Annotated in this window: 52 protein-coding genes and 1 pseudogene (1 of these 53 running past the window's edge); 41 read left to right on the plus strand and 12 right to left on the minus strand. The window is 61.5% G+C overall.

Annotation, left to right across the window (positions count from 1 at the left end; genetic code table 11):
* On the minus strand, positions 1-371 hold a 371-nt coding region (locus HMPREF2807_RS09680), incomplete at its 3' end, for a biotin/lipoyl-containing protein (protein ID WP_304440003.1).
* A gap of 148 nt (positions 372-519) precedes the next feature.
* On the opposite strand from HMPREF2807_RS09680, the gene HMPREF2807_RS09685 reads away from it, so the two are divergent.
* Positions 520-927 (plus strand): oxidoreductase, encoded by a 408-nt coding sequence (locus HMPREF2807_RS09685; RefSeq protein WP_070512383.1) that lies wholly within the window; start codon positions 520-522, stop codon positions 925-927.
* 11 nt (positions 928-938) lie between these two features.
* Here HMPREF2807_RS09685 and HMPREF2807_RS09690 read toward each other — a convergent pair whose 3' ends face one another.
* A complete protein-coding gene (locus tag HMPREF2807_RS09690; RefSeq protein WP_070512386.1) occupies positions 939-1,481 on the minus strand; it encodes an isochorismatase family protein in 543 nt (180 codons plus the stop codon).
* Positions 1,482-1,509: 28 nt separating this feature from the next.
* On the opposite strand from HMPREF2807_RS09690, the gene HMPREF2807_RS09695 reads away from it, so the two are divergent.
* The gene (locus HMPREF2807_RS09695) at positions 1,510-2,784 is read left to right on the plus strand and encodes a glutaminase (protein ID WP_070512389.1); all 1,275 of its coding nucleotides are present in this window, start codon (positions 1,510-1,512) and stop codon (positions 2,782-2,784) included.
* Positions 2,785-2,832: 48 nt separating this feature from the next.
* On the opposite strand, the gene HMPREF2807_RS09700 is transcribed toward HMPREF2807_RS09695, so the two are convergent.
* Positions 2,833-4,332, minus strand: a complete 1,500-nt coding sequence (locus tag HMPREF2807_RS09700) for a leucyl aminopeptidase (protein WP_070512696.1) — start codon at positions 4,330-4,332, stop codon at positions 2,833-2,835.
* Positions 4,333-4,544: 212 nt separating this feature from the next.
* Here HMPREF2807_RS09700 and HMPREF2807_RS09705 point away from each other — a divergent pair, with 212 nt between their 5' ends.
* On the plus strand, positions 4,545-5,648 hold the full coding sequence (locus HMPREF2807_RS09705; protein WP_070512392.1) for a branched-chain amino acid aminotransferase: 1,104 nt from the start codon (positions 4,545-4,547) through the stop codon (positions 5,646-5,648).
* Between the two features lie 9 nt (positions 5,649-5,657).
* Here the strand turns inward: HMPREF2807_RS09705 and HMPREF2807_RS09710 are convergent, their stop codons facing one another.
* Both HMPREF2807_RS09710 and HMPREF2807_RS09715 read right to left on the minus strand, forming a co-directional pair.
* Entirely contained in the window at positions 5,658-6,572 is a 915-nt protein-coding gene (locus tag HMPREF2807_RS09710) for a nicotinate-nucleotide--dimethylbenzimidazole phosphoribosyltransferase (protein ID WP_070512395.1), read from the minus strand.
* Between the two features lie 12 nt (positions 6,573-6,584).
* Positions 6,585-7,277, minus strand: a complete 693-nt coding sequence (locus HMPREF2807_RS09715) for a DUF3043 domain-containing protein (RefSeq protein ID WP_070512398.1) — start codon at positions 7,275-7,277, stop codon at positions 6,585-6,587.
* Positions 7,278-7,456: 179 nt separating this feature from the next.
* Here HMPREF2807_RS09715 and HMPREF2807_RS09720 point away from each other — a divergent pair, with 179 nt between their 5' ends.
* Complete coding sequence (locus HMPREF2807_RS09720) at positions 7,457-7,801, plus strand: HesB/IscA family protein (protein WP_070512402.1); 345 nt, start codon at positions 7,457-7,459, stop codon at positions 7,799-7,801.
* Between the two features lie 83 nt (positions 7,802-7,884).
* On the opposite strand, the gene asnB is transcribed toward HMPREF2807_RS09720, so the two are convergent.
* On the minus strand, positions 7,885-9,807 hold the full coding sequence (asnB, locus tag HMPREF2807_RS09725; RefSeq protein ID WP_070512407.1) for an asparagine synthase (glutamine-hydrolyzing): 1,923 nt from the start codon (positions 9,805-9,807) through the stop codon (positions 7,885-7,887).
* A 354-nt stretch (positions 9,808-10,161) separates the two neighbouring features.
* Between asnB and HMPREF2807_RS09730 the strand changes: the two genes are divergently transcribed.
* The 12 genes from HMPREF2807_RS09730 to HMPREF2807_RS09785 all read left to right on the plus strand — a co-directional run bounded on the left by HMPREF2807_RS09730 (position 10,162) and on the right by HMPREF2807_RS09785 (position 24,118).
* Complete coding sequence (locus HMPREF2807_RS09730; protein WP_070512410.1) at positions 10,162-11,241, plus strand: aa3-type cytochrome oxidase subunit II; 1,080 nt, start codon at positions 10,162-10,164, stop codon at positions 11,239-11,241.
* A gap of 19 nt (positions 11,242-11,260) precedes the next feature.
* On the plus strand, positions 11,261-11,692 hold the full coding sequence (locus HMPREF2807_RS09735) for an aa3-type cytochrome oxidase subunit IV (protein WP_046647941.1): 432 nt from the start codon (positions 11,261-11,263) through the stop codon (positions 11,690-11,692).
* Between the two features lie 584 nt (positions 11,693-12,276).
* Positions 12,277-12,861: an aa3-type cytochrome oxidase subunit III gene (locus HMPREF2807_RS09740; RefSeq protein WP_010190575.1), complete on the plus strand. Its 585-nt coding sequence runs from the start codon at positions 12,277-12,279 to the stop codon at positions 12,859-12,861.
* A 67-nt stretch (positions 12,862-12,928) separates the two neighbouring features.
* Positions 12,929-13,816: a cytochrome bc1 complex diheme cytochrome c subunit gene (locus HMPREF2807_RS09745; RefSeq protein WP_070512413.1), complete on the plus strand. Its 888-nt coding sequence runs from the start codon at positions 12,929-12,931 to the stop codon at positions 13,814-13,816.
* Complete coding sequence (locus HMPREF2807_RS09750; RefSeq protein ID WP_070512416.1) at positions 13,813-15,033, plus strand: cytochrome bc1 complex Rieske iron-sulfur subunit; 1,221 nt, start codon at positions 13,813-13,815, stop codon at positions 15,031-15,033. Before HMPREF2807_RS09745 ends, HMPREF2807_RS09750 begins: the two co-directional genes overlap by 4 nt.
* On the plus strand, positions 15,033-16,655 hold the full coding sequence (locus HMPREF2807_RS09755; RefSeq protein WP_046647943.1) for a cytochrome bc1 complex cytochrome b subunit: 1,623 nt from the start codon (positions 15,033-15,035) through the stop codon (positions 16,653-16,655). Before HMPREF2807_RS09750 ends, HMPREF2807_RS09755 begins: the two co-directional genes overlap by 1 nt.
* A 1,472-nt stretch (positions 16,656-18,127) precedes the next feature.
* The gene (locus tag HMPREF2807_RS09760) at positions 18,128-18,763 is read left to right on the plus strand and encodes a C40 family peptidase (protein ID WP_046648126.1); all 636 of its coding nucleotides are present in this window, start codon (positions 18,128-18,130) and stop codon (positions 18,761-18,763) included.
* A gap of 158 nt (positions 18,764-18,921) precedes the next feature.
* On the plus strand, positions 18,922-19,992 hold the full coding sequence (locus HMPREF2807_RS09765) for a C40 family peptidase (RefSeq protein WP_070512419.1): 1,071 nt from the start codon (positions 18,922-18,924) through the stop codon (positions 19,990-19,992).
* A gap of 3 nt (positions 19,993-19,995) precedes the next feature.
* Entirely contained in the window at positions 19,996-21,159 is a 1,164-nt protein-coding gene (locus HMPREF2807_RS09770; protein WP_049155217.1) for a glycosyltransferase family 4 protein, read from the plus strand.
* A complete protein-coding gene (locus tag HMPREF2807_RS09775; RefSeq protein ID WP_049155218.1) occupies positions 21,152-22,108 on the plus strand; it encodes an ROK family protein in 957 nt (318 codons plus the stop codon). Before HMPREF2807_RS09770 ends, HMPREF2807_RS09775 begins: the two co-directional genes overlap by 8 nt.
* 66 nt (positions 22,109-22,174) lie before the next feature.
* Positions 22,175-22,921, plus strand: coding sequence for a lysophospholipid acyltransferase family protein (locus HMPREF2807_RS09780; protein WP_070512424.1), 747 nt, complete (start codon positions 22,175-22,177; stop codon positions 22,919-22,921).
* Between the two features lie 72 nt (positions 22,922-22,993).
* Positions 22,994-24,118 carry a hypothetical protein gene (locus HMPREF2807_RS09785; RefSeq protein WP_232751662.1) on the plus strand — a complete coding sequence of 375 codons (1,125 nt, stop codon included), beginning with the start codon at positions 22,994-22,996 and terminating at the stop codon, positions 24,116-24,118.
* Positions 24,119-24,312: 194 nt separating this feature from the next.
* Here HMPREF2807_RS09785 and HMPREF2807_RS14225 read toward each other — a convergent pair.
* Positions 24,313-25,206: pseudogene (locus HMPREF2807_RS14225) on the minus strand (glycosyltransferase family 87 protein); the annotation flags it as partial.
* A gap of 61 nt (positions 25,207-25,267) precedes the next feature.
* On the opposite strand from HMPREF2807_RS14225, the gene HMPREF2807_RS09795 reads away from it, so the two are divergent.
* Together HMPREF2807_RS09795 and HMPREF2807_RS09800 are read left to right on the plus strand one after the other, a co-directional pair.
* On the plus strand, positions 25,268-25,774 hold the full coding sequence (locus HMPREF2807_RS09795; RefSeq protein ID WP_070512431.1) for a polyadenylate-specific 3'-exoribonuclease AS: 507 nt from the start codon (positions 25,268-25,270) through the stop codon (positions 25,772-25,774).
* A gap of 73 nt (positions 25,775-25,847) precedes the next feature.
* Positions 25,848-27,236 (plus strand): class II 3-deoxy-7-phosphoheptulonate synthase, encoded by a 1,389-nt coding sequence (locus HMPREF2807_RS09800; RefSeq protein ID WP_070512434.1) that lies wholly within the window; start codon positions 25,848-25,850, stop codon positions 27,234-27,236.
* Between the two features lie 27 nt (positions 27,237-27,263).
* Here HMPREF2807_RS09800 and HMPREF2807_RS09805 read toward each other — a convergent pair whose 3' ends face one another.
* Positions 27,264-28,502 (minus strand): protein kinase domain-containing protein, encoded by a 1,239-nt coding sequence (locus tag HMPREF2807_RS09805; RefSeq protein ID WP_070512437.1) that lies wholly within the window; start codon positions 28,500-28,502, stop codon positions 27,264-27,266.
* Between the two features lie 56 nt (positions 28,503-28,558).
* On the opposite strand from HMPREF2807_RS09805, the gene HMPREF2807_RS09810 reads away from it, so the two are divergent.
* On the plus strand, positions 28,559-28,951 hold the full coding sequence (locus HMPREF2807_RS09810) for an Rv2175c family DNA-binding protein (RefSeq protein ID WP_369816152.1): 393 nt from the start codon (positions 28,559-28,561) through the stop codon (positions 28,949-28,951).
* Here the strand turns inward: HMPREF2807_RS09810 and HMPREF2807_RS09815 are convergent.
* The 3 genes from HMPREF2807_RS09815 to HMPREF2807_RS09825 are packed head-to-tail and all read right to left on the minus strand — an operon-like array spanning position 28,920 to position 32,176.
* Positions 28,920-30,467: an alpha-(1->6)-mannopyranosyltransferase A gene (locus tag HMPREF2807_RS09815; RefSeq protein WP_070512443.1), complete on the minus strand. Its 1,548-nt coding sequence runs from the start codon at positions 30,465-30,467 to the stop codon at positions 28,920-28,922. The genes HMPREF2807_RS09810 and HMPREF2807_RS09815 overlap by 32 nt on opposite strands.
* A gap of 1 nt (position 30,468) precedes the next feature.
* Positions 30,469-31,560 carry a polyprenyl synthetase family protein gene (locus tag HMPREF2807_RS09820; RefSeq protein ID WP_070512446.1) on the minus strand — a complete coding sequence of 364 codons (1,092 nt, stop codon included), beginning with the start codon at positions 31,558-31,560 and terminating at the stop codon, positions 30,469-30,471.
* 43 nt (positions 31,561-31,603) lie between these two features.
* Positions 31,604-32,176, minus strand: a complete 573-nt coding sequence (locus tag HMPREF2807_RS09825) for a GNAT family N-acetyltransferase (protein WP_070512448.1) — start codon at positions 32,174-32,176, stop codon at positions 31,604-31,606.
* Positions 32,177-32,444: 268 nt separating this feature from the next.
* Between HMPREF2807_RS09825 and HMPREF2807_RS09830 the strand changes: the two genes are divergently transcribed.
* The 21 genes from HMPREF2807_RS09830 to HMPREF2807_RS14050 all read left to right on the plus strand — a co-directional run bounded on the left by HMPREF2807_RS09830 (position 32,445) and on the right by HMPREF2807_RS14050 (position 55,045).
* A complete protein-coding gene (locus HMPREF2807_RS09830) occupies positions 32,445-32,888 on the plus strand; it encodes an SAV_6107 family HEPN domain-containing protein (RefSeq protein WP_046647958.1) in 444 nt (147 codons plus the stop codon).
* 154 nt (positions 32,889-33,042) lie between these two features.
* Positions 33,043-33,450, plus strand: coding sequence for a DUF3040 domain-containing protein (locus HMPREF2807_RS09835; RefSeq protein WP_070512453.1), 408 nt, complete (start codon positions 33,043-33,045; stop codon positions 33,448-33,450).
* A gap of 858 nt (positions 33,451-34,308) precedes the next feature.
* Positions 34,309-34,743 (plus strand): division/cell wall cluster transcriptional repressor MraZ, encoded by a 435-nt coding sequence (gene mraZ / locus HMPREF2807_RS09840; RefSeq protein WP_046647963.1) that lies wholly within the window; start codon positions 34,309-34,311, stop codon positions 34,741-34,743.
* A 173-nt stretch (positions 34,744-34,916) separates the two neighbouring features.
* Entirely contained in the window at positions 34,917-35,960 is a 1,044-nt protein-coding gene (gene rsmH / locus HMPREF2807_RS09845) for a 16S rRNA (cytosine(1402)-N(4))-methyltransferase RsmH (protein WP_070512456.1), read from the plus strand.
* Positions 35,957-36,811 carry a cell division protein FtsL gene (locus HMPREF2807_RS09850; RefSeq protein ID WP_049155246.1) on the plus strand — a complete coding sequence of 285 codons (855 nt, stop codon included), beginning with the start codon at positions 35,957-35,959 and terminating at the stop codon, positions 36,809-36,811. Before rsmH ends, HMPREF2807_RS09850 begins: the two co-directional genes overlap by 4 nt.
* 289 nt (positions 36,812-37,100) lie before the next feature.
* The gene (locus HMPREF2807_RS09855; RefSeq protein ID WP_049155442.1) at positions 37,101-38,969 is read left to right on the plus strand and encodes a peptidoglycan D,D-transpeptidase FtsI family protein; all 1,869 of its coding nucleotides are present in this window, start codon (positions 37,101-37,103) and stop codon (positions 38,967-38,969) included.
* A gap of 48 nt (positions 38,970-39,017) precedes the next feature.
* Positions 39,018-40,571 (plus strand): UDP-N-acetylmuramoyl-L-alanyl-D-glutamate--2,6-diaminopimelate ligase, encoded by a 1,554-nt coding sequence (locus HMPREF2807_RS09860; protein WP_049155248.1) that lies wholly within the window; start codon positions 39,018-39,020, stop codon positions 40,569-40,571.
* On the plus strand, positions 40,568-42,103 hold the full coding sequence (gene murF, locus HMPREF2807_RS09865; RefSeq protein ID WP_049155250.1) for a UDP-N-acetylmuramoyl-tripeptide--D-alanyl-D-alanine ligase: 1,536 nt from the start codon (positions 40,568-40,570) through the stop codon (positions 42,101-42,103). Before HMPREF2807_RS09860 ends, murF begins: the two co-directional genes overlap by 4 nt.
* A 23-nt stretch (positions 42,104-42,126) precedes the next feature.
* Positions 42,127-43,239, plus strand: a complete 1,113-nt coding sequence (mraY, locus tag HMPREF2807_RS09870; RefSeq protein WP_049155252.1) for a phospho-N-acetylmuramoyl-pentapeptide-transferase — start codon at positions 42,127-42,129, stop codon at positions 43,237-43,239.
* Positions 43,236-44,627, plus strand: a complete 1,392-nt coding sequence (gene murD, locus HMPREF2807_RS09875; RefSeq protein ID WP_070512459.1) for a UDP-N-acetylmuramoyl-L-alanine--D-glutamate ligase — start codon at positions 43,236-43,238, stop codon at positions 44,625-44,627. Before mraY ends, murD begins: the two co-directional genes overlap by 4 nt.
* Positions 44,628-44,646: 19 nt before the next feature.
* A complete protein-coding gene (locus HMPREF2807_RS09880; RefSeq protein ID WP_049155255.1) occupies positions 44,647-46,116 on the plus strand; it encodes an FtsW/RodA/SpoVE family cell cycle protein in 1,470 nt (489 codons plus the stop codon).
* 29 nt (positions 46,117-46,145) lie between these two features.
* A complete protein-coding gene (gene murG, locus HMPREF2807_RS09885) occupies positions 46,146-47,231 on the plus strand; it encodes an undecaprenyldiphospho-muramoylpentapeptide beta-N-acetylglucosaminyltransferase (protein ID WP_049155258.1) in 1,086 nt (361 codons plus the stop codon).
* A gap of 39 nt (positions 47,232-47,270) precedes the next feature.
* On the plus strand, positions 47,271-48,761 hold the full coding sequence (murC, locus tag HMPREF2807_RS09890; protein ID WP_070512460.1) for a UDP-N-acetylmuramate--L-alanine ligase: 1,491 nt from the start codon (positions 47,271-47,273) through the stop codon (positions 48,759-48,761).
* On the plus strand, positions 48,754-49,413 hold the full coding sequence (locus tag HMPREF2807_RS09895; protein WP_082254447.1) for a cell division protein FtsQ/DivIB: 660 nt from the start codon (positions 48,754-48,756) through the stop codon (positions 49,411-49,413). Before murC ends, HMPREF2807_RS09895 begins: the two co-directional genes overlap by 8 nt.
* A 206-nt stretch (positions 49,414-49,619) precedes the next feature.
* Entirely contained in the window at positions 49,620-50,984 is a 1,365-nt protein-coding gene (gene ftsZ, locus HMPREF2807_RS09900) for a cell division protein FtsZ (protein WP_049155264.1), read from the plus strand.
* Positions 50,985-51,008: 24 nt separating this feature from the next.
* Positions 51,009-51,749 carry a peptidoglycan editing factor PgeF gene (gene pgeF / locus HMPREF2807_RS09905; protein WP_049155266.1) on the plus strand — a complete coding sequence of 247 codons (741 nt, stop codon included), beginning with the start codon at positions 51,009-51,011 and terminating at the stop codon, positions 51,747-51,749.
* The gene (locus HMPREF2807_RS09910; RefSeq protein ID WP_049155267.1) at positions 51,749-52,459 is read left to right on the plus strand and encodes a YggS family pyridoxal phosphate-dependent enzyme; all 711 of its coding nucleotides are present in this window, start codon (positions 51,749-51,751) and stop codon (positions 52,457-52,459) included. Before pgeF ends, HMPREF2807_RS09910 begins: the two co-directional genes overlap by 1 nt.
* Before the next feature lie 69 nt (positions 52,460-52,528).
* A complete protein-coding gene (locus tag HMPREF2807_RS09915; protein ID WP_046647975.1) occupies positions 52,529-52,951 on the plus strand; it encodes a cell division protein SepF in 423 nt (140 codons plus the stop codon).
* A 220-nt stretch (positions 52,952-53,171) separates the two neighbouring features.
* A complete protein-coding gene (locus tag HMPREF2807_RS09920) occupies positions 53,172-53,483 on the plus strand; it encodes a YggT family protein (RefSeq protein WP_049155268.1) in 312 nt (103 codons plus the stop codon).
* A 168-nt stretch (positions 53,484-53,651) separates the two neighbouring features.
* The gene (locus tag HMPREF2807_RS09925; protein WP_049155270.1) at positions 53,652-54,752 is read left to right on the plus strand and encodes a DivIVA domain-containing protein; all 1,101 of its coding nucleotides are present in this window, start codon (positions 53,652-53,654) and stop codon (positions 54,750-54,752) included.
* Between the two features lie 122 nt (positions 54,753-54,874).
* The gene (locus HMPREF2807_RS14050; protein ID WP_046647978.1) at positions 54,875-55,045 is read left to right on the plus strand and encodes a hypothetical protein; all 171 of its coding nucleotides are present in this window, start codon (positions 54,875-54,877) and stop codon (positions 55,043-55,045) included.
* Positions 55,046-55,145: 100 nt separating this feature from the next.
* Here the strand turns inward: HMPREF2807_RS14050 and HMPREF2807_RS09930 are convergent, their stop codons facing one another.
* A complete protein-coding gene (locus HMPREF2807_RS09930; protein ID WP_070512462.1) occupies positions 55,146-56,222 on the minus strand; it encodes an HNH endonuclease signature motif containing protein in 1,077 nt (358 codons plus the stop codon).
* Between the two features lie 363 nt (positions 56,223-56,585).
* Here HMPREF2807_RS09930 and ileS point away from each other — a divergent pair, with 363 nt between their 5' ends.
* On the plus strand, positions 56,586-57,671 hold the start of the coding sequence (gene ileS / locus HMPREF2807_RS09935; RefSeq protein WP_070512466.1) for an isoleucine--tRNA ligase. The gene runs 2,112 nt beyond the window's last position; only the first 1,086 of its 3,198 coding nucleotides appear in the window; its start codon is at positions 56,586-56,588; its stop codon lies beyond the right edge, outside the window.

The raw sequence follows: 57,671 nt of genomic DNA on the forward strand, positions 1-57,671 counted from the left end.
GGCATTTCCACGTCGGTGGCATCACCAGAAGCAGCAGGCGCCTCGGACTCAGCGTCCTCAGCGGGCTTGTCTGGGGTCTCGGCAGCCTTCTCGGAGGAATCCTCAGACTCCTCAGCAGCCGGTGCGGATTCGCCTTCGTCACCGATGATGGCGATGACTGCGCCCACGTCTACGGTGTCATCTTCCTCAGCCTTGATTTCGAGGATGGTGCCGGCGACCGGGGAGGGGATTTCGGTGTCGACCTTGTCGGTGGAGACCTCGAGCAACGGCTCGTCGACCTCGACGGTGTCACCGACGGATTTCAGCCACTGGGTAATCGTGCCTTCGGTTACGGATTCGCCCAGTTCGGGCATCACAACAGAGTGTGCCATAAGTGTTAAGACTCCTCGAAAGTTGGAATTAGTGAAACGCTAGTGTTTGATTCTACAGCGTGTTTATAAAAGGTGCGCACGGGTGGGGTGAATTAGGGCATCCTCCGCACGAAGTGGCTGAAGGTGGCCTCCGGTAGGCTAAAGAGCCATGTTCAACCCCTTCCGCCGCAACAGCTCCAAGTCCCAACTGCGCCCGCCCCGCGCACCGGGGGAGACCATTCGCGCAGAAGACGCCCAAGAGCTTCAAGCCTGGGCTCAGGGACGTGCCTTTATTGAGGCCTTTATTGAACCGGAGACCGTGGTCAACGAGATGTCTGTCGTTGTGGTGGATGAAAACGGCGCCTTCATCCGCCGTCGCATTGGTGGGCCCAAAGGCATCGACGCGGTGGCTAAGCTTCTGCGCTGCGATGTCTATGACGTCGAAGAGACTGGTTACCCCCAGCGCATGCGCGAGCGCATCGAGCGAGAGCGCATTCTGCGCAAGCGGGAGGAACAACGCGAGCGCCGTCAGCGGTTTGAACAGCGACAGCAGCAGAATGGCCAGGACGGCAATTAGAAGGGTGCTGCCTAGCCAGTAATGATGGTGGCGCCTGCCTTCTCAAGCTCCTCCAGAGCGGCGGCGCCGCGGGCCTCGTCGACAGGCGCGCAGTAATCCGCCAGCACACGCACCGTGAATCCCTCCGCAAGGGCGTCGGAAGCGGTGGCGCGCACGCAGTGATCGGTAGCGATGCCCACGATGTCCACGGCGGTGATGTCGTGCTCGCGCAGCCACTCTGCCAGGGGAACGCCGTCGGCCGCGCCTTCGAAACCGGAATACGCAGCGGTATATTCACCCTTCTTGAAATAGGCCTGGGCGGGCCCGATCGCTTCGTGCATCGCGGCGCCGAAGGAATCGGCCACGCAGTGCGCGGGCCAGGTATCAACGAAGTCTGGATTCTCGGAGAAGTGGGTACCCGGATCGATGTGCCAGTCCTGCGTGGCAACGACAGTGTCGTAGGAAGGCTGGAGGGCACCGATGCGATCGGCCACCTCATTTCCGCGCTCGGTGGCGAGGGCTCCGCCGGGGCAGAAGTCATGTTGGACGTCGACAATGATGAGTGCAGGTGTCATACGTGGCAATTCTATACGCTGGGAAACGATGAAAACACCGATTCCCTTTTATCTACAGAAGATCCTTGATGGCGTTCACGATCACGATTCCGGAGAAGTCGCGGACTATATCCCGGAGCTGGCTGCCGCAAACCCCGAGCAGCTGGGTGTGGCGCTGTGCTCTGTGACGGGCCACCTCTACAGCGCCGGTGACGCAGAGACCCGCTTTACCATCCAGTCCATTTCCAAGCCCTTTGTCTACGCCCTCGCACTGAGCGAGTTCGGCCCTGACGCGGTGCGTGAGGTGGTAGGACTCGAGCCCTCGGGGCAGGCCTTCAATGAGTTATCCCTAGCCAAGGACCACCGCCCCCTGAACCCGATGATCAATGCAGGTGCCATCGTGGTCAATCAGCTGATTAATGGGGTGGAGTCGACCGTGGAGGACCGCGTGGAAAAGATCCGCGCCTTCATATCCCAGTTGGCGGGGCGCGAGGTGGACGTCGATAAGCGCCTGTGTGACTCGGAACTTGAGCACGCTGAGCGCAACCTGTCCCTGGCACATATGCTGCGCTCCTACGGCATCATCCAGGACGATGCCCACGACGCCGTGCTGTCCTATACCTCGCAGTGTGCCCTATCGGTGGACGTGCGCGACCTCGCCGTCATGACCGCGACCCTGGCTAATGGTGGCCGCCAGCCGGTAACGGGGGAGAAGATTTTGGACGCCGACGTCTGCCGCATGACGCTGGCGGTGATGAGTTCCTGCGGCATGTACGACGGTGCTGGGCGCTGGATGGCAGAGGTGGGAATCCCCGCTAAGTCCGGCGTATCCGGAGGGCTCATTGGAACGCTGCCGGGGCAGATCGGCGTGGCGACGTTTTCGCCGCGTCTCGATGAGCAGGGAAATAGCGTGCGCGGAACCGAAATCTTCCGCGAGCTCTCCTCGGACATGGGCCTGCACTTGATGTCCACGGAAAACCGCTTTGGTGTGCACCCAGTTCGCAGCGTCGACGAGGACGACGACACCGCGATTATCCGCCTGCAGGGCCACATCAACTTCACCGCCACCGAAGCCATCCTCCACGAGCTGGAGGAGCGCCAGTTCTCCGGCAAGCGCTTGGCCTTGGACTTCTCCCAGGTCTCTGGCCTGCACAAGGTGGGCCGGCGCATGCTCAAGGAAGGACTGCGCCGGCTGCGTGAGGAAGGCAACGAGGTCGCGCTTGTCGACGACGACGGGCTCGTCACCGACCGCGCCATGTCCGACGGTACGGTCCTCCCATTGGCGGATAAGGAGGACTACGTCATCGCCGGCGAAGAGGTGTGAGCGGCCTAAAGCCGCTCACACGAGGGGCCGCATGGAAGCCGCTCTGATTTAGGCTTCTGCGATCTCGCGCAGCGCTGCGACCACGGTGCGCACCGGAACTCCGGTGGCGCGCTTCGGGGTGTAGCCGCGCGGGGCGGAACCGTTCCAAGAGGGGCCGGCGATATCGATGTGGGCCCACTCGATGCCCTCGCCCACGAACTGCTTGAGGTAGGTGCCGGCGAACTCCATGCCGCCCTCGCGCTTGGCGTTGATATTGCGGATGTCTGCGGCCTGGGACTTGATCTCCTCGTCGTGCTCCTCCAGCAGCGGCATGGCCCAGGCGTTCTCGCCCACTTCGCGGCCGATTTCGGCGAGGCGATCGCGGAAAACCTCGGAGCCCATGATGCCGGAGGTGCGCGAACCCAGCGCCACGATCTGTGCGCCGGTGAGTGTCGCAGTCTCAATGAGGTAATCCGGCTTGTCCTCGCTGGCGCGCGCGATGGCGTCCGACAGCACGAGGCGGCCCTCAGCGTCGGTGTTGAGGACCTCGGAAGTCAGGCCGCCGTAGTGGGTAATGACATCTCCCGGGCGGGTAGCACCAGAGCCCGGCATGTTCTCAGCCAGCGGCAGGGTAGCGGTGATCTGAACCGGCAGCTTCAGCTTGGCCGCCGCGATGATGGTGGCCGCCATCGCAGCAGAGCCGCCCATGTCAGAGATCATGTCCCACATGCCATTGCCCGGCTTCAGGGAGATACCGCCGGTATCGAAGGTAATGCCCTTACCTACAAGAGCCACGTGTTTCTTGGCCTTCTTGGGCTTCCAGCTCAGGCGCACCAGACGCGGCGGGCGGGCAGAACCCTTGCCTACCGCGAGGATGCCGCCGAAGCCCTGCTTCTCCAGCTGCTTTTCATCGAGCACCTCGACGTCAAGACCGGCTTCCTTTGCCTGGCCGGAAAGGAATGCGGCGTAGGACTCCGGGTAGAGCTCGTTGGCGGGGGCATTCACGAGGTCGCGGGCAAGCAAGACAGACTCGGCCACGGTGCGGGCTGCCTCGAATTCTTCGGAGACAGACTTATCAGCCACCACCACGAAAGTGGCTGGTTGTTCCTTCTCCTCCAGTTCGGTGGAGCGAATGCCGCGATAAGCGTAGCCGCCGAGGATGAGACCCTCGACAGCAGCAGAAACACCGAAGTCCGCCAGGGTGGTCACGATGGTGCCCACGCCTGCGGTGGCGCGGGCCACGGAGCCGGCGGCGCGGCGCAGGGCCTCGGCGTCAAGCTCCTCTACATCGCCCAAGCCCAGCGCAATGACCTGAGCAGCGCCCGCCTTCTGCGGGGCGGGAACCTTCACGATTTCCCCGGCCTTGCCCGTCGCGCCCACGGCCGCGAGAGCCTCGTACGTCGAGCGCAGTGCGGACGAGCTGAGAAGAGAGGTGCCCGGCACCTCGAGTCCCTCCTCGCCGGCGAAGGCGGCGATCAGCAGGGCATCTGCCTGCTTCGGGGCCTTCTTGGCCAGCTCAACAGTGGGGAAAGAGCCGCGTGCGGGCAGTTCGAACGTGGAAGAAGCCACGATGTCCTCCTTGAGAAAAGTGACAATGGGATACTCCTCACACACTACCCGTGTCTATGGTGTGGAACGTAGTGGGATTACAGTGGGATTACAGTGGGAGTGGGGTGGGGTGGCAGCGGGGCTAGTGGGCTAGCCGAGTGGACTTAAGGAGTGGTGATCTAGCTAAGGCATTTCTGCATCTCTATAGGGGGCTAAGGAGTACGCTGTAATCCATGTTGAATTACACCGTGACGCGAACTGAAAACCCCACCTCCCCGAAGCGCCTGCAGGAGATTCTGGCGAACCCGGGCTTTGGTAAGTACTTCACCGACCACATGGTGACGATTGACTGGACTGAGGACAAGGGATGGCACGACGCGCAGGTACGCCCCTACGCGCCGTTTAGCATGGATCCGGCGTCCACCGTCTTCCACTATGGCCAGGCCATCTTCGAGGGCATCAAGGCCTACCGCCAGCCCGACGGCAGCATCGCCACCTTCCGCCCGGAGCAGAACGCGCAGCGTCTGCAGGCTTCCGCTGAGCGCATGGCTATGCCGCAGCTGCCAGAAGAGGAGTTCATCGAGTCCCTGCGCCAGCTTGTCGACGTCGACCAGGCCTGGGTCCCCGAAGCCGGCGGCGAGGCAGCCCTGTATTTCCGCCCTTTCATGATTGCTACCGATGTGTCCCTGGGCGTGCACCCGGCGCACTCCTACCGCTATGTCGTCATCGCCTCCCCGGCAGGCGCGTACTTCACCGGCGGCATCAAGCCGGTGTCCGTCTGGTTGTCCACCGACTACGTCCGCGCTGCTCCCGGCGGCACGGGCGCGGCCAAGTTCGCCGGCAATTATGCGGCCTCACTGCTCGCCCAGGCGCAGGCCGCGGAAAAGGGCTGCGACCAGGTGGTGTGGTTGGATGCCATCGACCGCACCTACATCGAGGAGATGGGCGGTATGAACCTGGCCTTTGTCTACGGCGAGGAGGGCAACCAAACCCTGGTGACCCCGGCGCTGTCGGGTTCGCTGCTGCCGGGCATTACGCGCGCTTCGCTTCTGCAGGTTGCTGAGGATATGGGGCTGAAGGTCGAAGAGCGCCGCATCACCTACAAGGAGTGGGAGCAGGACGTTGCTTCCGGTGCCATGGTGGAGGCCTTTGCCTGCGGCACCGCAGCCGTTATTACCCCGGTGGGCCACGTCATGGGCGACGAGACCGACTTCCACATCAACAACGATGAGGCCGGTGCTACGACGATGGCCCTGCGCGAGCGCCTCACCGGCATCCAGCGCGGGTCCGTGGAGGATACTCACGGCTGGCTGCACACGCTGGTGGAAGCGAAATAAGCACCCTGTCTAAGCGAGCTCTGCGGCTAGCTGCACCAGCGGCAAGGCCGCGAGCGCGCCGAGGGGGAAACCTTCGCTCAGGTTTAAATCAAGCAGTGGGGTTAGTCCCAGCTCCTTGAGAGCAAGCGCATACGCCGGTTCGGGGGTGGTCGTCCCTGCGCGCAGCCAGCCCTTCACGCCGGGCGCGGTGCGCTCGGCCAGGACAGCGGCGGTGGCGGCCAGGGGGCCGTCGATAAGCACCGGCGTTCGCCGCGCCGTGGCCTGCGCGATGAAACCCGCCAGCGCCGCAAGGTTTGGGGAACCGATGGTTTGCACGACCTCCCAGCCCTCCAGGTTGCGGGCGCGGAACATGGAGTCACGCACAACGCTCACGCGGGCTTTCCACATTGCATCCGTGATGCCGCTGGCCAGAGTATTCGTCCCCACAATCGCCACCGGTTCGGTATGAGTAATCCGGCCCATGACGCTGGCGGCGACGGTGTTTGCGCCGATGCCAAAATCAGACGTGATGAGCAGATCAGCGCCCGAATCGATCTCTCGGTCAGCCGTAGCCATGCCGAGTTCGATGTGTGACTCGCACTCTGCCGGGGACATAGCGGCAGAGGGGGCACCAGGCTCAGTGCTGGTGGACTCTGCGCTGCATTCGACGAAGTCGATGCCCGCTCCTGCCCGCTGCGCAGCGCTGAAGAGATTATCGCGCCACCGATCTGCATCGCTGAGGGAGTGCTCTGTGGCTTCTGCACCGTCGACAGTGGGTACAACGTTGGCATCAGCGCCCTCAAAGACGATGGCTCGGGGGCGCTGAAGGGGCTTCGCCTGCGGGGAATCCTGCGCTGCCGCCAACCACGCGGCAATTTCGGCTACGCGGTTTGGTTGAGCTGCGGTTGAAGGGCGCAGCTGGGGAACCGCGGTGAATTCAGGCATGTGTCCTCCGGTTTAGACGGTGGCTCCGCGCTCCACCTGCGGGCGCGGGGTGCGCCACTTACGCGGCTGGGAGGCGCGGGAGTACGCGTAGAAGCCTAGGCCAAAACCGGCCTCGGTGGTGCCGGGGAACTTGAGACGCACGGCGTTGTTGCACTTGCGCGCGAGCAAGAAACCTTCGACGGCAAAGACAACGATGACCGCCATCGCGCCGATAGAGATGATCTGCGACAGGCGCGGGTCCCGAGTGCTGACGAACATGAGCACCAGCAGGACGATGGCAAAGGGCATGACCCACTCGTTAATGAAGCGGCGGGAGTCTACCCAATCGCGTACGTAGCGGCGGACCTCGCCCTTATCGCGGGCGAGCAAGTAGCGCTCGTCGCCAGCGGCCATGCGCTCCTGTGCCACCTTGTTACGTTCGCGGGACTCAGCGCGCTCCTTACGCTTATATTCCTTCCATTCCGCCTTGGACATGGAAGCCTTAAGCTCCTTGCGATGCTGGTAGCGCTGCGCGTCCGACATCCCCCGGGGATCACGCTTGACGCCGCGGGCGATTTCCTGCGCATCACGCTTGGGCGTGGGGCGGCCCTTCGGCGGCGTGTAGCCCTTGCGGTGCGGTTTCTCGGCGGCGGGTTGTTCTTCCGGCGCCGGGGTGTGCTCGGCGGGGGAAGAAGTCTTGTCATCTTTTTGCCACGGAAGTTTCACGCTGTTTAGCGTACAAGGTCGCGCGGACATAACGGGAATAGGCCCGCGGGAGAGAGCGTTGTGGTGAGGGAACAGGGCACCAGTGAACCACTAGTGAACTGTGAGGCATCCTTTCTTCCTCACCTGTGAGGGGGTAGGGTGGGCTCCAGAAAAATTCCGCATATATAAGAGGAGAAATCATGACCGCTCCCGCGTCTGCAACCGGAGTTATCCTGACCGAGGCCGCTGCTGCCAAGGCAAAGTCCCTGCTTGAGCAGGAAGGCCGCGACGATCTGTCACTGCGCATTGCTGTCCAGCCAGGTGGCTGCGCGGGTCTGCGCTACCAGCTCTACTTCGATGACCGCACCTTGGATGGTGACAAGGTGGACACCATTGGCGGCGTTAACCTCGTCGTAGACAAGATGTCTATCCCGTACCTCACCGGCGCCAAGATTGACTTCTCTGACACCATTGAGGCCCAGGGCTTTACCATCGATAACCCCAACGCTGGCGGCTCCTGCGCTTGCGGTGATTCCTTCAATTAAATTCAAGTAAAGTCACGTTGACAAAACGATGAAGCCCTCGTCCGCAGTGTGCGGCGAGGGCTTCGTCAGTTTTGTTGTTTTAACTAGAGCTTCACGGGGTAGTCGCGCTGCTCTATCTTCGGGTCGATGCGGTCTTCCACGAAGATGCCATGCCAAATCATGAAGGACAGCACCGTCCACAAGCGGCGTGAGTGATCGGATACACCGTCGCGGTGCTCCTTGAGCATCTCCAGAACTTCCTTCTTGTTGAAGATGTCCTCGGTCTGGGATTCGGTAATCTGATCCTGGGCCCAGCCGTAGAGCTCATCGCCGGCCAGCCAGTGGCGCATCGGAACCGGGAAGCCCAGCTTCTTGCGGTGCAGCACGTGCGGGGGAACGATCTGCTCCATGGCCTTGCGCAGAGCGTACTTGGTCGTGCCGTGCGAAATCTTGAGCTCGTGGGGGATAGTTTCCGCGACCTTAAACACTTCCTTGTCGAGGAAGGGAACGCGCAGCTCTAGGGAGTTGGCCATGTTCATCTTGTCGGCCTTGACCAAGATGTCGCCGCGCATCCACGTAAACAGGTCGAGGTGCTGCATGCGGGCTACCGGGTCGAAGTCCTGTGATTGCGCATAGATCGGTGCGGTGACCTCGCGGTGATCCCACGACGGCTTGGCCCAGGGGAGCACCCGCTGGAGCTGCTCGAAGTTAAAGGAACGTGCATTGCCGTAATAGCGCTCCTCCATGGTCATCGAACCACGGTTGAGCAGGGACTTGCCCTTCATTCCTTCGGGGAGTACCTGTGAGAGCTTGCCCAAGCCGCGGCGCAGCGGGGAGGGGATCTTCTCGAACGGAGCTAGCGAGAGTGGCTCCTTATAGATGGTGTAGCCGCCGAAGAGTTCATCCGCACCTTCGCCGGAGAGCACCACCTTGACGTGCTTACGGGCTTCCTGGGCCACGAAGTACAAGGGGACAAGAGAAGGATCTGCTACGGGGTTGTCCAGGTACCACATGATCTTCGGGACAGCCTCGGCGTATTCCTCGGGGGAGACGATCTTGACGATGTGCTCTACACCAATGGCTGCAGCCGACTCGGCGGCGACGTCGACCTCGGAGTAGCCTTCGCGCTCGAATCCGGTGGTGAAGGTGAGGAGGTCCGGGTTGTGGCGCTTGGCCAAGGCTGCGATGGCGGTAGAGTCAATGCCGCCGGAGAGGAAGGAACCGACGGTCACATCGGCACGCATGTGCTTCTCGACGCTATCCTCCAACGCCCGGGCAATCCTATCGAAGAGCTTCTGCTCCTCGCCCTGCTTGACGGGTTGGATAGGGAAGCGTGGCTTGAAATAACGCTCGGAGACTACTTCTTCGCCGGGGCGAAGAGTGACGGTACAGCCAGATTCCACGCGGCGAATATTGGCGTGGAGGGACTCCGGCTCAGGCACGTACTGCAGGTCTACGTAGTGCTCGATGGCGCGCCTATCAAGGCTGAGGTCTAGACCCAGCGAATCGGCCATCGAAAGGATGCACTTCATCTCCGAGGCGAAGACTGTGCCCTCCTTGGTGGTGGCGTAGTAGAGCGGCTTGATGCCGAACTGGTCGCGGGCAGCAAACATCGTGCGCGTTTCGGTATCCCAGATAACGAAGCCAAACATGCCACGCAGGTGCTCTACGACGTCCTTACCCCAGTGGTGATAGCCCACGACGATGGGCTCGCCGTCGCCCTCGGTGTTGAAGGTATAGCCGGCGGCACTGAGCTCTTCGCGAAGTTCTACGTAGTTATAGATTTCGCCGTTGAAGGTAAGGGCATAGCGCTCGGGGTTGTCCTCGGGGCCCCAGCGGAGCGGCTGATTGGAGTGCTCGAGGTCGATGATGGATAGGCGGTTAAAGCCAAAAGCCGCATCATCGTCGTGCCAGGTTCCGGCAGCGTCCGGGCCGCGGTGGCGCATGCACTGAAGAGACTGTTCAAGAGCTTCCAGGTGCTGGGCGGCGTTGCGATCGGCGCTCAGTAGCGCGCAGAGTCCGCACATAAGCTTGCTTCTCCTTATAGATCAAGGTTCATCTCCGGAACACTTTACGGCCGCGGCCAAACGATCTGCGAACCCCGCGCCGCGTTCCCCGTTAGGGTGCGAACTTTCGGATGATGCAGGGGTGTGCGGCTTGTGAATTGGGTCATAGCCGGGAGGGGGAGGCTGGGGGAGCTGGCGTGATCTTGTGCAGGTGGGCCGGTAACATTCCGTACGTTCACTACTTATAGGGCAGGTCCAACGCCCAAACAGTCCAGCGAAAAGGCCTGAAAATCAGGCAGGATGCTCTATTCTGATTGGGTAGGAATGCTCTGTGAGTATTCGAGAAGTTTGTGTGCACAGAAAGGCAGAACACACGTGGGACAGCGTAAGCAGCGCAACCTCGGCCGTAAGGCAGGCCTAGCGGGCGTCATCGCTTTGGGCGGTCTAGCCCTTGCGGGTTGTGACGTCGCAGCGCCGACGGCAGTTGAGAACCTCCTAGGCATGGGTTGGCCGAAGGGTGTTACCCCTGAAGCGACCTCGATGTACAACTTCTGGATCTGGGTCTGGGTTGCTGCATGGATCATCGGTTTCATCATGTGGGGCCTGTTCCTCACCGCTATCTTCCGCTGGAATGCGAAGAAGGCTGAGAAGGCCGGCAAGGGCGAGTTCCCGAAGCAGCTGCAGTACAACGTGCCGCTGGAGATGGCTCTGACCATTATCCCGATTCTGATCATCATGGGCCTGTTCTTCTTCACTGTTCAGGCTCAGCAGAAGGTTACGGCGCTGGACAAGAACCCTGAGGTGACCGTGGACGTTACCGCCTTCCAGTGGAACTGGAAGTTCGGTTACGCCGAGAACAAGGTTGATGGCGAGAACTACGATGGCGCCGATGCTGAGCGTCAGAAGCTTGCCGAGGAATCCTCCCTCGACCCGGAAGGCACCCCGAACCCGAACCCGATTCACGGTAAGTCCACCGGTGACATCTCCTACCTCAACTTCAACAAGATTGAGACTGTTGGTACCACCGAAGAGGTTCCGGTTCTGGTTCTCCCGGTTGACACCCCGATCGAGTTCCGTCTCGCCTCCGGCGATGTTTCCCACTCCTTCTGGGTTCCGGAGTTCCTGTTTAAGCGCGATGCTTACTCCCACCCGGAGAACAACTCCCAGGAGCGTCGCTTCCAGGTAGAGAAGATTGAGGAAAAGGGCGCCTTCGTTGGTCGCTGTGCTGAGATGTGCGGTACCTACCACGCCATGATGAACTTTGAGATTCGCGTCGTTGACCGCGCAGACTTCAACGAGTACCTCAAGTTCCGTGAGGAGAACCCGCAGGCAACCAACGCCGAGGCTCTCGAGCACATCGGTGAAGAGCCCTACGCAGTTACCACCGCTCCGTTCAACTCTCTGCGCGACACCCGCGATGCCGACAACTTTGTCGACACCGCTGAAGCGGCATAAGAAAAGGAACTGATAGAAAATGCGTGCAACATCTAAGGTCTTTTATTCCATCGCGACCTACCTCTTCGTGTCGCTCATCGTCTACGTCATTGGCGTTAACTACGTCAAGGATGATGGCTACATGTACGGCACCGAGTGGGTCGGCATCGTGGGCTTGGTCCTCGCTATGCTGCTCTGCCTCATGCTGGGCGGCTACCTGCACTTCACCGATAACCGCTCCGACATCGCGCCGGAGGATTGGGAAGAGGCGGAGACTGAAGACGCAGCCGGTATCCTTGGCTTCTTCTCTCCGAGCTCCATCTGGCCGCTGTGCATGACCGGCTCCATCGCAGTGCTGGGTCTTGGCATCATCTTCCTCTACTTCTGGATGATTATCCTGGGCGCAGTCCTGCTCGTCACCTCCGTGACTGGCCTGTCCCTGCAGTATGGCCTTCCGAAGGAAAAGCACTAAGGCTTAACCTTTTCTGCCGCGCTTTCTAGCGTCACGACTTCTCACGCCTCCGCCACACCTCGTGGCGGAGGCTTTGTCGTTGAGAAGACTGCGTCGTAGTGCGTTGCGGAAAGTTCCCAAAAGGGAGAAAAAATTTTGATTTGGGTGGAGTGCTGGGGGAGCGGGTGGCTTGCCGAAAGTGTGTAACTCTAGGTCTGTGCTTAGAATTCCAGCACGTTAACGGCCATTTTTACGGGGGTCATCCGAAAGTTGCAGTCCTGCACTTTCGCCCGCGGGGGCGGGTGTGATTTATCTCATTGGCGTTGGTTCGAGCGGTTTCGGATTGCGGGCAAAACGTACCTCTTCTTGACCTGTTGTTGCCTCACAACTGGCGTTGCCAAGTCTCACTACCTGCAGGGATGGGGCGTCGTAAAGCGCGCTAAAAAGTTCCCGACTACTTCCTTGGAGCTCTATGGTTCGTGCCTGGGGTGAAAACTGTGAAGGTCTAGGTCGTGGCCTCAAAAAAATCGGGGGGAAATGAGATGACTTATGCGGTCAGACCAGCCATACTGTTATGCGTGACGAGCGTAGTTTCTAACCAAGGTATGGCAGCACCACGTGTTGCCGCGCTGAACCGACCCAACATGGTCAGCGTCGGCACCATCGTGTTCCTGTCTCAGGAATTGATGTTCTTTGCTGGACTGTTCGCGATGTGGTTCACCTCGCGTGCGAACGGCCAGGAGGGTGACTGGGCAGAGCACACGGCGCACATCAACGTGCCCATGGGCTTCCTCATTACGAGTGTCCTGGTCCTTTCCTCCGTGACCTCTCAGTTCGGCGTTTTCGCAGCAGAAAGGGGTGACGTTTACAAGCTCCGACTCTGGTACTCGGTAACCATCGCGTTGGGTGTTGTCTTCTTGGGCATCATGGCGTTCGAGTGGACAGAGTTGATCATGGCAGGTCTCACTGTTCAGTCCAGTGTCTTTGGTTCGGTCTTCTACATCCTGACCGGGTTCCACGCGGCACACGTGACTGCGGGTCTGATCGCCTTCGGAATTATCTTGGCGCGAATTGCCCGCTCCAAGTTCACGCCTGCACAGGCCACCGCGGCAATGGCAGTGTCTTACTACTGGCACTTCGTTGACGTTGTGTGGATCGGCGTGTTCGTAGTCATCTACCTAGTTCAGTAGGCCGTAGTCGCCGGAGAATAGCCGGCCTACAGTCATTCATCTCCATGTACGAGTTATCTAAAGGAAAATGATGGATAACATCCAGCAGTCCGCCGCAGTGGAAGACGCCACTGCCGCGGCTAAGAAGACCCGCCGTCGCCGCAAGGCGAAGCGCACGCTTGCTGGCGTCTTTGCACTGAGCATCGGTCTTACCGGCGCAGGTGTCTTGGCTTCCGCCCTGACCCCTGACGCGCAGGTGGCTACCGCTGCAAAGGATGACCAGGCACTCGTTCAAGAGGGCAAGGACATCTACGAAGTCGCTTGCATCACCTGCCACGGTGCCAACCTGCAGGGTATCCAGGACCGCGGCCCGTCCCTCGTTGGTATCGGTGCTGGCTCCGTGTACTTCCAGGTTCACTCCGGCCGTATGCCGATGATGTCGAACGACGCACAGGCTGAGCGCAAGACCCCGCGTTACACCGAGCAGCAGACGTTGGCGCTTGCCGCCTATGTTGCTGCCAACGGTGGCGGCGCTGACATCGTCTACGACGAGGATGGCTCCGTAGCGCAGGAGTCCTTGCGCGGCGCCAACTACAACGGCCAGATTCAGGCCGAGGACGTCGCCAAGGGCTCCGAGCTCTTCCGCATGAACTGCGCGTCCTGCCACAACTTCACCGGTAGGGGCGGCGCTCTGTCCTCCGGTAAGTTCGCGCCGCCGCTCGACCCGGCTAACGAGCAGGAGATCTACCAGGCAATGCTGACCGGCCCGCAGAACATGCCGAAGTTCTCCGACCGTCAGCTGACTGCAGATGAGAAGAAGGACATCATCGCCTACCTCAAGTCTGCGAAGGAAACCCCGTCTCCGGCTGGTTGGTCGCTTGGCGGCCTCGGTCCGGTGGCTGAGGGCCTGGCAATGTGGATCATCGGCATCAGCCTTCTGTGCGTTGCCGCTATGTGGATTGGATCTCGCTCATGAGCAACGTAAAGAAGAATTACTCTCGCAAAGAGCTCGATGCTATGAGCAACGACGAGCTCGCAGCCCTCGGTACCGAGCTGGACGATGTTACCGTTGCGTTCCGTAAGGAGCGCTTCCCGGTAGAGGGCGATCCCGCCGAGAAGCGTGCCGCTGCAAACGTCACCTTCTGGCTCATCATCTCCGTCCTGATGGGCATTGCCTTCCTGGCCGTCTACCTCTTCTGGCCGTGGGAGTACAAGATGCTCGGCGAGGACGGCATGTGGTGGCACACCCTCTACACGCCGTTGCTCGGCTTGACCTCTGGTCTGTGCATCCTGGGCTTGGGCTTTGCCATCGTTCAGTACGTCAAGAAGATCCTCCCCGAGGAGATCTCGGTTCAGCGCCGCCACGACGGTCCTTCCGATGAAGTCGACCGCCGCACGCTGACCGCGCTGCTGAATGACTCCTGGAACACCTCGACCTTGGGTCGTCGTAAGACCATCATGGGGCTGCTCGGTGGTGCTGGCGTTCTCTTCGGCCTTACCGTCATCGCTCCGCTGGGTGGTGCCATCAACAACCCGTGGAAGAAGCGCCACGAGTTGAACTACATGGGTGACGGCACCCTGTGGACCTCCGGTTGGACCCTGCATGAGAAGGGCGTCAAGCTCTACCTCGCTCGCGATACCGGTACTATCGCCGAAATGCACGAAGGCGAGTCCGGCTCGCACTACACCACCCGTGGCGTCACCCGCCTGGTGCGCGTGCGTCCGGAAGATCTGGCTGCAGGCGGTATGGAGACTGTCTTCCCGCTGGCTGCTGAGGATGTCAACGACGGTGCAGAGTACTCCGAGGACAAGGACGTCTACGAGAACCACATGCACTCCATCCACGGTAACCGCAACGCTGTGATGCTCATCCGCCTGCGCAACGATGATGCCAAGAAGGCTATCGAGCGCAAGGGTCAGGAAGACTTCCACTACGGCGATTACTACGCCTACTCCAAGATCTGTACCCACATTGGTTGCCCGACCTCGCTGTACGAGGCACAGACCAACCGCATTCTCTGCCCGTGCCACCAGTCGCAGTTCGACGCGTTGCACTACGGTAAGCCGGTCTTCGGCCCGGCAGCCCGTGCACTGCCGCAGCTGCCGATTGATGTGGACGATGAGGGCTACCTCATTGCTAAGGGCAACTTCATCGAGCCCGTCGGACCTGCATTCTGGGAGCGTAAGTCATAATGAGTAACAAACTTGCACAGATGGGTAACAACATGGACGAGCGGTATTCCGCTGCCGGCGTCCTGCGTACCCAGCTCAACAAAGTCTTTCCCACTCACTGGTCCTTCATGCTCGGTGAGATGGCACTGTACAGCTTCATCATCCTGTTGCTGACCGGTATCTACCTCGCGCTTTTCTTCGATCCTTCAATTACGAAGGTCATCTACGACGGTGGGTACACCCCGCTGAACGGCGTGGAGATGTCTCGCGCCTACGCAACGGCACTCGATATCTCCTTTGAGGTCCGCGGCGGTCTGTTTGTGCGCCAGATGCACCACTGGGCTGCACTCATGTTCATGATGTCCATGATTGCCCACATGCTGCGCATCTTCTTCACCGGCGCATTCCGTCGCCCGCGTGAGGCCAACTGGATTATCGGTTGCGCGCTTATCCTGCTGGGCATGGTCGAGGGCTTCCTTGGCTACTCCCTTCCGGATGACCTGCTCTCCGGTGTTGGTCTGCGAATCATGTCAGCCATCATCCTGGGTCTGCCGATCATCGGTACCTGGCTGCACTGGGCCATCTTCGGTGGCGACTTCCCGTCCGACCTCATGCTGGACCGTTTCTACATCCTGCACGTGCTGGTTATCCCGGGCATCATCCTGGGCCTTATCGCAGCACACCTCATCATGGTGTGGTTCCAGAAGCACACCCAGTTCCCTGGACCGGGTCGCGCTGAGAACAACGTCGTGGGTGTCCGTATTATGCCGGTCTTCGCCACCAAGGCAATCGGCATGGGCATGATGGTTGCTGGCGTGCTGGCGCTCATCTCCGGTCTGATGACGATTAACGCCATCTGGAACCTTGGCCCGTACAACCCGTCCCAGGTCTCCGCTGGTTCCCAGCCGGATATCTACATGCTGTGGACTGACGGTGTTGCTCGTGTCATGCCGGCATGGGAGCTCTACATCGGCAACTACACCATTCCGTCTGCGTTCTGGGTTGCACTGCTCTGTGGCCTCATGGTCGTTCTGCTCTTCGCCTACCCCTTCATTGAGAAGAAGCTGACGGGCGACGACGCTCACCACAACCTCCTGCAGCGCCCGCGTGACGTTCCGGTTCGCTCCGCTATCGGTGCAGCTGCCATCGTCTTCTTCCTGCTGGTAACGCTGTCTGGTGGTAATGACCACGTGGCACACTTCTTCCAGATCTCGCTGAATGCGATGACCTGGGTTGGCCGTATCGGTCTGATTGTCCTGCCGCCGATTGCATACTTCATGACCTACCGCATCTGCGTTGGTCTGCAGCGCTCCGACCGTGAGGTGCTGGAGCACGGTATCGAGACCGGTGTCATTAAGCAGCTGCCGAACGGTGCCTTCATCGAGGTTCACCAGCCGCTTGGTCCGGTGGACGAGCACGGCCACCCGGTTCCGCTCGAGTACGCCGGCGCTCCGGTTCCGAAGCAGCTCAACCAGCTTGGTCTGGCCGACTCCGAGACACAGGGCATCTTCTCTTCCGATGACTCCGCTATCGTCTCCCGAGTCAATGAAATTCGCCACGAGAACCACGCTGAGGAGGCGGAGATGTTCCGTCAGCTCAACGAGGCTAACCGCCGCGAAGACGAGGAGAATGGCCGCATCTAGCGCCATCACTCGCTGAAACACGCTCACAGAGCCCGTTCCTTTCTCCATCACACAGGAGAATAGGAACGGGCTTTTGCGTTCTCATTTCCTTTAGTCGCGGGGCCGCGAACTGGGCCCTTGGAGCCGGCCTGGTTCATTTGTTCATTTCGGAAGCTGAGCTAAGTCAGGAGGGCGTACTTGCACAAGGCATCTGACAAAAGGCATTTTTGGGTCTGAAGACGCCATCTGCCATGAGTAAATAGCGTTTTTAGCCGTCAGAACGCCTTACGACTGATGCCTTTTGCCAGACGCCTTTTGTCAGATGCCTCAGGCGTGTCAATAAAGGCCCCCAGACGTTGGGCGTTGGAGGAGCTCAAAGAAGGTAATCCGTTTCGCGAAGAGATGGGCAGTGCACTACGGAAAGGTCGTCGTGAACCGACCTGGGTCATGGGTGGGTGAGTAAACCTTGACGTCACTCTTGGCAGTATTGCCCAGTGTTGTTCGGCGGTGGGGCGGGATTTCTTCGCACTTAATTGGCCTACGTCAGGTTGGAGCTGTCTTGGTTGAAGAAGCATTAGACCCCGCCGCGAGCACGCTAGGTGAGCGCGAAGGGCGTCCCAGGGGAGTTCGTTAGATACAGCGTTCTTTCATGCCTAGGCCTCTAGAGCGTGTGCTTTAGGGTAGTTGTAAGGCCGTCTACGTACCCGCTGTCAGAGGAGCGGTCTGCGGGCGCCGAGCTGGGTGGGAGAGCGGGCTCGTAAGTTTTGGGTTGCTTGCCTGCCAAGGTGTTAACCCACAGTTAACCTCCTTGTAGTTTGTCTGATTTTCGGGAATCGAGGAGCGATACGGCGATGCGGAGGTCTCTCATTTGCTCGGGAGAGTGACGCGGTCGACATAAAAACCGCAGGAGAGAACCACTTTGTTGCATGGTTTCAGGAGAGGGTAGTGGGTCAAATGGGGTCGATGTGACGCCGAGTTACACGAGTGTGATGAAGGTTACATCGTATACTTTTGGACGCTCTTTGGGGCTTTAGGTCGGTGTTAAGGTCTAGCGGTGTGAAGTGAAAACCCCTCTGGGTTATTGCAGGTGAGGGCAAGTATCTGCCTGTCGTGCTTGTGTAATGAACTGGGGTCGTTGGGCGCCGTGTCGTTTAGGTTTCCATTTGATAACGGGACGGTAACGAAGCCGGTTTTACGTTTCTGACTCGACATCGCTCGTGATGATTTCGTAACCTATTCGAGACATTGAGTTACCGCCACGGTGTACACATCACCGGTGCTCAATACGAACTGAAGATTTAAGCGCCGCGTCTGGCCCCTCCTAAACATCCGGGGGCCGAGCGGAGATGGCCCTACAGGAACGGGTCATCGTCGAACGCTAGGCCCGCCCTTGGGTCAGAGCTTTTGTTCGCGTCATGTGGAGAGTAGTCATATGGATTGCCTTCTCCTAGTGAGCGAAAGTAGGCGCGCAGGAAGATTTGGAGTTTAAATTCGTGGCTAAGCACCGTCGTCAGGGCAACCTGAACACCCGTCGCATCGCATCCACTGCTGCTGTTGCTGCTACCGCAGCTGTTACCGTCCCTGCCGCTGCTAATGCGGCTGAGGTTGTCGTCCCGGAGACCGATATCCGCTTCGAGGTTGCTGGTCTGGAGAACGTCCCGAATATCAAGCAGCTGCCGAACATTGACCGTTACATCCCGGCCTTCAAGGCTGATCAGGGCGCGGGTTACGCCGCTGCTGTGGAGGCTCCGGTAGCTGAGGCTCCGGCGCCGGCACCGGTTCAGTCCGTGGGCGAGAAGGTTCTCGAGGCTGCTCGCTCCGCCGTCGGTTCCCCGTACGTCTATGGTGCCAACGGCCCGAGCGCTTTTGACTGCTCTGGTCTGACCTCGTGGGCTTATCGCCAGGCTGGCGTGTCCATTCCGCGCACCTCCCAGGCGCAGGCTTCTGCGGGTACCCCGGTGTCCCTCGATGCCCTGCAGCCGGGCGACATCATCGTCTACTACTCCGGTGCATCCCACGTTGGTATCTACACCGGCCACGGCACCATCATTGACGCGCTGAACTCCGGCACCCCGGTCGGCGAGCGCTCCCTGAACTACATGCCGATTCACTCCGCTGTTCGCTTCTAAGCGAACCTGGCGGTTTGGCTAACCCCTTCCGCTGCTCTTGCCATGTTGATGGCGAGGGTGGGGAAGGGGTTCGGCTATTCTAGAAGCCGTTATGCTTTTCCTTGACTGAGGGTATAATTCAGTCATCTATTAACCTTCTCTTAGTTTCGGGGGTATTCATGTCGCGTCGTGGCATTGCGTGTGCCGTCGCTGCAATCGTTGTGGGTGCGGCTCCGGTGGTCGTCCTGTCGCAATCTGCAGTGGCTCAAGAGTTCCTCCAGGAGCAACCGCAAGAAGCGGCAGGGGAGCAGGCACCCGAGGATCTGAGCGATCTCATTGAGCGCATGGCGGACGTCGCCCAGCGGGTTTCTGCCAAGGGTGAGGAAGTCAAGGGGCTTGAGGATGAGCTCGCAGAATCGGAGAAGGAGATCGGCGAGCTGGAACGCAAGGCTGAGGAGGCGCAGCGCAATTCCGAAGACGCCTCCGTGGTTGTCGCTGAGCAACAGCAGCGGATCGATTCCCTGGCGCAATCGCGCTACCGCCGAAGCGCGGCAACGCCAGTGTCGGCAGCCCTTGATGCCAACGACGTAGCCAGTGCGGTCGAGCGCATGGGGTACCTGGGGGCTTTGACGAGGGCTGCCAAGCGTGAAGAGGAAGCCATGGTGGCTGCCGCCGCCGCGGCCGACGAGGCGCATCAGCAGGCAGTCGATGCTACTGAGGAAGCGCGCCTCAAGCGCGACGAGCTGCAGGCACAGCGCGATGCGGTTCTCAAGGAGCAGGCTGACCTGGAAGAGCAGCAGAAGGAGCTCGAAACCAAGGTTGATGGCTTGAGCCCCGAGGCGCGCCAGGCATGGGTTGAGCACTTTGGCGGCTCTGCCGACCTTGACCTAGCTGCGTTGGCCGATGGTTCGGGGTCCGCCGCTGTCCAAGCAGCACTCACCCGAATTGGCGCCCCGTATGGTTGGGGTGCAACGGGACCTGATGTGTTCGATTGCTCCGGCCTGATGGTGTGGAGCTATCAGCAGATGGGGAAGAGCATCCCGCGCACCTCGCAGGCGCAGATTGCCGGCGGCACCCCAGTACCGATCGATGAACTACAGCCCGGAGACATTGTGGGCTATTACGCCGGCATTACCCACGTGGGAATGTATATCGGCGACGGTCAGGTGGTTCACGCCTCCACCTATGGCGTTCCCGTGGCAGTGGTGCCGCTTCATTCCATGCCCGTTCAAGGCGCCGTCCGCTACTAGGCCATGGCGCGCACACTCCTAGTAACGAATGATTTCCCGCCCACCATCGGCGGGATTCAGTCTTATCTTCGAGATTTTCTGGCAACCCTCAACCCGGAGGACGTCGTCGTCTTCGCCTCGACCCAAGATGGTGACGCCGCCGCCGAGTATGACGCGACGCTGCCGTATACCGTGGTTCGCTGGCCACGCACCATCATGCTTCCGACACCAGCCACCGCGCGCCGGATGCAGAGTCTGATTCGTGAATACGATATCGAGACCGTGTGGTTTGGGGCGGCGGCCCCGCTTGCCCTTATGGCGTCGGCGGCCCGGGCGGCGGGCGCTCGCCGGATCGTTGCCACGACGCACGGTCACGAGGTGGGCTGGTCCATGCTTCCCATAGCCCGGCAGGCCCTGCGTCGCATTGGTCAGCATGCCGATGTCATCACGTATATCTCGGACTACACGCGTACCAGGTTGGAACCCGCGTTTGGTACCCATGCGCGCTGGGTGCACTTGCCTTCTGCGGTTAATCTGGAAGACTTCACTCCGGCCACGGAGGGAGAAAAGCAGAGCGCGCGGGAGCGCTTTGGACTCGGCCCAGGGCCCGTCATCGTGTGCATCTCCCGCTTGGTTCCCCGCAAAGGCCAGGACCAGCTCTTGCGGGCGATGCCGGCGGTACGGGCACGCTTCCCGGACGCCCAGGTACTCATCATCGGTCGCGGACGCTATGAGCAGACACTGCGCGAGCTAGCGCGTCTGTACTGCCCCGACGCGGTGTTGCAGGAGGCGCGGGACACCGAAGAATTGCAGTTGGCGCTTCATGCTGCCGATGTGTTTGCCATGCCGGCGCGCACGCGGGGTGGGGGACTCGACGTCGAGGGCCTCGGCATCGTTTACCTAGAAGCACAAGCGGCGGGGTTGCCGGTCATTGCGGGTGACTCCGGTGGTGCACCGGAAACAGTAACGTCCGAGACCGGCATCGTCGTGCGCGGCTCCTCAGTTCTGGAACTTGAGCAGGCCTTGTGCACGTTGCTTGGCGACGTCCCCGGGGCCCGCCGCATGGGGGCGGCAGGGCGCCGTCACGTGGAGGAGCACTGGACGTGGGAAATCATGGGCGCACGATTGCGTGAGGTTCTGGAATGTGATCGTGGGCAGGCCGGGGTATATCCTACTAGTCATGCTTGAACACACTTCCTCCGCTGACGGTGGCCACAGCGGCCTCACCATCGGGTTCGATATTGGTGGAACCAACTTACGGGCCGCGGTGATTAATCCCGCCGGAGAGATTGTGGATTCGACAAGCGTCCCCACGGCCAGGGAAGCGCAGACACTCGAAGATGACATCGTGCGCTGCGTAGACAACTTGGCAGCATCCCATGACATCGAGGCCGTGGGCCTTGCCCTCGCGGGCTTTTTGGATCCCGAGTGTGAAGTTGTCCGCTTCGCCCCGCATTTGCCGTGGCGTAACGCCCCAGTACGCGAGATCCTCAGCAGGCGTTTGGACGTGCCGGTCCGCCTTGAGCATGACGCCAATTCAGCCGCGTGGGGCGAATGGCGCTTTGGCGCTGGGCGCGGTGCGAAAGAATGGGTTTTCTTTGCTGTGGGAACGGGCATTGGCGCCACGCTTTTTACTGAGGGAAAAATCTACCGTGGAGCTTTCGGCACCGCCCCGGAGTTCGGGCACCTTGTTGTGTCGCCAGGCGGGCGCCTCTGCCCCTGCGGCAAGCGCGGGTGCTTAGAGCGCTACGCTTCCGGAACCGCTTTGCCGGACACCTGCGCAGAGCTGCGCGGCGAGTATGACACCACCTTGCCGGAGAATCCCTCCGGCGAGGAGATCACCGCAGCAGCTAGGCAGGGCGATCCGCTGGGGATAGCTGTCATGGAGAACTTCGGTCAGTGGCTCGGGCAAGGGTTGTCCATGGTGGCAGATGTGCTCGACCCAGAGCTCATCGTGATTGGCGGCGGGGTGTCCAAGGACGCGGATTTGTACCTGGATCGGGCGCGGGATGCCATGGCTCGGCAGATCGTCGGAGCCGGTCACAGGCCTTTGGCCCGAGTGGCAACCGCGAAGTTGGGTTCGGCGGCAGGTATGATCGGAGTCGCTGATCTCGCCCGCCAGGAGCACCGAGGTTAACACCGCACATTTTTCTTTCACCGAGCAGCACTGCTTGCTCGGCACACACAGATAGGACTATAAGCGATGCGAAACAAGTGGTACTGGGCCTTTAAGCACATCTTTTTCGGCCCGGCCCTTCGAGTGTGGAACCGCCCATGGTCCGAAGGCATGGATCGCATCCCGGAGTCTAGTCCGGCAATCTTGGCATCCTCCCATCAAGCGGTGATGGACTCCTTCTACTTCCCGCTGTTGTGCCCGCGGCAGATCACCTTCTTGGCAAAGAGTGAGTACTTCACCACCCCCGGTTTCGTTGGCCGCCTGCAAAAGTGGTTCTTTAGCTCCGTGGGGCAGGTGCCGATTGATCGCGTCAACAAGGACGCCGGTGACGCGATGCTGGTGAGCGCACAAAAAATTATGGGCCGCGGGGATCTCTTCGGTATTTACCCGGAGGGGACTCGTTCGCCCGATGGGCGCATCTACAAGGGACGCACCGGTATGGCCCGCATCGCGCTAACCACCGGTGAGACAGTAATACCGATCGCCATGCTCAACACCCGTAAGGCTAATCCAATCGGTTCGTGGGTTCCGCGTCCGGTGCGTGTCGGCATGCGCGTTGGCGAACCCATCGACCCCCACGCATGGGCCGCTGAGCGCAACCTTGATCCGCAGGATCACGCCACCGTGCGTGCTTTCACGGACTACGTGATGAAGCAGTTGTCTGAGCTGTCCGGTGAGCCGTACGTCGACGTCTATGCCTCCGACGTGAAGGCGTCCCTGCAAGCTGGGCACGGCTACCCGGAAGGGGCCGAGCCCAGTTCGGAGGCGCGGTAGTCAGTGACTTCCTCCCCGTCTCAACGCTTAGCGTGGCCTGATGTAGCAAAAGGGATTTCCATCCTGGGCGTCGTGCTGTTGCACATCACGCTTACGGTTCCAGAATCGAAGGACACGTGGTTGGCCGCTTTCAACGTGTGGCTCGACCCACTGCGCCTGCCCCTGTTCTTTTTGGTGAGCGGGTTCTTCGCGCAAAAGGTTTTTCGCTTTAGCTTCGCAGAACTCTTTACTCGCCGCCTGTGGTACTTCCTTGTTCCTTATGTGGTGTGGATGCTGGTTGAACAGCAGACCAAGCGCGTGGAGTACCACTGGGTATTCGGGGATCCCGTTTTCGATTTCAGCCAGATGACGGCCAGCCTGCTCGTGGGCCATTCCATGGCGTGGTTCCTGCATTCACTGATTCTGTTTAATCTTTTTCTGTGGTGCGTACGCAAGCTCCCCGGGTGGGCGGCGCTAGCGCTGAGTTTTAGCCCTATTCTGTTCATCGCATGGCAGGCACAGTTCACCTCGATCGCGAAGGCCATTATGTTCCTTCCTGTCTTTGTCGCCGCTGCTTGTTTCCGGGATGCAATCTCCGCCTTCGCTTCCGCTATCGAGGCTCCCTTCAAAGGCGAGTGGGATTACCGGAGCTTTTGGGCGTATTCCGGCATGGTTGGGGCCTACGCCATCGGGTTCTTTATCCGCCGCACGTGGGATAGCTACGCTGGGGCCGTCGAGGTCACGTGGTTGTTGCCAGGCACGGAGGCGCTGGTGAGAGATGACGTCCATATTCTCGTGCGCATGGTAGAGCAGTTCTTCGAGGTTCCGGTGGGAATTGCGGTGGCGGTGGCCGTGTCCTATATACCGGTCCTATCCACCGGACTGCGGTTTATCGGCTCCCACACGCTGCCCATCTACCTCGGTCACCCCATTGGACTTACCGTCCTCTATGGCTACCCCATGGCGCTCAACCCGCGCGAGGTAAGCCTGGCAGGCCAGTGGCCGTTAGAAAATACCTGGTTCTGGCTCAGCATGTGCTTTGTTTATTGCGCGATTGCGTCGTTGGTCCTGTGGGCCTTGGGCAAGGTGCCCGTTGTGGGCTGGACGCTGAAGCCGCCGCCGATCGGTACGAGTAGGCGAACCACGGAACCGCCCTCGGCGGGCTTGAGCTTGAGCCAGAAACTCACTGCGACAAGGAACGCCACGACAAAGAAATAGTCGTTACCTGGAGCCTGCTGCCACCAGGACCACTCCAGTTCCAGCTGCTCGCCGTGCGGGACAAGCCAGTGGCCGCGGGCTAGCAGCACGAACCACGTGAGGCCTGCGAGGAACCAGCAGCGGCGCGCGGTGAGGTAGACCGCGGCTAGGCACAGCCACGTGAAATGGTGGGACCATGAGACCGGGGAGCACAGCAGCGCCGCCGTGGAGGCCAGTAACACGAGTTCTATCTCTGAGGATGTGTGCTCCATGACCCACCACAAGACTGCGACGATGAGAGCGCAGCCAATCAACCACAGGCCCGATGCTTCCTCGGGACTAACACGGCTGAGCAAGCCTCGGAGGGATTGGTTGCTGGAATAGGACAGCGTGCCGATTCGGGAGGAGTCCCGGAGGATGTCAGTCCAGTACGCCGCAGAGCTTGCAGGGGAGGCGAGGTAGCCCACCACACCGCAGGCGATGAAGGCACCTATCGCCGTGGCGAGGGCACGCCAGTCGCGGCGAACGAAAAAGACCGCGAGGAAGACCGCCGGGGTGAGCTTGATCGCCATAGCAATGCCGGTCAGCACACCTCGCCACGGGGAGCGTGGTCTGAGCAGCAGGCAGTCGACAACGACGGCCGCGGTCAGCAGGAGATTCACTTGGCCGAAGCTGAAATTCTCGGTAATCGGTTCGGTGAGTGCGCAGGCGAGCAGCGCCCACGTGGCCCACCAGTCGGGGCGGTCAACGTCGCAGCACCGCGAGATAACGGCGTAGAGACATGCCCAGAGCGCACCGAGCGACGCCGCAGTAAGAAGGAGAGATAGCGGCCACAGCGGCATCCACGACACCAAGGCAAAGAGCGCTGCAGCAAAAGGCGGGTAAGTAAAAGGCAGCGACACTCCGTTGCCGAGAACGTAGCTTTGCGCGTAGAGATTCTCCCCGCGGAGCAGGGCCTGCCCTCCCTCTCGGTAGACATCGAGGTCAACGTGGTAAAACGGCACAATTCCCCCGCTGTTTAGTGAGGCCGCAAGATGGATAGTCCACGGCACCGTTGCCAGCCCCACCAGAAGGAGAGGAAGGAGGGACGAGGAGAGAGCTTTCTTCACGCAGCTGAGTATAGGCCCCCAGTGGCACGGCTCCTCTAGGCAGCAGACTAGGATACGGGGCGTGCGCTACTTCTACGACACCGAGTTCATCGAGGACGGATCGACCATTGAGCTGGTCTCCATCGGCGTTGTCGGAGAAGATGGAAGCGAGTACTACGCGGTATCTACTGACTTCGATCCGGGCAAGGCCAACGCGTGGGTACGCGACAATGTGCTGGACAAGCTCCCGAGCCCGGCGGATCCGGTCTGGAAATCGCGTGAGACCATCCGCGAGGATCTCCTGGAATTCTTGGGCCGCCACTCTACCCCCATCGAACTGTGGGCCTGGGTAGGGGCTTATGACCACGTGGTTCTTGCGCAACTATGGGGGGACATGGCCAGCCTGCCCAAGGGGATGCCGCGCTACACCCGGGAGCTGAAGCAGTATTGGGAGTTCGCCGGCCGTCCCAAGCTACCTCCCGTGCCTAACGGTAACCACGACGCGTTGGTCGACGCCCGCCATAACCTGGCCAAGTTTCGCATCTGTGAGCAGCACTTGCCGCTGACTCGGGGCAACCGCGTGAGCTAATCGTGAATTAATACCGTGACCTAAAAGTCCATTAACTAACGCGCGACAGGCCCAAGATGGTTAAATACTGGGTGTGAGTTGGACAGTAGATATTCCCAAAGAAGTACTTCCTGATCTGCCGCCGCTGCCGGAGGGGATCAATGAGAAGTTCCAGGACGCCATTGCCCGCGAGGCAAAGCAGCAGCCCAGCTGGGATCAGCTGCAGGCTGATAACGTGCGAAAGATCCTGGAATCCGTCCCACCGATCGTCGTGGCCCCCGAGATTGAGGAGCTCAAGCGCAAACTTGCCGACGTCGCCTTGGGCAACGCCTTCCTTCTCCAGGGAGGCGACTGCGCGGAGACCTTTGAGTCCAACACGGAACCGCACATCCGCGGCAACATCAAGACGCTGCTGCAGATGGCCGTCGTCTTGACGTACGGCGCTTCCACTCCGGTGGTGAAGTTGGGCCGTATTGCCGGCCAGTACGCCAAGCCGCGTTCCTCCGATCTGGATGCCAACGGTCTGTACAACTACCGCGGTGACATCGTCAACGGCGTGGAGGCCAACGAGGAATCCCGCCGTCACGATCCCGCCCGCATGATTCGCGCCTACGCAAACTCCTCGGCGGCAATGAACCTGGTTCGCGCGCTGACGCACTCCGGAACCGCGGACCTGTACCGCCTCCACGAATGGAACCGAGAGTTCGTGGCCAACTCCCCGGCGGGTGCTCGCTACCAGGCCTTGGCTGATGAGATTGAAAACGGCCTGGCCTTCATGAACGCCTGTGGGGTGTCGGATGAGACCCTGCGTTCGGCGGAGATTTACTGCTCCCACGAGGCCTTGCTGAAGGATTACGAGCGTTCCATGCTGCGCTTGGGTACGGACTCTAACGGCGAGACCAAGCTTTATGACCTGTCCGCGCACCAGCTGTGGATTGGTGAGCGTACCCGTGGTCTCGACGACTTCCACGTGGCGTTTGCTTCCATCATCGGCAACCCCGTGGGAATCAAGCTTGGCCCCGGCGTGACGCCGGAGCAGGCAGTGGAGTACGCGGAGAAGCTTGACCCGAACCGCGAGCCCGGCCGCCTCACCATGATCGCGCGCATGGGCCACGATAAGGTGCGCTCCGTGCTGCCCCCGATCATCAAGGCAGTGGAGGACTCCGGCCACAAGGTGGTGTGGCAGTCCGATCCGATGCACGGAAACACCTTCACGGCGTCGAACGGTTACAAGACCCGCCACTTCGACAAGATCGTCGACGAGGTCCAGGGCTTCTTCGAGGTGCACCGCGAGCTGGGTACCCACCCGGGCGGCGTGCACCTGGAGTTCACCGGTGAGGACGTCACCGAGTGCCTCGGCGGCGCTGAGGACATCACGGACGTGGACCTGCCGGGTCGCTACGAGTCTGCCGTGGACCCGCGCCTGAACACCCAGCAATCGCTGGAGCTGTCCTTCCTCATCGCAGAAATGCTGCGCAACTAGAGTCTGCGCAGCGTCTAGCTGCGCAGACTAGTACGGCCTCCAGAGAATCGGCCAGGTGCCGTATTCTCCGGAGCCAAACCACCAGGCGGCCACGGCGACAGCCAAGGTGGCGAGGCCGACGAGGACGAGGAACCCGATGAGCCCGACCGCGCTGCGGTTGCTCAACGGACGTTCCTCCGGCTCCTCTTCGGCCCCGGCCGCATATGGTTCTGGCACGGCGGGGGAGGGCGCCGGGGTGTCTACCGGTGCGGCAGGCAGGGGGAAAGCGTCCTCGCGGGTTTCCGCCCGTGTTTCACGCGTGGGGGAATCGGGCGAGGGGATTGCAGAGGTCGCTTCGAAGACACGCGTATTGTCTGTTCCCGAAAAGTCTGTAGGTACTGCAGCGGTACGTGCGGCGGCCGAGTTTCGCGGGACGGGGACCGTGAACTGTGGCAGTTGCAGCTCCCGGGAAACGTCATCCAAAGCATCCAGGAATTCACCCGCGTCTGCAAAGCGTTCGGCTGGGTTACGTGCGGTGGCGGTGGCCACGAGGGCGTCGAAAAGCATCGGCACCCCCTCAATGCGTGAAGATGGTGCCACCACATCCGCGTGCACGCGCGCGGTGGCGTGCGCAAGCGGGGTATCACCGTGGAAGGGGACTGTGCCCGTCAGCAACTCGAACAGGACGATTCCGGCCGAGTAGACATCGGAAGCCGGCGTGATATCCGCGCCAGTGACTTGCTCGGGGGAGAGGTAGCTGACGGTGCCGACGATCTGGCCGGAGCTATCATGCTCCGCCTTTGCGGAGCGCACCAAGCCGAAGTCACCCACCTTGACTCGGTGGTTATCGGTGATGAGAACGTTATCCGGCTTGATATCGCGGTGCACGAGGCCGGCGTGGTGGACTTCGGTGAGCCCGGCCAAGACCGAGTGCATCACGCCGGCCGCAGCGTGCGGCGGCATGGGTCCGCGTTCCGCAAGGAGCTCGCGCAACGTGCCGCCGGTGATGAGCTCCATGATGAGATAGATGGGCAAACCATCCGCGGAAAAGTCATGCACGGCGACGAGATTGGGGTGGCTCAGCTGCGCCATCGCGCGGGCCTCGCGCTTAAAGCGGGTGACGAAGACGGGGTCGTCGTGATAGCGCTCATCCATCACCTTGGCAGCTACTGCGCGGCCCAAACGCATGTCCACGCAGCGATACACAGTGGACATGCCGCCGCGAGCGATCGGCTGATCAATGCGGTAGCGTCCTTCAAGAATGTCGCCCACGTTCAGCCTTGTCATGGGTTCCAGTATGGTCGATCCTCTCCTCAAAGTGTGATCCCGCTACAGTTGTGTCTGTGACTAATTCTGCGAACCCTGAAGAGAATTCCCATCCCGAGCTTCCGCAACTTCTCGCCGGAGAGAAGCTGCTGACGCTTAAAGAGGTAGCTGAAAAACTCGATCTGCCCATTACTCGCGTCTTCGATCTGCTCAATGCCCGGAAGTTCATCGCGTGGCGGGACGCCGAAGGCCAGCGCCTCGTCCCGGAAGCGTTTTTCAATGCCAAGGGCGTCATTTCCAAGCACGTGTCCGGCGTCATCACTGTTCTTTCGGACAACGGCTGGGGTGACAACGAGATCCTGGCGCATCTTTTTACCGAGGACGAGTCCCTACCGGGCCGCCCCATCGACGCGCTGCACGGCCACCTCGCGCGGGAGGTTATACGGCGCGCGCAGGCTTCGGCGTTTTAGACGGCGCATCAGCACCAGGCGCAGTTGGTTCAGCGGCGGTGCGTGGAACACCATCGAAAATCCACTGTGTGGCCAACCATGCCACGACCACCATGGCAATCACCCAGAACCAGTTGTAGAGCTGGTGATTACCGTCGCCGGCGAAGGCCACACCAATAAAGAGAGCTGCGCCGGTGGTGAGCTTGATGAGCGGTAGTGGTGGGCGAAAGGTTCCCATGAGCGTGAGTACTGAGGCGTAGTACCACGGCAGCGTCACAGAGTTGAAGACGAACGCCACCTGGTAGGCCGCGGCCGTGGCGGCAATGGCGCGGCGCACGCCCGTGCGCCCCCACCACCACACAAGGACAAGGCCCAGGAGCATCAGGAGCATCGCGGCCGAGCGCAGCACGGTGAGCACGCCGTTATAGGTGGTATCGGGGGAGAAGACCTGGATGAGCGGAACGAGAATATCGGCAAGCAAGGTGGGGCCGGCCAAGGGGTTGATGACCTTAGAATTACCACTGATCTGAGACAGCCAACCCCACGAGCTTCCCGACGCCCATGTGATCGCCGCCACCGCCAACGCGACCTCCGCCACGGCGATAACGCCGGATAGTAGGAAGAACCCGACGCGCTTGAGCGGCTTCGTTCCCTTCGGCGCCCAGTGATGCAGCATGAGCCACACGATGAACGGCGCGGCGAAGACGGCGGTGGCCTTGAGGGACACTGCCACGCCAACGAGTATGAGGCTGAGGTGGAACTTGTGGTGCACAGCAGCGAGAAGGCCCAGCGATACCAGCCCCACCATGACTGATTCGTTGTGCATGCCGCCGATGAGGTGCAAAACCATCACCGGATTCGCCACTCCCAACCAGAGTGCTAGGGCGGGATCGCCGCCGATGCTTCGGGCTAGGCGTGGAATTGACCAGGCGATGGCTGCAAAACCAAGGACGGAAATTGCCTTGTAGACGATGATGCCCGCAGCAACGTTATCGCCCACCAGGTGGGTTACCCCGTTGCCCATCCACAGGTGTAGCGGCCCGTAGGGCGTAGTGGTGTTGCGCCAGTCGTGAGAGACCTCAAGCAGGAAGGGACCGGGGTTAACGGCTGCGCCCTCGACGTAGGGGTCGAAACCATCGCGCACCATCGCGCCTTGCATCAGGTAGGAGTACACGTCCCGGGAAGCCAGCGGTGCGGCGCACAGCAGCGGGGTGACCCAGCAGATCAACATCCGGCGGATGTCTGCCAGTGCGCCGTCTGGTTGCGGGTTCTTGAGCTGTGGGGCAATGAAGTGGCGGCCCGCCAACACCCATGCGGCGACGAGGCCAAACAGGCCAACCCAGTAGAGGACCATGCCAATGTTGCGGCCGTGGCCATAGGCAAGGAAGCTGATGTTGAGCGCCTCAAGAAAACCTCCGCGATTCCGGGTCGCGCCGCCGGAGAAGGAGGCGAGCGCCAGGACGATCGCAGAGACGATGCCCAGTGGCAGGGGATGGGGAATGCGCAGGGGCACGCGCGTGGATGCGGAGCGAGCCATGCTACATCCGGCGGGCCGTGGACTTGTGAGCAAGTTCTTCCAAAACCGCTGTGACCTCGGGGTCAACCTGCGCGTTGTGCAGATGATCGAGGCCGGAACGCGTGAGATCGCTGATGCGCTGCTCGACGACGTCCGGCGCACCGGAATCAGCAATGATCTGCGCCATGCGGGCAATGTCTGCGGGGTCCTCCGTCTGGCCGATGAGGCGGCGAAGCTCAGCGGCGGCTGCGGGATCGGTGGCGTCCGCGCGCTGTAGGGCCAGCGACAACAGAACCGTGCGCTTGCCTTCGCGCAGATCGTCTCCGGCGGGCTTGCCGGTGATAGCCGGGTCACCGAAGACGCCGAGCAAATCATCGCGCAGCTGGAAGGCGACGCCGATGTCCTGGCCGTAACCGCGGAAGGCAGCAACGAGTTTCTCGGGTGCGCCCGCTATAACGGCGCCCAGATGGAGGGGGCGCTCGATGGTGTACGCGGCAGTCTTGAACCGGTTCACCGAGTCCGCCAACGTGGCGTCCTCGGAGCCGGCGGCTTCCAGGGAGATGTCCAGAATCTGGCCGCCGATGACTTCGCGGCGCATCGCCCGCCATGGTGCGCGGGCGCGCGCCAGCGCCTCGGGGCTCAGGCCGGAATCTTGAAGCATGTCTTCCGCCCAGACCAGGGCCATGTCACCGATGAGGATGGCCAGCGATTGCCCGAAGAAATCAGCGTCGCCGCTGAGCCCGAGCTCGCGGTGGCGAGCAGCAACGCCGCGATGGACAGTGGGGTTGCCGCGCCGGGTATCGGAAGCATCCACGATGTCGTCGTGGATAAGTGCACAAGCCTGAATGAACTCCAAGGACGAGGCAGCGCGGAGCATTGCCTGCGGGGACTCAGTGCCGTCGAGCCCGTGCGCACCGACAAAACCTGCCCACGCGTAGAGGGGGCGAATGCGCTTGCCGCCGTCCAGGACGAAGGAATCCAAATAGGAGATCGCGTCGGCCACCGGAGAGCCGATGGCCGCGATGGCGTCGCGCTGACTGTCCAAGAAAAGCTTAAGCTCCTCGCGCACGGCTGCGGGGATGTCGTTCAAGGAAGGTATCTGCGGTGTAGTCACGCCTGCTACTTTACCTGGGTAGCTATGCCGGCTTGCCGCCAGGTTAAGCGGTGTCGGCTGGTGTCAGCGGCACCGTCGATTGCAGGATGGCGAAGGGGCGCGCATCGGCGGGGTAGTAGAGCTGGCGAAGGAAATCACTAAATCCCATCTTGCGGTAGAGGCCGAAGGCGGAGTTTGCCTCGTTGGGAACTTCCGGAGTGGAAAGCAGGATGTAGCGCGCGGGAAGGTTCCACGCCAAGGCTTCGAGCAGTGCGCGCCCTAAGCCGCGACCCTGTTCTTCAGGCAGCACGTGAATCTCCGCCAGCTCGAAATAGTTGTGGAGAATGTCTTCTTGTTCCGGGGTCGGTCCGCCACTGGCGGTGAGCGCTCGGCGAAGCTGTTTGTCCCACCACGTGTCCGGAGAGCCAAAGAATCCGTAGGCAAAGCCTGCAATGCCGTAGTCGGTGGTGGCCGCGACGCAGGAAAACCCTGGGCGTATGAGATCTGCGCGCCACCGCGAGATAGAGACGTCGCGCACTGACTGGCTATAGCCCATTGCCGCGATGTAGATATCCACCAAGCGCGGGACAGCAATGGCGAACTCTTGGGGGCTTAGGCGGCGCAGCGTGTAACTCACATCTCTAATAACAGCAGATTCTTCAGGCATGTGAAAGCGCACAGAGAAACTATCTTCTGCACATCCAACCGCCATGGAGTCAGAGTACGTGTTCGAAAAGAGAAGAAATATCGCCCATCCCTATTGTTTAAATCGAACACATGAACTAAAATTAGAGGTGGATGTACGAAGGTGGTTTTACGGTGAGTCTCATCAGCGAACAGCAGCAGAAAGTCAACAGCACAGTCTTCATTGACAAGCTCAGGAAGCAGCCCAAGGAGGAGAGGTTATGGCACAGGTAATTTCAGCAACGGCAGCGGCTCGGGGCCGGAACAGGGAGGCGATGCAGCGCGTGCGCCGTGACCGCTTCCTCGGTCAAGCGTTGGATCTGTTGGTGGATGCGCGCCGTAGCGCTGCGGAGGGGCGGTTCGAGGACGCTCTTGAAATGGCATACCGCGCCTCGCTTCGTGCTGCGGGCGCGCGTGTGGCGGCGTCTGCGGTGTCGCGCCGTCGGCGCTTGCCTACCTCTGCATGGGAGCAGGTAGCTCTTATCGGTCCGGCGGATGCTCAATGGGCCGCAGAATTCACAGACTATTCCCGCGTGCGCTCGCGCGTGGCCTCCGGAATGGATCCGGTGCCCGCTGCGGATACGGTCTACCAGTACTTGGCGCTTGCCACACGTTACGTGGACGCGACCGAATCTGAGCTGGGCTTCGGTGGGCTGGCCGCCTAGTGAGGGCGTGATTGCTCCGGTAGCAGGGGTGCAGGGATGCCCAAAAACTATGGACTGTCTTTGTGGGAACTATCTCGCTATCCTTGACGTTATAGAGGTAGTAAACATAGTTCCCAGTTCCACTACCTAAACCCAAATCATTACGGAGGACGCTGTGGCCCTTTCTGAGCACGAACAGCAAGCGCTGCGTGAAATTGAACAATCGTTGCTGGCCAACGATCCTGATTTTGGCGCGTCTGTGTCCGGTGAAACTTCTTTCGGCGGCAACTCGGGTGCCATCACCCTCCGTGGGGTGGCCTTAATCGTTGTCGGTCTGTGCATGATGGTGGGCGGAATCGCGTTGGCCCAGCAGTCCCTGTGGTTCGTTATCCTCTCCGTACTTGGCTTTTTGGTCATGTTTGGATCCGGTGTGTGGATGCTGCGCGGAAATTCGGAAGATTCTCTGGTTGCCGCCGGCGCACCAGCATCCGCTAAGCGGCGCAACAAGCAGTCTAGGAAGGCTGGCAGTGACGTTGGAAACCGCCTTGAAGATAGCTTCCGCCGCCGTTTCGAAGGAAACTAAGCTCTAAGAACGCATAAAGCCCAAGAAACGTACCAGCAGCCCTCCGCTCTACTGAGAGTCGGAGGGCTGTGGCACGATGACATTGGCCATCGCATACAGGGTGTGTGGCACACGGGGGAGTTGCTTTGGCGAGCGGTCTGCCAATTCCGACGCGCGAACGAAGGCGGCGTTGATCGGCGAGAGTTTCGTTGTGGAGGCCTCAGGGTAGAACTCTCAACGATCGAAGTAAAGCCCTCATGCGATTGCTGCACCGCCTCATCCGCAAAAGCTTGGGGGAAGTGCTGCGCGGCGGTCACGGGCGGGCCGTGGGTGCCATGGGGAAAGCTCGAGCGTGGCATCCGCTTAGGCGCTTAGGTATGAATGCGCTCCGCCCTTCTCCAAGGGACCGACGCAAGAACATCGCCCGGAATTGCCAATGACCTCGGCGGCGCCGCGTTCTCTGCGTGATTTTCCCGCATTTCCCACTTTGCCCCACCAAGATTCCCCACTTTGTCCCACTTGGCCTAGGGATCGGCGGGGTGTGGTGGGGGAGTGTCCCTTTGGGGCGCGTGAAAGCGACAAAAGCGGCAGGAAATTGGGGACTATGGGGCGAAACTCGCCTTAAGGGGTCAAAGGTGCGCAAGTGAACTAGTGGAAGTGGGGACTGTTTGAGGGGTGTGTCAAGGGAAGTCTGGGAAAACTTCCCACTGGAAAAACTGCTTATGAGCTGCGCATTTATTGCGACACGCAGATTGTTGCGGCGATAAAGGTGTGGGTGGTGGGGGAAAGTGGGGTAGAGTGGGGCGTAGCGGAGGAGAGTTGCTCTCTTGTCGCGAGAGGAATCCGGAGTTTTCGAGTGACAGGAAGGTGGACCCGGGGATGTTTCTCGGCACCTACACTCCCAAGCTCGATGACAAAGGACGGCTCACGCTTCCGGCAAAGTTTCGCGAAGAACTGGCTGGCGGCCTCATGGTCACCAAAGGTCAGGATCATTCGCTCGCGGTATACCCGCGGGAGGAGTTCGCGGCGCGAGCTAGGAAAGCGGCGGCCGTGTCACGTACCAACCCAGAAGCGCGTGCGTTCATCCGTAACTTGGCAGCGAGTGCGGACGAGCAACGTCCCGATGGGCACGGGCGTATCACACTGTCCGCAGGGCACCGTGAGTACGCAAACCTGACGAAGGAATGCGTAGTTGTGGGCTCGGTTGACTTCCTCGAAATCTGGGACGCAGCCGCGTGGGCTGAATACCAGGCGCAAACTGAAGACGCTTACTCGGCGGCAGACGCCGATGACGTACTTGCCGGGCTGCTGTAGAGCTTCCTGGCACACAGAGAGTGCGTGTATGGACTCTGCCCGAGGAGGATGAGCTGGTGTACTTCCCCGACATCAGAACCCTTCCTCGGACAGGGCCCTATACGCACTCGATTTTTTATCGAACAGATCTGATAGCGGCCTCAGGCGCCTGAATGGAAAGGGGGACAGCAACTGTGGACCACAACGGCACCATTACCTATGACGTGAATGACAACCACGGCCATGTCCCCGTTATGCGTGCGCGTATGGCTCAGCTGCTTGCTCCGGCCGTCGAAGCAGCGGGGGAGCACGCCGTCATCGTGGACGGCACCTTGGGGGCTGGTGGCCACAGCGAATACTTCCTCAACAGCTTTCCTAACGCGCGAATTATCGGTGTGGACCGTGACTCCGCCTCGTTGAGCAGTGCTTCTCGACGTCTCACCCCCTTCGCCGACCGCTTCGTCGGCGTCAACGCTCGCTTCGATGAGGTCGGTCGTGCCATTGCGCAGGGTGACCATGAGATTTTTTCTATCGCGCGAGAACACGGCATTGCAGGGGCATTGTTTGATCTGGGTGTGTCCTCCATGCAGCTTGACCAGGTGGAGCGTGGGTTTGCGTACAAGACCGACGCCCCGCTGGATATGCGCATGGACCCGCGCCAGGGAATGACTGCCGCCGACGTACTCAACACCTATAGCCACGGTGACCTCGCCCGCATCCTCAAAACCTATGGCGATGAGCGCTTTGCCGGCAAGATTGCTTCGGCAGTAATAAAGGAAAGAGAAAAGGAACCTTTTACTACCTCAGCCCGCTTGGTTGAGCTGTTGTACGCCACGATTCCCGCAGCGACGCGTCGCACCGGTGGCCACCCCGCGAAGCGCACCTTCCAGGCGCTGCGCGTTGAGGTCAACCGCGAGCTTGAGGCGGTCGAACAGGTCATTCCCGTGATTACGGATGCCCTGTCCGTCGGCGGCCGCGCGGTGTTCATGAGCTACCAGTCGCTCGAAGATCGCATCGTCAAGCATGCCTTCACCAAGCTCAGCACCTCGACGACTCCGCCGGGGCTTCCCATGGACCTTCCGGGCACGGCGGCGCACTATTCCAGCGTGACGCGTGGCGCGGAGAAGGCGAGCGAGGAGGAGATTGCAGAGAACCCGCGGGCAGCGTCCGTCCGGGTACGCGCACTCGAGCGCCTCGAGGGCAGTCCGTCTTTTCATGAACCGGGAGGTAGGCCATGACGCTGAGAGACCGAACCGCACAGGCAACGTACCACCGCGACCACGAGAGGACCCACACCATGGGAGCTAGCCGCGATTTCACCACCGGATCTGATTTCTCCGGTCAGGGAACCGCGCTGCTGGAGCGGGGGCGCCGCACCACCCCGTTGCCCAGTCGCACGCCGCATCGCAGTACTGTGCCCGCCCGCCGGGTCGGAACGGGTCTGCGAGGGAACCGCCTCGGTTCGAAGCAGGTAGTGAGCAATCGTGGGCGCCGCGTCGTACAGCCCACGCGGGTTACTGGCCTTTTCGCTCGCCTTTCTTTCATCGCCATTGGCCTGCTCATCACTGGTGTGGCTGCGGCGATGTGGCTCTCCGGCCTGTCGACGTCCCAGACCTTTAAGATTCAGGAGCTTACTGCCCACGAATCCACGCTCGATAACCAGCTGGAGACTCTGAACCGAGACTTGGAGAACGTGCGTTCGGCGTCGGACGTCGCCCGCCGCGCCCACGAGGCCAAGATGGGCGTCCCGGTTCAGCCTGGCGTAGTGGAAGTCGACGCAGACGGAAACGTGGAACAGAAGCGCGAAGCCACCCCGGATATGGAATCTGTCATCGACGTAAACGGCGAACCGGTCCGCCCGGGTCAGGCCTCGAGTGACCCACACGCGACGGCGAACGTATCCGATAACCTGAACGCCCGTCCGACGCTGAGCGAGAGGAACCGCGAGCGCGAAGGCGCCGAGTCGGGTGCGTCTCGTTCGGACAGCCACCCAGACAGCGGTGAATCCACCAATGACGGACAGCCGGCCGAAGGGAACGTAGAACTGCCGGACATCCCGGCCCAGGCTCCCTACGCCGCCCGCGGGTAGATTCCATCCCCGCTCCGCGCGTGCCTGCGTGGGCGGGCGGCGATAATAGGGCACAATTCGGGATGAACCACTGATTATTGACCCATCTTCGCTGCAGACAGAAAGGTGACGTGTGACCCCACCACACTCCGGTGGCCCGCGCCCGAGGCGCGCTTCCGCCGCCCGTGCCGCCCAACCGCGCGGTACCTCTCACCAACCACGGCAGCGTTACGACGCCGACCGCGTCGTTCCCGCGACCCGTTCACGGAATCCGCGCACCGGCAAGCCCTTCATGAGCCAGCAGAAGACGATGCGCCGTCGTGTACACGTCATCGCGGCTTTGCTGCTCGTGGTGATGCTGGCGTGGATGGGGCGCCTCGCGTGGGTCCAGATAGTGTGGGGACCTGACTTGGCGGCGAAGGCCGCTGCGCAGAGAACCCGCGTCTATGTCGATACGGCCGGGCGCGGCGAGATCCTCGCGCGCGACGGCCAGCGGTTGGCCTACACGATGCGCGCCCGATCCTTGACCGTGTCACCTACGCGCCTGCGAGATGAGCTCCGTGAACAGGAAGAGCAAAAGGCCGCCGGCGAGGCTCACTTTGAGTCGTTGGCACCCGATGCCAAAGAGGCTTTCCTCGACGACAAGGTGACAGAGCGGCTCACTGACATGTCGGAGGGCATCCCGAACAAACTGAAGGAAGCCGGCATCGATGCCGGGGACGTGGATTCGGAGCAAATCATGGACAAGCTCCGTGCCGATACTCAATATGAGGTCCTCGTGCGCAACGTCGATCCGGATGTCGCGGTGGCCATCTCCGAGGACTACCACGGTCTCGCCGCTGATGAGCAGCAGATCCGCCAGTACCCCAATGGTGCTATCGCAGAGAACGTCATCGGCAAGGTATCCATGGACGGCCAAGGCCAGTTCGGCTTTGAGGCCTCCGGCGATACCACACTGACGGGTATTGACGGCAGCTCCACCGAAGACGTTTCAGCCAGCGGTCAGGTCATTCCCGGTACCCTTCGCGATCAGGTGCCCACCACCGACGGCAAGAACGTCACGTTGACGCTCGATCTGGATCTGCAGACCTACGTTCAGCAGAAGCTGGAAAAGGCCAAGGCTAATTCGAAGGCAAAGAGCGCCGAGGCAGTCGTTCTGGATGCCGCCACGGGTCAGGTTCTGGCTATGGCGAATACCGGCACCATCGACCCGAACAAGGACATCGAAAAGCAGCTGGAGAAGGATAAGACCTTCGACAACCTCGCCGTATCCCACCCCTTTGAGCCGGGTTCGGTGGCAAAGATCATCACCGCCGCGGCAACCATTGAGGAGGGCCTCACCAACCCCGATGAGGTCCTCCAGGTTCCCGGCTCCATCGACATGGCTGGGGTGACTGTGAACGATGCCTGGCCGCACGGCGTTGAGCCCTACACCACGACGGGCGTCTTCGGTAAGTCATCGAACGTGGGAACGTTGATGTTGGCAGATCGTCTTGGCCAGGATAAATACGCTGACTACCTCAAGAAGTTCGGCCTCGGCCAGACTTCCGGCATTGAGCTGCCCAACGAGTCTCCAGGCCTCGTACCTGACCGTTCGCAGTGGTCCGGCGGTACCTTCGCTAACCTGCCCATCGGCCAGGGCCAGTCATGGACTGCCCTGCAGTTGGCCTCCATCTATCAGACCCTGGCCAACGACGGTGAGCGCATTGAGCCGCGCATCATTGATTCGATCACCGCGCCTGACGGGACTAAGGAAGAACTAGAGAAGCCCGAGACCACCCGCGTGGTCAGTCCCGAAACTGCGCGCACTGTCGTGGACATGTTCCGTGCGGTCTTCCAGGAGGATCCGCAGGGGCTGAACAACGGTACAGCCGGCAACGCGCAGATCGAGGGCTATCAGCTCTCCGGCAAGACTGGTACCGCGCAAAAGGTCGACGAGGAGACGGGAGCATACTCGAACTCCAAGTACTGGATCACGTTCGCGGGCATCGCGCCTGCCGACGATCCCCGCTTTGTCGTCGCAGTCATGCTGGACGAGCCCGAATCCGGTGTCAACGACGATGGCTCCGGCGGCCAGTCTGCAGCGCCTGTGTTCAGTGATATCGCATCCTGGCTGCTTGATCGTGACAATATTCCGCCTTCCCCACCAGCACCGCACCTGACCTTGCGTGCCGAATAGATAGCTCCGGCCGCGAATAACCTACAGAGATAGAGAAGAGGACGCACCGTGACCAGCAGCATCAGCCTTGATCGTTTAGCAGAAATTTCTTCGGGCACCGTGATCGGGGATGCCTCGACCACCGTGGGCTCCTGCGGACTAAACTCTGCAACCCTGCCACCTGGTGGACTCTTCGCTGCGCTTCCGGGAACGCGCGTTCATGGCGCACGCTATGCCGCAGACACCGCAGCAGCCGCGATTCTGACCGACCCGGAAGGCCAACGCATCCTTGCCGAAGCGGGAGAAACACGCCCACTTCTCGTGGTCGAGGATATCCGCGCCATCCTCGGACACGTTTCCGCGGAGATCTATGGGCACCCCACTGAAAAGCTCACCATTCTTGGCGTGACGGGTACGTCCGGTAAAACTACGACGAGTTACCTGCTGGAAGCGGGGCTTTTGCACGCGGGCTTGTCGGTGGGCCTGATCGGCACCACGGGCACTCGCATTAACCGGGAGCCGGTGCCTACCTCGCTGACGACTCCAGAGGCCCCCACATTGCAAGAGCTCTTCGCCCGCATGGTGGACGAAGGGGTAACGCACGTGGTCATGGAGGTGTCCTCTCACGCGCTTTCCCTGGGCCGCGTCCAGGGAACGCGCTTTGCCGTTGGCGGATTCACTAACTTGAGCCAGGACCACCTCGACTTCCACCCTACGATGGAGGATTACTTCGAGGCGAAGGCCATGCTTTTCGACGGTCCCCAGGCCGCCGACCGCTCCGTTGTTTGTGTCGACGACGAGTGGGGGCGACGCATGGCGCAGCGCGCCGCGGCGCGTCCGGTCATGACAGTGTCCACGAGCGCGGAGGCCACCGAGGCGGACATCACCGCCCGCCAACTCAGCACTGAGGCCACCGGCGCACAGCAGGTGGAGCTGACGGTGTCCACCGGAGAGCACGCTGGTTCCTATGAATTCCGGCTGCCCATGCCGGGCACTTTCAACATCGCCAATGCGGCCTTGGCCACCGGCATGGCCGCAGCCAGTGGCATCGAGCCGCGCGTCTTCTTGGAAGGCGTAGAAAAGGTGGCGGTTCCGGGCCGCATGGAGCGCATCGACCGCGGCCAGCAGTTTGTCGCCGTGGTCGATTATGCGCACAAGCCAGCTGCGGTCGCCGCGGTCCTCGATACCCTGCGTGCGCAGCTGGAAGGCAGCAGCGGCCGGATCGGCATTGTCGTCGGCGCGGGAGGTGACCGCGATTCTTCCAAGCGCCCGCTCATGGGGGCGGCTGCTGCGAAGGGCGCCGATATGGTCGTGATCACCGATGACAACCCCCGCACCGAGGACCCAGCAGCTATCCGCGCGGCAGTGCTCGCGGGAGCGCGCGAAGCGAACCCGGAGGCCGATATCCGGGAGGTCGGCTCCCGTGCCAAAGCCATCGACGAGGTCGTGGCGTGGGCACAGCCGGGCGATGCCGTCATCGTCGTCGGCAAGGGCCACGAAGTAGGACAGCTGATTGGTGATACCGTCCACCACTTCGACGACCGCGAAGAGATGGCGCGTGCACTTGATGCCGCGATGACAGCGACTACCCTGAGTACCGAAGAATCCAAGGAGCAAGCATGATTGCGTTAAGCCTCGCTGAGATAGCTCAGATCACGGGCGGCCGCCTGGATAGCGTCGACGAGCCAGAGACCCCAGTGACCGGCTTTGTTGAGTTCGATTCTCGCAAGGTCACTCCGGGTGGACTCTTCGTGGCACTGCCCGGAGCCCGCGTCGATGGCCACGATTACGCCCACACCGCGGTGGAGAAGGGAGCCGTCGCCGTCTTGGCTGCCCGGCCGGTGGGTGTACCCGCCATCGTCGTGGAGCCGCGCGGACGCGTAGAAGGTGACGGAGCCAACGCCGATATCTATGCCAACGATGTCGATGGCTCCGCCGCCGCCGTCGTCGAGGCGTTGTCCGCGCTGGCCCGCGCAGTAACGCAGCGGCTGGCGACAGAGCAGGATTTGACCATCGTGGGAGTGACGGGATCGGCGGGCAAGACCTCGACCAAGGACCTCATCGCCACCATCTTCCGCGAGGTGGGGGAGACCGTCGCCCCGCCCGGCTCCTTCAACAATGAAATTGGGCTTCCGTATACGGCTCTGCGCTGTGATGAGCACACGCGCTACCTCGTGGCGGAGATGTCGGCCCGCGGTATCGGGCACATCCGCCACCTCACCGAAATCACCGCTCCGCGCGTCGGCGTGGTCCTTAACGTCGGCTCCGCGCACCTCGGCGAGTTTGGCTCGCGCGAGAATATCGCGCAGGCCAAGGGAGAGCTGGTGGAGGCTCTGCCGAGCGCGGAAGCGGGCGGTGTGGCCGTCCTCAACGCCGACGATCCTTTCGTCGCCGCAATGGCGACGCGCACGGGGGCCAAAGTGGTGTACTACTCCACGGATAACCGCCGCGGCGGCGCGCCGGCGGCACAGTACTATGCCACCAACATCGAGCTCGATGACGTGGCCCGCCCCTCCTTTGTCCTCCACAGCCCCAACGCTGAGCCAGTTGCAGTGAAGCTGCAGGTATTTGGTTCCCACCAGGTGTCTAATGCACTGGCCGCGGCAGCCGCAGCCATCGAGCTGGGGGTATCGGCAGCCACGGTAGCGGCTGCGCTGTCTGGGCACCGCCTAGCCTCCGAGCACCGCATGGACGTGCGCACGCGCCGCGATGGCGTCACCATCATTGATGATTCCTACAACGCCAACCCGGATTCGATGCGCGCGGCGATTGCCGCCTTGGCCTATACCGCAGCAGCACGCCCCGATGCCCGCTCCATCGCGGTGCTTGGTGAGATGGGAGAGCTCGGCAGCGATGCCGAACAATCGCACCGCCAGCTCGGGGAGATATTGGCCAAATACCACGTGGAGCACCTCGTCGCGGTGGGGGAGAACCCCAACTGTCGGGCAATGACTGAGGCGGCTGCGCAGCAAGGTATAAATACAATGGTGTGCGCCGATGCCGCGGCTGCCGCTCGGGCGGTCGACGGCATTCTGCGCGCGGCCCCGGCAGGGGTCGATGATTGGGCTAGCCGTAGCGTTAAGGACGTGGTCTTGATTAAGGCCTCCAATGCCCAGCGCCTCTGGTTGGTCGCGGAGCAGCTGAACCACAGCTAGCCGCTAGAAAGGACTTCAAGCTCGTGACTCAGATCATCATCGCTGGTGCGGTTAGCTTCCTCGTGGCGATCTTTACCACCCCGGTTCTCATCCGATACTTTTCCGACTCCGGTCGCGGTCAAGAGATCCGCGAGGACGGACCCAAGTCCCACCTGCGGAAGCGGGGTACGCCGACGATGGGCGGCCTGGCTATTCTGGCCGGTATCTTGGTGGCTTATCTCGTGGTTGGTTTTTATGGAATGCTGACGGGCCACGGGGGGTTTACTGCTTCGGGTCTGCTCGTCCTCGGACTGACGCTGGGCTTGGGCGCGGTGGGATTTGCGGATGACTTCATCAAACTCTTCCGGAAGCGCAACCTAGGTCTCAACAAGACCGCGAAGCTGGTCAGCCAGCTGGTACTGGCCCTCCTCTTTGGCTTTCTTGTGCTGCGTTTCCCCAATGATGCGGGCCTGACTCCTGGCTCCACCAAGCTGTCGTTCATCCGCGATTTGAAAACTTTCGACTTTGCGGTTGGCGGCGTTGTGATCGGAACCATCGTGTTCTTGATCTTCATGTACTTCCTCATTGCGGCGTGGTCGAACGCGGTCAACCTCACCGACGGCCTCGACGGTCTTGCCGCAGGAGTGACGGCGATTGTCATGGGCTCCTACTCGCTGATGACCTTCTGGCAGTTCCGCTATTCCTGCGCCACCAACTTTGCGGCAGGCTGCTACCAGGTGCGCGATCCCCTCGATCTCGCCGTGCTCGCGGCGGCGGGCCTCGGTGCCTGCCTCGGCTTTTTATGGTGGAATGCCGCGCCCGCCAAGATCTTCATGGGAGACACCGGCTCCCTGGCGCTCGGCGGATTGGTTGCCGGCATTTCGGTCACCAGCCGTACCGAGCTTCTCATGGTGATTATCGGCGCCCTGTTCGTTATCGAGACGGTGTCCGTTGTCATTCAGATCGTGGTCTTCCATTCCACCGGCAAGCGCTTCTTCCGCATGGCCCCGATCCATCACCACTTTGAAAACGGCGGTTGGGCGGAGACTGCTGTGGTTGTCCGTTTCTGGTTGCTGGCCGCGATGGCGGCGATGGCCGGCGTGGCCATCTTCTACGGTGAATGGCTGACCTCCACAGGTATAGGTGTCGGCGCATGACGCGCCCCGACTTCCTCTCTGGCCGGGTCCTCATCGCCGGTGCCGGCGTTTCCGGCCGCGGCTGTGCTGCGGTCCTGGACCACCTAGGCGTGGACGTCACGGTGGCTGATGGAAACCAGGAATCCCGCGCTCGCCTCGCCGCCGAGCTCGACGTTGCCACCGTGGACACAGCAGCAGTAGACCTGTCGGATTACTCCCTCGTCGTGACCTCGCCGGGGTGGCGCCCGGATTCGCCGTTGCTCGCCGCCGCAGCTTCCCGCGGCCTTGAGGTCATCGGTGACGTGGAGCTGGCCTACCGCCTTGACCAGGCAGAGGTATTTGGGCCCTCCCGCCGCTGGCTCGCGATCACAGGTACCAACGGCAAGACCACAACGACGGGGATGCTCGCTGCCATCATGGCCGCTGACGAGCAGCGATCCGGGCAGCGCGCGCAGGCCGTAGGAAATATCGGGGTCTCGTCTTTTGATGCCCTGGCCGCCGAGCCCCGCGTGGATATCCTCGTCGCGGAACTGTCCTCGTTCCAGCTGCACTGGGCCTCCCAGCTGCGCCCGGATGTGGGAGCGCTGCTCAACCTCGCCGATGACCACCTCGATTGGCACGGCTCCTTCGAGGCCTACGCGGCGGATAAGGCGAAGATCTTGCGCGGCACGCACGCCGTTTATGGAAAGGACGACGAGCACGTTCGAGCGCTTGCCGCCTCTCTATCCAGCGCCACCGCCTTTACCCACGCCGAGCCCGCCCCGGGCGAAGTCGGCGTGAGCGCCGGCAGCCTCGTGGTCAATGAGGTCGCCGGACTGCACGCGGCAGTGGTGGAGGATGTCACCACCATCCAGCCCGCAGGTCTTGCTGGGGTGCTGGATGCCGCTGCTGCCGCGGCGGTTGCCGCGCTTGCCGGCGCTCAGCCTGAGTCCATCGCGGAGGGCCTCGACGCCTACGTGGTGGCCGGGCACCGCGGTGAGGTTGTCCACCGTCATGGTGGCGTGACCTACATCGACAATTCCAAGGCGACGAATCCGCACGCCGCGGAGGTGGCCATGCGTGGTCTTGACTCCGTGGTGTGGGTCGCCGGTGGTCAGCTCAAAGGCGCAGATGTCTCGGACCTCCTGCGTACCCACGCTGCGCGGCTGAAGGCGGCGGTTCTGGTGGGCGTCGACAAGCACGTGCTGGCCCAGGCCCTCGTCAAGGCGGCACCCCACGTGCCTCTCGTCATCGTGGACAGTCATGACCCGCAGATCGCTATGGACCAGGCCGTGAGCGCCGCCGTGCAACACGCCGAAGCCGGCGATACCGTACTTTTGGCGCCCGCTGCGGCATCGTTGGACATGTACACCGGAATGAGCCAACGCGGCGACATGTTTGCCGCCGCTGCCCGCCGCCTCGCCCGCTAGCTAGGAGCACCCAGAAGCCGTGACTGCCACCAGCACCCAGAAGCCACACCGCACGCTGGGCCACCGCCTGCGTGATCTTCGCGAGCGCCTGCGCGCCTACCCGGGGCTTGACTACCTGATGCTGCGCATCGCGATCTTCTCGCTCATCGGCATCGGCGTACTCATGGCCTTCTCTTCGTCGATGGCGACGTCCCTGTCGGAGACCGATAGCCCGTGGTCGGCCGCTTTGCGCCAGTGCGTGTTGGTCGCCGCCGGCCTCATCGTGTTCTGGATAGGCCTCCGCATATCGCCGCGCACGTTGCGGGCGCTCGTACCGTGGTTCTTGGGGCTATCCATCCTGCTGCTTATCCTCGTGCTTGTGCCCGGTATCGGTACCGGCCGCGCGGAGGTCGGTTCACAGTCGTGGATCATGTTGCCGGGCGGTGTGGCCTTCCAGCCCTCTGAGTTCGCTCGCGTCGCCGTGGGTATGTATGGCGCCTCAGCGCTGGCGGATAAAACACATCGTTCGATGCGCTTGACGGATCCGTTCATGATGTATTCCATCATCGCCGGCATCATGTTCGTGCTCATCGTGGCCCAAGGTGACTTGGGCATGGGCGTATCCTTCGCTCTCATCGTGGTCTTCACCCTCGTATTCGCCGGCGTGAACTGGCGTGTGCCCGTCGTCGTCGGCGTCTTTGGCGCCATCGGCATGATCACTGTTTTCCTGGCGGGTGGATTCCGTTCGCACCGTTTCCACACTTACTTTGATGCGCTGCGCGGCAACATTGAGGACACACAAGGTACCGGTTTCCAGGCTTATCAGGGCTTTCTTTCGCTTGCCGACGGCGGCTTCTGGGGCGTTGGCCTCGGCCAATCACGCGCCAAGTGGTTCTACCTCCCAGAAGCCAAGAACGACTTCGTCTTCGCCATTATCGGTGAGGAGCTAGGCCTCTGGGGCGGTGCGCTCGTCATCGTGCTTTTCGCCGTGCTGGGCTACTTTGGGTTGCGTACCGCAACCCGCGCGCAGGACCAGTTCCAGTCCTTGCTGGCCGCCACGCTGTCGGTGGGTGTTGTCGTGCAGGCCTTCATCAACATCGGCTACGTCATCGGTGTGCTGCCGGTGACGGGTATTCAGCTCCCGATGATTTCTGCGGGTGGTACGGCTGCGGTCATCACCATCGGCTCGATGGGCCTGCTGTGCAATGTGGCACGCCACGAGCCGCTGCAGGTGTCCGCGATGCAGAACTTTGGACGTCCGCTCTTTGACCGTATCTTCTTCATCCCAGAGCCGACCCCGCCCAACGAGCGGCGCGGCGGGGCGCACCGTGCCCCGCGCGAGCGCGCAGATGCTCGGCGTTCCCAGCGCCCATACCGCGAGCGCTCCCAACGCCACGTGGAACGCAGCCGTGAGGAACGTTTCGGGCGTGCGGTGACGGGGCGCTCTCAGCGGTCGCAGGCGCCGCGCGTGGAGGGGCGGCGGGAGTATCGGCGCGGCGAGCGCCGGTAGCGCAGTGCGGCGCTGGTAGCGTGTAGTGCATGAATGACACGCCGATTTCCGTCGTCATAGCAGGTGGCGGCACCGCCGGACACATTGAGCCCGCGCTTGCGGTGGGGGAGGAGCTACGCCAACGCCACGGGGCGCGGGTCACCGCCTTGGGTACGCCGCGGGGTCTGGAAAGCGATATCGTGCCGGCTCGCGGTGTCGATCTGCGCATGATCACTCCGGTTCCTGTCCCGCGAAAGATCAACATTGACGCGGTGAAACTGCCCTGGCGGATTCTCAAGTCCGTTCGGGAAACTCGCGCGGTGCTTAAGGACGTCGGGGCCAACGCTGTGTTTGGCACCGGTGGTTACGTTGCGGCGCCGGCTTACCTGGCGGCGAAGTCTTTGGGCATTCCGTTCTTCGTTCTCGAGACGAATGCCTTGGCCGGTATGGCTAATAAGCTGGGCGTGCGTCTTGGCGGCACGGGAATCAACGCCCAAGAGGGTTCTGGCATGCCGGGCGAGGTCCTGGGCATTCCGGTTCGCCCGGGCTTGGCCGAGGACCCGGATGGTACGAAGGCCGCTGCTGCGCGCCAGAATTGGGACTTGGATGAAGGCCGCCCGACCATCGTGGTTACCGGCGGTTCGCAGGGAGCGGTGAGCATTAACACCGCCGTCGCCGGTGCGCTCGAGGATCTGTGCCGAGACTTCCAGGTGCTGCACGCCTACGGCAAGAAGAACACGGTGCCGACTGAGCACGAGCACTACACGGCCGTGCCCTATATCGATGACATGGCCGGCGCGCTCGCCGTTGCTGATGTGATGGTCTGCCGCTCCGGCGCGATGACCGTGGCTGAGGTGTCTGCGGCCGGCCTGCCCGCTATCTATGTGCCACTGCCGCACGGCAACGGCGAGCAAGCGTTGAACTCCCGGGCTCTGGTGGAAGCGGGAGCCGCGGTCCAGATACCGGACGCGGAGCTTACTCCGGGGCGCCTTGTCGCCGAAGTTCGCGCTATCCTTGACCATCCCGACGCCCTTTCGGCCATGCGTGCTGCTGCTGACGCCAGCACTGCCGGCGATGCCGCCGCGGTGATCGCTGACCGAATCGCGCACCGCGTCGCCGCCGACACCCGCGGCTAGGCGCACAGTACAGGTTTATTAAAGAAGGAAATTTTCACCATGACTGATACCCCCGCCACCACGGACCTGTCCCGCGTCCACTTTGTCGGCATCGGCGGTTCCGGAATGTCCGGCCTCGCGCGCATCCTGGTTAGCCGTGGCGCGGTCGTCACCGGCTCGGACGTTAAGAAGTCGACGGCCGTTGACGTCCTCCGCGCGATGGGTGCGCACGTCGCCGTCGGCCACGTGGCTGAGAACCTCGATCTGGCTGGGGACAAGCCGACGGTAGTCGTCACCTCCTTCGCCGCCATCCCGCAGGACAACCCGGAGCTGGTTGCGGCACGGGAAGCCGGGATTCTAGTGATCCGTCGCTCGGACCTGCTGGCTGAGCTCATGGAAGGCCACCGTCAGGTGCTGCTCGCCGGCACGCACGGAAAGACCTCGACGACCTCTATGGCGGTCACCGCGCTCCAGCAGGCGGGGATGGATCCTTCCTTCGCCATCGGCGGGCAACTCAACCGAGCTGGGACCAACGCGCACGGCGGCACTGGCGACGCCTTCGTGGCAGAAGCCGATGAATCCGATGCCTCCCTCCTGCGCTACAGCCCCTTCGTGGCAGTCATCACCAACATCGAGCCTGATCACCTCGACTATTTCGGCACGGCAGAGAGCTACTATCGGGTCTTTGATGATTTCGCCGACCGCGTGGTTGAGGGCGGCTACCTCGTCGTGTGCCTCGAGGATGAGCATGCGGCCGCCACGGGTGAGCGGGCGGCTCAGCGCGGGATTCAGGTGCTGGGCTACGGCACGCGCAGCGAGGTAGCCGCGGATTCTTCCGTGCCGCTGGCAGCGGAGATCCTAGAAGAAACCGTCTCCGCCGCCGGCGCGCACGTCCGCGTTCGCCTGACCTTGCCGGGTCAGGCGCCACAGGAGCTGTCCTATGACCTGCATGTCCCAGGCCATCACATGGTGCTCAACTCGGCGGCGGCCCTGCTGGCCGGTGCGCTGGCTGGCGGAGACCCGGCGGAACTGGCTGCAGGCTTGACCGACTTTACGGGTGTGCGCCGCCGCTTCGAGTACCGCGGCAGCGCCCAGGGGATCCGCGTCTTCGATGACTATGCCCACCATCCCACGGAGGTGTCTGCGGTGCTCACCGCAGCGCGCGCGAAGGCGGACGCCGAGGGCGAGGGTGCGCGCGTGATCGCTTGCTTCCAGCCGCACCTGTACTCCCGGACCATGGAGTTTGACGCCGAGTTTGCTCAGGCCTTGGCGCTTGCCGACGCCGCCGTCGTCCTCGACATCTACGGCGCCCGCGAGAAGCCGGTAGAAGGAATTACCTCCCGCATTATCACCGACAAGATGCCCGAAGACATGCCGGTCATTTTCGAGCCGGATTTCTCTGAGGCTGCCGGCGACGTCATTTCCCTGGCGCAGCCCGGAGATATCGTCCTTACCATCGGCGCGGGAACTGTTACCTACGTGGCGGGTGAAATCTTGTCGGCGCTTGAGAATGCGAGCGGCGCGGAGGAACCGAAGGAACCGAATGTCTAAAAAGACTGGGGCGCTCGCGCTAGGCGCGGTGCTTCTCGTAGTGGCGGTTGCTGCCGCGGCGGTGTGGCTTTTTCCCATCCTGAAGGTGACATCCTTCGAAGTCGTGGGAAATGATCACGTTGAGGCAGAGGAGGTCGAGCAGGCCAGTGGCGTCGTGAAGGGCTCTAATTTGGCGCGGCTGGATGCGCGCGAAGCCGCGCACGGCGTGGCCTCCCTGCCGTGGGTAGAGAGCGCGACGGTGTCGCGGGCCTTCCCGTCAACCGTCCACATCGAGCTCGTCGAGCACGAGGCGGTAGCTTATGTACGACAGGGCGATAGGACGATTTTGGTGGACAACCACGGTAAGGAATTCGTGGAGGACGAAGCGCCACCCGAAGCCGTAGAGCTGACAGGGCACACCGACTCCGGTTCGCCTGAGATGCAGGGGGCTGTCGACGCCGTCGCTGCGCTCCCCGCGCCGATTCGGGAGAAGGTCGCGGCCCTCGAAATTAAGGACCGGTATTCGCTGACCTTCCGCACGGAGGATGACAAAACCATCTTTTGGGGTGCGTCGGAAGACAACGCGAACAAGGCCATTGCTTTTGAGGATGTGCTCAAGCTCGAGGGCGATTCTTGGAACATTTCGAACCCGTCGCTGGTGACTCGTCGCTAAGCGCGTCGCGAGTGGGGCGGGTGGGACGCCTGTTAAGAAAACCGCATGTCAGCAACCCTAAAGTAGAGGTTGAGGGTACCGACACGCGGCAAAATGTGCGCCGAAATTACCCCGTTGTCGTTAAAGATGGATGTAACCGCCTCTCAGAAAAAGGGGCGCCTCCTCGTTTACATTAAAACCTTATTCGAAAGGCAAGAGACCCTCGTATGATCTCATCTAGCAACAACCTCGCGGACATCAAGGTCGTCGGCGTCGGCGGCGGTGGTGTCAACGCTGTCAACCGCATGATCGAAGAAGGGCTCAAGGGAGTCCAGTTCGTGGCGATCAACACCGATTCCCAGGCGCTGATTTTCTCCGATGCGGATACCAAGCTCGACATCGGTCGCGAGGCCACCCGCGGCCTCGGCGCCGGCGCCAACCCTGAGGTAGGCAAGACCTCCGCGGAGGATCACAAGACCGAAATTGAAGACGCCCTCCAGGGCTCCGACATGGTCTTTGTTACGGCTGGCGAGGGCGGCGGTACCGGTACCGGCGCCGCTCCGGTGGTCGCCTCCATCGCGAAGAAGATGGGTGCCCTGACCGTCGGTGTCGTTACCCGCCCGTTCAAGTTCGAGGGCGCGCGCCGCACCCGCCAGGCCATGGCCGGCATTGAGGAGCTGCGCGAGGTCTGCGATACCCTCATCGTTATCCCGAATGATCGCCTCATGCAGCTGGGCGGCGAGGAGCTGTCCATCGTCGAAGCCTTCCGCGCCGCCGATGAAGTCCTGCACAACGGTGTGCAGGGTATTACCAACCTGATCACCATCCCGGGCATGATCAACGTCGACTTTGCGGACGTTCGCTCCGTCATGTCCGACGCTGGTTCCGCCCTCATGGGCATCGGCTTTGCCCGCGGCGATAACCGCGCGCTCAACGCCGCCGAGCAGGCTATTAACTCTCCGCTGCTGGAGTCGACCATGGAGGGCGCCAAGGGCGTTCTGCTGTCTATCGCCGGTGGCTCTGACTTGGGCCTCCACGAGGTCAATGCCGCTGCCTCCATGGTGGAGGAGCGCGCCGACGAGGACGCCAACATCATCTTCGGCACCATCATCGATGACAACCTTGGTGACGAAGTCCGCGTCACCATCATCGCCACCGGCTTCGATGCTCAGGCCAACATGACCTCCCAGCCGGCACAGCCTGGCCAGACGCAGCAACACGGTGCGGAGGCTACCCCGGCTGCACGTCCGGGTTCCCTCTTCGAGCACCGCGCTGAGGCACAGCCTGAGAGCCCCGCCGCGCCCCGCACCGAGGCCCCGCGCGAGGAGTACACCCGCGCAGAACCGCAGCGCGCTGACTCCCAGCGCATTGAGCGTGAAGAGTACGCCCCGCGTCACTCCTACGAGCGCGAGCAGCCGGCAGAGCCGGCCCCGTCGAGCGGACTATTTACCACCTCGGATCGCTTCCGCGGTGAGGACTACCGCCGCGGCGGCGATGATGAGTACCGTCTCTCGCGCCCCACGGAGCGTCGAGGTCGTGACTTCGACGATGACGGCGATGACGATCTCGACGTGCCATCCTTCATGCGCTAGTTCCAGCCAGCTACTCTGGAGTGCATGCCAGTAAACGAGGAAGCACACGCAGCACGACGCCCCGTCCGCATGGTTTTTACAAGCCGTGCCGGCGGGGCGTCGTCGTCGCCTTATGACTCTTTTAATCTCGGCGATCACGTTGGCGATGACCCCGCCGCAGTGGCCGCCAATCGCGAGCGGCTCCGCCGTGCCACGGGCTTAGAGGACATCGTGTGGATGGAACAGCTCCACACCAACACCGTGACGGTGGTGGGGGCCGAGCGCCGCGGCGTCGAGGAGCCCGTGCCGGCCACCGATGCCGTGGTAACCACCGAAAAGCGCTTGGGCCTGGGCGTTCTCGTGGCGGACTGCACGCCGGTGCTGCTTGTCGACGTCTCCGCGGGCGTCATCGGCGCCGCCCACGCCGGGCGCCTTGGCGCGCGCAACGGAATCGTCCGCAATACCGTCGATACCATGGTTGAGTTAGGGGCCCGCCCCGCCTCGATTCAGGTGCTCATGGGGCCGGCCGCTTCTGGGCGGAACTATGAGGTGCCGGAGGCGATGGCGGATGACGTCGAGAAGCATCTGCCCGGCTCCAAGACCCGCACGGCGTCGGGTACCTGGGGCGTCGACGTGCGCGCTGGGCTGATTCGTCAATTGATGGAGATGGGGGTTACGGCTATCGAATCGGACCCGCGCTGCACGATTGAGGACACAGATTTCTTTTCTTATCGCCGCGAGGGCGTCACCGGACGCCAAGCCGGCGTGATTTGGTTGGAGGATTAATGACGAACAACGATACTGCGCGCCGTGAAGAGCTGAGGGCTGGCCTGGAGAACACCCGCGCTGCTATTCACCGTTTCGCTGAGGCCGCTGGCCGCCCCGCCCCGCAGCTGCTGCCGGTGACGAAGTTTCACCCGGCCGAGGACATCGCGTTGCTAGCTGAGCTGGGAATCACGGATGTGGCGGAAAATCGCGAGCAGGAAGCGCGCGCCAAGGCGGAGGCCCTGCCCGAGATGCGGTTCCACATGATTGGCCAGATTCAGACCAAGAAAGCGAACCACGTGGCCCGGTGGGCGCATAGTGTTCACTCGCTTGACTCAGAAAAACTCGCCAGAGCACTCGACCGCGGCGTGGCTCTTGCCCAGGAACGCGGCCAGCGTGAGGACACGCTTCCGGTCTATATTCAGGTATCCGCCGACGGTGATACCGCGCGTGGCGGCTGCCCGCTAGAGGGCGTGCCTGCTCTGGTGGATCTGGTCGAAGACCTGGAGAACCTTCAGCTGTGTGGGTTCATGGTGGTTCCACCGCTGGAGAGCGAACCGGCGGAGGTTTTCACCCAGATGAGGGCATTGACGGATGAGGTGGCGGCCAAGCTTGGGAGAGACCTGAAAATGTCCGCCGGCATGAGCGCCGACATGGAGGCAGCGATTGCATCTGGAACGGATATCGTGCGTGTCGGAACCGGAATCATGGGAGCCCGCCCGCTAGGTTAATTGTCATTGTAAAACTGCATTACAAGACAGCAAATGAACAGAACACACTAGGTCAGAGGGAGACCCAGAATGTCACTGATTGATAGGACTAAAGAGTTCTTCGGGCTGGGCCCGATGGACATGGACGCCGACGATGCCTACTACGCCGACGAGCGCAGCTACAACGCTCCGGCCTACGCGCCTTCCTACGAGAAGCAGGAAGAGGAGTTTGTCCCGACCATCGTGGCTCTCTCCCTCGTCTCCTTTGATGATGCAGCAAAGGTTGGCGGCCCTTTCCGTGACGGTGACGCAGTGGTCTTTGAACTCACCGATGCCGACCGCGGCTCTGCCAAGCGTTTCGTGGACTTTGCCGCTGGCCTCTGCTTCGCGTTGGAAGGCCGCATGAAGAACCTGACCAAGGGCATGGACACCAGCCGCAAGGTTTTTGCCATCGTGCCGAAGGGTGCTGATATCTCCACCGTGGAGCTGGAGCGAGCAGCACACCTGCGCTAGAGACGTCAGGCTTTAACCGCTTCATCGTTATTCTCCTCCGTGTTGGCTTAAGGGAGGCGGAAGGCGATGGGGCGGTTTCGTCGTTTTCATCGTGGGGCCTTATCGGAGAGTCATTCTCGGCGGCGGTATGGCTGCCGCGGTGCTGTCTCTGTACGCCGAGGGCGAACCTTAGGGCAGGGGAGTACCGCTGGCGGGGGTGATTCCGATAGGCTCAGGCATTGTGAGTGCTTTAGGTTCAATTCTCCTCGTCGCCGTGAGTCTTTACTCGTGGGTTTTGTTGGCGCGCATCGTCATTGAAATGATCCAGTCTTTTTCGCGCCAATTCAACCCGCCCCGCTGGTTCATGATGGTTGCTGAGGTGCTTTTCGTGGTCACCGATCCGCCGGTCAAAGCGCTGCGAAAGGTGATTCCGCCGCTGCAATTGGGCGGCATCACGCTCGATGTTTCCATCATTGTTTTGTTCCTGCTTTTGTCCGTTCTTTCGCAACTTATTGGCTGGCTATTTTTCAGCGCCAATGGGCTTGCAATGTAATAAACGGGTGTATTAAACCCTCCTGTTAACGTTGAGACTCGTGCCAGCGTTAGATAATGTGTTGATTCGGATACAATGAGTTACCACAATCCGTATTATTAACCGCATATGTACCCGGCCTCTGGACCCTCTAGAGGTTTGACCGATTCGTAAGGGGAAGAGAAGTCAATGCCACTGTCACCAGCTGATGTACACAACGTCGCTTTCAGCAAGCCGCCAATTGGCAAGCGTGGCTACAACGAGGACGAGGTCGATCAGTTCCTCGATCTCGTTGAGGATGCTCTTGCTCAGCTGCAGGATGAGAACGATGATCTCCACGCCCAGGTTGAGGAGCTGAAGTCTCAGGCTCCGGCCGGCGCTGCCGGCGGTGCCGCTGCCGCTAAGGTCGACGAGGCCGCTGTGCGCAAGGACGTCGAATCCAAGCTTCGCGCTGAGTACGAGGCAAAGCTGGCTGACTCCAAGAACGAGATTGCCAAGGCCAAGGAAGAAACCAAGCGCGCCCAGGAACAGGCGAAGGCCGCTCAGGCGCAGGACAATTCCGCAGAGCTCAAGGCCGCACGCGAGGAAGCTGCTGCTGCCAGGCGTGAGCTCGAGGCCTCCAAGAAGGAACTGGAGAGCACCAAGAAGGAGCTGGAGTCCGCAAAGAAGAACTCCGCAACCTCCACCACCGCATCTTCCGCTGCTGCCGTGGCTGGTGCAGGTGCTGCACAGTCCAACGCACAGGGCCTCGCCACCCCGGACACGCATATGCAGGCAGCCCGCGTTCTGGGCCTGGCGCAGGAGATGGCAGACCGCCTTACCAACGAGGCCAAGGCCGATTCCGAGTCCATGCTGGCGGAGGCCCGCACGGCTGCAGAGAAGCAGCTTGCCGACGCTGACTCTCACTCCAAGGCTCAGCTTGCTGACGCCCAGAAGCGCTACGACGCGCAGCTGCAGGAAGCCGATACCCGCTCCAAGAAGCTGGTGGCTGACGCCGAAAACAAGGCAAAGCAGACTGAGGCCGACGCTACGTCCCGCGCGGAGGCACAGATTCGCCAGGCTGAGGAGAAGGCAGCTGCCCTGCAGGCAGATGCTGAGAAGAAGCACACCGAGGTCATGAACACGGTCAAGCAGCAGCAGACCGCTCTGGAGGCCCGCATCTCCGAGCTGCGCACCTTCGAGCGCGAGTACCGTACCCGCCTCAAGACGCTGCTGCAGTCCCAGCTTGAGGAGTTGGAGTCCCGCGGCACCGCTGCCCCCAACGGTGAGGCCGGAAAGTCCAACAATTAATCTCTGAATGAGCGGCGTCCCTGCGGGGGCGCCGTTATTCTTTTCTGTAGGTATACGTCCGTAGGTATACATTCTTTGTAAGCACAGAGCCCTTAGTCATTGGTGGGGAAAGGAGAGCGCACATGCTCATCGGCGCATTGCTTCTGGCCTTTGTTGCTTTCTTGGCGTTCGTGAACTACATCCTCACCGCTGCTGAGTGGTCCTTGTACGTGCTCTTCGCTTCGGCTGGGGTGGGTATCGTCCTGTTCATCGCAGACACCGTGATCAAGCTGCGCCGCAAGCACGACGAGTAGCTCGGTCTCGCCGAAAATCTGTAACGCGCGCAGCTAAGGCACGACGAGTAGCCCTCGACCCAGTGGTAATTCTGGGTGGAGGGCTACTTCTGTGAAGTCGCTAGTCGTCTCGCTCCCCGGAGTTTGGGAATAACCCGGGTGGCGCTTGCAGCGGCGTGGGTGGCGGGGGAGGGCCGTACGTTCTCTTCGCTTTTCCCCTGACCCGAGCCATGCGGCCGCGACCCGGCGGCGCATTCGGATCGTCCTGGTTCACCCCATTGTGATACGGACAGAGCATCACCAAGTTTTCCTGGTTGGTGTACCCGCCGTTCTTCCACGCGATGAGGTGATGAACTTGACATTCATCGGCCGGCTTCAGGCAGTCATCCCAAGCACAGACTGGGAACTCGGCCATAGCCATGATGCGCTGCTTGATGCTGGCCGAGCGCTCCTCGTAGTAGAGGTTGACCGGCCCGTGATAGGGATGAAAAAGAGTCGCGAGCGCGCCGTCTTTATCGATTTCACCGGCGATGACCTTGTTGAGGTACTCTGCCCCGGTCATCGTGGCGCCATTGGTCATCTGGAGGGTGATTTCTTCGCCGTCACCGTCGAGAATTTTCGTCATTGCATCCAGCGGCACAAGGATATTGGTCTGCAAGCCGCGGCGCGGTGCAGCGCCTTTGAAGAAGGCCTCGCGGATGGACTCGAGGGGACGTGCCGGGTCGACGGCGTCGTTAAGCTCTGCAATCAGTTGCGAGGGGCCCGTGATCGCCATCGTCCACGGTGCATTGCGGCGGCGGTAGACAGTCACGCCCTCCTTCGGCGTGGGCGGTGCTGAGTGTTCCTTGAGCTTCTTCTTCGCCAGCGCCTCCATGGCGAGGGTGTCAGCGCTCGTTCGGCAGAGTTCTAGACGCAGCTTCCAGCCCAACGCTTGTGTTTTGGCTTTGCGGGCGTAGCGGTCGATGACCTCCAAGGTAGGCAAAGAATGCTTGCGTTGGCGCGCTGCCTTCACTGCGTCGCGTTGCATCCGCGTCATGGCGGTCTTGCCAAAGAAGCTCGTATACAGCCGTGCCAACTCCGCGGCGGTTTTGTCTGGGGATCCGGCGGCGATGAGGTCTGCTTCAGACATGCCTTCGCACTCGGCGACGACATCGATGCCGGCCCCGAGTGCGTTAAGGAAAGTCTGCAGTGCGCTCATGACAGTGGAGCTTAAAACACCTTATGACCTGCGCGCATTAGAAAAAATGTTCCTGTGGAAAACCTTATCCCAGGTGCCTCTTTCGTGTACTGGCGTTTCTATTTTGGGGCTTTCGGGAACCTGCGCCTGTGAAAACTTGACCGGCTCGCTATACTTTTAGGCGTATGCAGTGAGCCGGCTATCACCGGGGAGCATTCCGGAAGAACGTGCTTTGCGCTTAGCGGAGCATTATTAGAACCGGGCGGGTAGGGACCGTCATCTCCTTCACATCAACGAAGCGGGGCGCCTCGGCGCCCAAGCGGGGTGGTACCGCGAGCCGTAAGGCGCGTCCCCGCCACAGCGAACGAGTGAAGGAATTTTTAGATGAGTAATAACCCCGCGAACGTCGGCAGCGTTTATCCCAAAGTCGATATGACTACTGGGTCTTCCCGTTTCCCCGATATGGAGCAGGAGGTCCAGAAGTACTGGAGGGCCGACGACACCTTTAAAGCCAGCCTCGAGCAAACCGAGGGCTGCCCCGAATACGTCTTTTATGATGGCCCTCCCTTTGCCAACGGCCTGCCACACTACGGCCACCTGTTGACCGGTTACGTCAAGGACATCGTCCCGCGCTACCGCACCATGGCCGGCAACCACGTCCCGCGCGTCTTCGGCTGGGACACCCACGGCCTGCCGGCGGAGCTGGAAGCAGAAAAGCAGCTCGGCATCACCGACAAGGCCCAGATCGAGGAGATGGGCCTGGAGAAGTTCAACGAGTACTGCGCCAAGTCCGTCCTCGAGTACACCGATGAGTGGGAAGAGTACGTCAACCGCCAGGCTCGCTGGGTGGACTTTGAAAACGGTTACAAGACCATGGACTTGAACTACATGGAGTCCGTGATGTGGGCGTTTAAGGAGCTCTACGACAAGGGCCTGATCTACCAGGGCTTCAGGGTTCTGCCGTACTCCTGGGCTGAGCACACCTCGCTGTCGAACCAGGAGACGCGCCTGGATGATTCTTACAAGATGCGTCAGGATCCGACCCTGACGGTGACCTTCCCGGTAGCGGGCGCTGTGGAGGGAAGCGCGGCGGAGAAGACGTTGGCGGATAACGCCGAGCTTGCCGACGCCTCCTTCCTCGCCTGGACCACCACCCCGTGGACCCTGCCGTCCAACCTGGCTTTGGCGGTCCACCCGGAGGTCGACTACGTCCTGTTCAAGGCCACCGAGGGCGACTTTGCTGGCCGCACCTTCATCATGGCCGAAGCGCTCACCGGCACCCTGGCCAAGGAGCTGGGTGAGGCGGAAGTTCTCAAAACGTTCAAGGGCGCTGAGCTCGAGGGCTTTAAGTACCAGCCCATCTTCGATTTCTTCCCGGATGTCGAGAATGCCTACCAGCTGCTGCTCGCAGATTACGTCACCACTGAGGACGGTACCGGTGTGGTCCACCAGGCTCCGGCCTTCGGTGAG

The sequence above is a fragment of the Corynebacterium sp. HMSC074A09 genome, assembly GCF_001811545.1.
GTDB classification, from domain to species: domain Bacteria; phylum Actinomycetota; class Actinomycetes; order Mycobacteriales; family Mycobacteriaceae; genus Corynebacterium; species Corynebacterium hiratae.

Coding starts and splice junctions, on each gene's coding strand:
- HMPREF2807_RS09735 (WP_046647941.1), top strand. CDS start 11,261: ATGCGTGCAACATCTAAGGTCTTTTATTCCATCGCGACCTACCTCTTC.
- HMPREF2807_RS09830 (WP_046647958.1), top strand. CDS start 32,445: ATGGCACAGGTAATTTCAGCAACGGCAGCGGCTCGGGGCCGGAACAGG.
- HMPREF2807_RS14050 (WP_046647978.1), top strand. CDS start 54,875: ATGCTCATCGGCGCATTGCTTCTGGCCTTTGTTGCTTTCTTGGCGTTC.
- murD (WP_070512459.1), top strand. CDS start 43,236: ATGACGCGCCCCGACTTCCTCTCTGGCCGGGTCCTCATCGCCGGTGCC.
- HMPREF2807_RS09710 (WP_070512395.1), bottom strand. CDS start 6,572: ATGCCTGAATTCACCGCGGTTCCCCAGCTGCGCCCTTCAACCGCAGCT.
- HMPREF2807_RS09770 (WP_049155217.1), top strand. CDS start 19,996: ATGGCGCGCACACTCCTAGTAACGAATGATTTCCCGCCCACCATCGGC.
- HMPREF2807_RS09925 (WP_049155270.1), top strand. CDS start 53,652: ATGCCACTGTCACCAGCTGATGTACACAACGTCGCTTTCAGCAAGCCG.
- HMPREF2807_RS09815 (WP_070512443.1), bottom strand. CDS start 30,467: ATGGCTCGCTCCGCATCCACGCGCGTGCCCCTGCGCATTCCCCATCCC.
- HMPREF2807_RS09685 (WP_070512383.1), top strand. CDS start 520: ATGTTCAACCCCTTCCGCCGCAACAGCTCCAAGTCCCAACTGCGCCCG.
- murC (WP_070512460.1), top strand. CDS start 47,271: ATGACTGATACCCCCGCCACCACGGACCTGTCCCGCGTCCACTTTGTC.
- HMPREF2807_RS09695 (WP_070512389.1), top strand. CDS start 1,510: ATGAAAACACCGATTCCCTTTTATCTACAGAAGATCCTTGATGGCGTT.
- HMPREF2807_RS09915 (WP_046647975.1), top strand. CDS start 52,529: ATGTCACTGATTGATAGGACTAAAGAGTTCTTCGGGCTGGGCCCGATG.
- HMPREF2807_RS09705 (WP_070512392.1), top strand. CDS start 4,545: ATGTTGAATTACACCGTGACGCGAACTGAAAACCCCACCTCCCCGAAG.
- pgeF (WP_049155266.1), top strand. CDS start 51,009: ATGCCAGTAAACGAGGAAGCACACGCAGCACGACGCCCCGTCCGCATG.
- HMPREF2807_RS09775 (WP_049155218.1), top strand. CDS start 21,152: ATGCTTGAACACACTTCCTCCGCTGACGGTGGCCACAGCGGCCTCACC.
- HMPREF2807_RS09855 (WP_049155442.1), top strand. CDS start 37,101: ATGCGCCGTCGTGTACACGTCATCGCGGCTTTGCTGCTCGTGGTGATG.
- murG (WP_049155258.1), top strand. CDS start 46,146: ATGAATGACACGCCGATTTCCGTCGTCATAGCAGGTGGCGGCACCGCC.
- HMPREF2807_RS09690 (WP_070512386.1), bottom strand. CDS start 1,481: ATGACACCTGCACTCATCATTGTCGACGTCCAACATGACTTCTGCCCC.
- HMPREF2807_RS09780 (WP_070512424.1), top strand. CDS start 22,175: ATGCGAAACAAGTGGTACTGGGCCTTTAAGCACATCTTTTTCGGCCCG.
- HMPREF2807_RS09720 (WP_070512402.1), top strand. CDS start 7,457: ATGACCGCTCCCGCGTCTGCAACCGGAGTTATCCTGACCGAGGCCGCT.
- HMPREF2807_RS09910 (WP_049155267.1), top strand. CDS start 51,749: ATGACGAACAACGATACTGCGCGCCGTGAAGAGCTGAGGGCTGGCCTG.
- ftsZ (WP_049155264.1), top strand. CDS start 49,620: ATGATCTCATCTAGCAACAACCTCGCGGACATCAAGGTCGTCGGCGTC.
- HMPREF2807_RS09765 (WP_070512419.1), top strand. CDS start 18,922: ATGTCGCGTCGTGGCATTGCGTGTGCCGTCGCTGCAATCGTTGTGGGT.
- HMPREF2807_RS09755 (WP_046647943.1), top strand. CDS start 15,033: ATGAGTAACAAACTTGCACAGATGGGTAACAACATGGACGAGCGGTAT.
- mraZ (WP_046647963.1), top strand. CDS start 34,309: ATGTTTCTCGGCACCTACACTCCCAAGCTCGATGACAAAGGACGGCTC.
- HMPREF2807_RS09750 (WP_070512416.1), top strand. CDS start 13,813: ATGAGCAACGTAAAGAAGAATTACTCTCGCAAAGAGCTCGATGCTATG.
- HMPREF2807_RS09740 (WP_010190575.1), top strand. CDS start 12,277: ATGGCAGCACCACGTGTTGCCGCGCTGAACCGACCCAACATGGTCAGC.
- HMPREF2807_RS09805 (WP_070512437.1), bottom strand. CDS start 28,502: ATGACAAGGCTGAACGTGGGCGACATTCTTGAAGGACGCTACCGCATT.
- HMPREF2807_RS09895 (WP_082254447.1), top strand. CDS start 48,754: ATGTCTAAAAAGACTGGGGCGCTCGCGCTAGGCGCGGTGCTTCTCGTA.
- HMPREF2807_RS09745 (WP_070512413.1), top strand. CDS start 12,929: ATGATGGATAACATCCAGCAGTCCGCCGCAGTGGAAGACGCCACTGCC.
- asnB (WP_070512407.1), bottom strand. CDS start 9,807: ATGTGCGGACTCTGCGCGCTACTGAGCGCCGATCGCAACGCCGCCCAG.
- murF (WP_049155250.1), top strand. CDS start 40,568: ATGATTGCGTTAAGCCTCGCTGAGATAGCTCAGATCACGGGCGGCCGC.
- HMPREF2807_RS09850 (WP_049155246.1), top strand. CDS start 35,957: ATGACGCTGAGAGACCGAACCGCACAGGCAACGTACCACCGCGACCAC.
- HMPREF2807_RS09930 (WP_070512462.1), bottom strand. CDS start 56,222: ATGAGCGCACTGCAGACTTTCCTTAACGCACTCGGGGCCGGCATCGAT.